57 protein-coding genes (1 of these 57 running past the window's edge) are annotated in these 57,671 nt (G+C 41.0%); 9 read left to right on the top strand and 48 right to left on the bottom strand.

Annotated features, from left to right (window positions below; all coding sequences use genetic code 11):
• On the top strand, positions 1 to 1,389 hold the final stretch of the coding sequence (fliK, locus tag PASHI_RS19980; RefSeq protein ID WP_062566815.1) for a flagellar hook-length control protein FliK. The gene continues 1,395 nt to the left of window position 1, outside the view; 1,389 of the gene's 2,784 nt are visible here — the last part of the coding sequence; its start codon lies beyond the left edge, outside the window; it ends in the stop codon at positions 1,387 to 1,389.
• Positions 1,390 to 1,394: 5 nt separating this feature from the next.
• Positions 1,395 to 1,703, top strand: a complete 309-nt coding sequence (locus PASHI_RS19975) for an EscU/YscU/HrcU family type III secretion system export apparatus switch protein (RefSeq protein WP_054562165.1) — start codon at positions 1,395 to 1,397, stop codon at positions 1,701 to 1,703.
• 30 nt (positions 1,704 to 1,733) lie between these two features.
• On the opposite strand, the gene PASHI_RS19970 is transcribed toward PASHI_RS19975, so the two are convergent.
• From PASHI_RS19970 to PASHI_RS19820, 31 genes are all read right to left on the bottom strand, one after another.
• Positions 1,734 to 2,138 (bottom strand): DUF2802 domain-containing protein, encoded by a 405-nt coding sequence (locus PASHI_RS19970; RefSeq protein ID WP_055020709.1) that lies wholly within the window; start codon positions 2,136 to 2,138, stop codon positions 1,734 to 1,736.
• 15 nt (positions 2,139 to 2,153) lie between these two features.
• Positions 2,154 to 2,651, bottom strand: coding sequence for a chemotaxis protein CheW (locus PASHI_RS19965; protein ID WP_054553251.1), 498 nt, complete (start codon positions 2,649 to 2,651; stop codon positions 2,154 to 2,156).
• Between the two features lie 21 nt (positions 2,652 to 2,672).
• Entirely contained in the window at positions 2,673 to 3,431 is a 759-nt protein-coding gene (locus PASHI_RS19960) for a chemotaxis protein CheW (protein ID WP_062566814.1), read from the bottom strand.
• Positions 3,432 to 3,433: 2 nt separating this feature from the next.
• Positions 3,434 to 4,204, bottom strand: coding sequence for a ParA family protein (locus PASHI_RS19955; RefSeq protein WP_054562168.1), 771 nt, complete (start codon positions 4,202 to 4,204; stop codon positions 3,434 to 3,436).
• 11 nt (positions 4,205 to 4,215) lie between these two features.
• Positions 4,216 to 5,175, bottom strand: a complete 960-nt coding sequence (locus tag PASHI_RS19950) for a flagellar motor protein MotB (protein WP_062566813.1) — start codon at positions 5,173 to 5,175, stop codon at positions 4,216 to 4,218.
• A gap of 6 nt (positions 5,176 to 5,181) precedes the next feature.
• Complete coding sequence (locus PASHI_RS19945; protein WP_054562170.1) at positions 5,182 to 5,946, bottom strand: flagellar motor protein; 765 nt, start codon at positions 5,944 to 5,946, stop codon at positions 5,182 to 5,184.
• A complete protein-coding gene (locus PASHI_RS19940) occupies positions 5,939 to 7,102 on the bottom strand; it encodes a protein-glutamate methylesterase/protein-glutamine glutaminase (protein ID WP_062566812.1) in 1,164 nt (387 codons plus the stop codon). The genes PASHI_RS19945 and PASHI_RS19940 overlap by 8 nt, the downstream gene beginning before the upstream one ends.
• Before the next feature lie 62 nt (positions 7,103 to 7,164).
• Positions 7,165 to 9,468 carry a chemotaxis protein CheA gene (locus tag PASHI_RS19935; protein ID WP_062566811.1) on the bottom strand — a complete coding sequence of 768 codons (2,304 nt, stop codon included), beginning with the start codon at positions 9,466 to 9,468 and terminating at the stop codon, positions 7,165 to 7,167.
• 15 nt (positions 9,469 to 9,483) lie between these two features.
• Positions 9,484 to 10,251, bottom strand: a complete 768-nt coding sequence (locus PASHI_RS19930; RefSeq protein WP_054562173.1) for a protein phosphatase CheZ — start codon at positions 10,249 to 10,251, stop codon at positions 9,484 to 9,486.
• Positions 10,252 to 10,268: 17 nt separating this feature from the next.
• Entirely contained in the window at positions 10,269 to 10,652 is a 384-nt protein-coding gene (cheY, locus tag PASHI_RS19925; protein ID WP_016708035.1) for a chemotaxis response regulator CheY, read from the bottom strand.
• A gap of 40 nt (positions 10,653 to 10,692) precedes the next feature.
• Positions 10,693 to 11,403, bottom strand: a complete 711-nt coding sequence (locus PASHI_RS19920; RefSeq protein WP_054562345.1) for an RNA polymerase sigma factor FliA — start codon at positions 11,401 to 11,403, stop codon at positions 10,693 to 10,695.
• Positions 11,404 to 11,429: 26 nt separating this feature from the next.
• Complete coding sequence (locus tag PASHI_RS19915) at positions 11,430 to 12,290, bottom strand: MinD/ParA family ATP-binding protein (RefSeq protein WP_054553259.1); 861 nt, start codon at positions 12,288 to 12,290, stop codon at positions 11,430 to 11,432.
• A complete protein-coding gene (gene flhF / locus PASHI_RS19910; RefSeq protein ID WP_055020706.1) occupies positions 12,283 to 13,764 on the bottom strand; it encodes a flagellar biosynthesis GTPase FlhF in 1,482 nt (493 codons plus the stop codon). Before flhF ends, PASHI_RS19915 begins: the two co-directional genes overlap by 8 nt.
• A 20-nt stretch (positions 13,765 to 13,784) precedes the next feature.
• Entirely contained in the window at positions 13,785 to 15,896 is a 2,112-nt protein-coding gene (flhA, locus tag PASHI_RS19905; RefSeq protein ID WP_054562175.1) for a flagellar biosynthesis protein FlhA, read from the bottom strand.
• 231 nt (positions 15,897 to 16,127) lie between these two features.
• A complete protein-coding gene (gene flhB, locus PASHI_RS19900) occupies positions 16,128 to 17,258 on the bottom strand; it encodes a flagellar biosynthesis protein FlhB (RefSeq protein WP_062566810.1) in 1,131 nt (376 codons plus the stop codon).
• Positions 17,259 to 17,267: 9 nt separating this feature from the next.
• Positions 17,268 to 18,047 (bottom strand): flagellar biosynthetic protein FliR, encoded by a 780-nt coding sequence (fliR, locus tag PASHI_RS19895; protein ID WP_062566809.1) that lies wholly within the window; start codon positions 18,045 to 18,047, stop codon positions 17,268 to 17,270.
• Entirely contained in the window at positions 18,048 to 18,317 is a 270-nt protein-coding gene (fliQ, locus tag PASHI_RS19890) for a flagellar biosynthesis protein FliQ (RefSeq protein ID WP_058586388.1), read from the bottom strand. It abuts the gene before it with no gap.
• Between the two features lie 40 nt (positions 18,318 to 18,357).
• Complete coding sequence (gene fliP / locus PASHI_RS19885; protein ID WP_054553265.1) at positions 18,358 to 19,098, bottom strand: flagellar type III secretion system pore protein FliP; 741 nt, start codon at positions 19,096 to 19,098, stop codon at positions 18,358 to 18,360.
• A 4-nt stretch (positions 19,099 to 19,102) separates the two neighbouring features.
• Positions 19,103 to 19,486 carry a flagellar biosynthetic protein FliO gene (fliO, locus tag PASHI_RS19880; RefSeq protein WP_062566808.1) on the bottom strand — a complete coding sequence of 128 codons (384 nt, stop codon included), beginning with the start codon at positions 19,484 to 19,486 and terminating at the stop codon, positions 19,103 to 19,105.
• The gene (gene fliN, locus PASHI_RS19875) at positions 19,483 to 19,884 is read right to left on the bottom strand and encodes a flagellar motor switch protein FliN (protein ID WP_054553267.1); all 402 of its coding nucleotides are present in this window, start codon (positions 19,882 to 19,884) and stop codon (positions 19,483 to 19,485) included. The genes fliO and fliN overlap by 4 nt, the downstream gene beginning before the upstream one ends.
• Before the next feature lie 22 nt (positions 19,885 to 19,906).
• Positions 19,907 to 20,998 carry a flagellar motor switch protein FliM gene (gene fliM, locus PASHI_RS19870; RefSeq protein WP_054553268.1) on the bottom strand — a complete coding sequence of 364 codons (1,092 nt, stop codon included), beginning with the start codon at positions 20,996 to 20,998 and terminating at the stop codon, positions 19,907 to 19,909.
• Between the two features lie 9 nt (positions 20,999 to 21,007).
• Complete coding sequence (gene fliL / locus PASHI_RS19865) at positions 21,008 to 21,529, bottom strand: flagellar basal body-associated protein FliL (protein ID WP_054562177.1); 522 nt, start codon at positions 21,527 to 21,529, stop codon at positions 21,008 to 21,010.
• 72 nt (positions 21,530 to 21,601) lie between these two features.
• Entirely contained in the window at positions 21,602 to 24,040 is a 2,439-nt protein-coding gene (locus tag PASHI_RS19860; RefSeq protein WP_062566807.1) for a flagellar hook-length control protein FliK, read from the bottom strand.
• Between the two features lie 100 nt (positions 24,041 to 24,140).
• Positions 24,141 to 24,596: a flagellar export protein FliJ gene (gene fliJ, locus PASHI_RS19855; RefSeq protein ID WP_062566806.1), complete on the bottom strand. Its 456-nt coding sequence runs from the start codon at positions 24,594 to 24,596 to the stop codon at positions 24,141 to 24,143.
• Positions 24,596 to 25,930, bottom strand: coding sequence for a flagellar protein export ATPase FliI (gene fliI, locus PASHI_RS19850; protein WP_062566805.1), 1,335 nt, complete (start codon positions 25,928 to 25,930; stop codon positions 24,596 to 24,598). Before fliI ends, fliJ begins: the two co-directional genes overlap by 1 nt.
• Before the next feature lie 17 nt (positions 25,931 to 25,947).
• Positions 25,948 to 26,766 (bottom strand): flagellar assembly protein FliH, encoded by an 819-nt coding sequence (fliH, locus tag PASHI_RS19845; RefSeq protein WP_062566804.1) that lies wholly within the window; start codon positions 26,764 to 26,766, stop codon positions 25,948 to 25,950.
• A gap of 3 nt (positions 26,767 to 26,769) precedes the next feature.
• On the bottom strand, positions 26,770 to 27,810 hold the full coding sequence (gene fliG, locus PASHI_RS19840; RefSeq protein WP_054553274.1) for a flagellar motor switch protein FliG: 1,041 nt from the start codon (positions 27,808 to 27,810) through the stop codon (positions 26,770 to 26,772).
• Positions 27,803 to 29,518: a flagellar basal-body MS-ring/collar protein FliF gene (gene fliF / locus PASHI_RS19835; protein ID WP_054562182.1), complete on the bottom strand. Its 1,716-nt coding sequence runs from the start codon at positions 29,516 to 29,518 to the stop codon at positions 27,803 to 27,805. Before fliF ends, fliG begins: the two co-directional genes overlap by 8 nt.
• Before the next feature lie 20 nt (positions 29,519 to 29,538).
• On the bottom strand, positions 29,539 to 29,871 hold the full coding sequence (fliE, locus tag PASHI_RS19830) for a flagellar hook-basal body complex protein FliE (RefSeq protein ID WP_054562183.1): 333 nt from the start codon (positions 29,869 to 29,871) through the stop codon (positions 29,539 to 29,541).
• A 170-nt stretch (positions 29,872 to 30,041) separates the two neighbouring features.
• Positions 30,042 to 31,445 (bottom strand): sigma-54-dependent transcriptional regulator, encoded by a 1,404-nt coding sequence (locus PASHI_RS19825; protein ID WP_062566803.1) that lies wholly within the window; start codon positions 31,443 to 31,445, stop codon positions 30,042 to 30,044.
• Entirely contained in the window at positions 31,442 to 32,554 is a 1,113-nt protein-coding gene (locus tag PASHI_RS19820) for a sensor histidine kinase (protein WP_062566802.1), read from the bottom strand. Before PASHI_RS19820 ends, PASHI_RS19825 begins: the two co-directional genes overlap by 4 nt.
• Positions 32,555 to 32,681: 127 nt before the next feature.
• On the opposite strand from PASHI_RS19820, the gene PASHI_RS19815 reads away from it, so the two are divergent.
• On the top strand, positions 32,682 to 33,269 hold the full coding sequence (locus PASHI_RS19815) for a DNA-3-methyladenine glycosylase I (RefSeq protein ID WP_062566801.1): 588 nt from the start codon (positions 32,682 to 32,684) through the stop codon (positions 33,267 to 33,269).
• A gap of 33 nt (positions 33,270 to 33,302) precedes the next feature.
• Here the strand turns inward: PASHI_RS19815 and PASHI_RS19810 are convergent, their stop codons facing one another.
• Both PASHI_RS19810 and PASHI_RS19805 read right to left on the bottom strand, forming a co-directional pair.
• The gene (locus tag PASHI_RS19810; RefSeq protein ID WP_062566800.1) at positions 33,303 to 34,742 is read right to left on the bottom strand and encodes a sigma-54 dependent transcriptional regulator; all 1,440 of its coding nucleotides are present in this window, start codon (positions 34,740 to 34,742) and stop codon (positions 33,303 to 33,305) included.
• Positions 34,743 to 34,884: 142 nt separating this feature from the next.
• A complete protein-coding gene (locus PASHI_RS19805) occupies positions 34,885 to 35,670 on the bottom strand; it encodes a flagellin N-terminal helical domain-containing protein (RefSeq protein WP_062566799.1) in 786 nt (261 codons plus the stop codon).
• Between the two features lie 193 nt (positions 35,671 to 35,863).
• Between PASHI_RS19805 and pseB the strand changes: the two genes are divergently transcribed.
• From pseB to PASHI_RS19775, 6 genes are all read left to right on the top strand, one after another.
• Positions 35,864 to 36,865, top strand: coding sequence for a UDP-N-acetylglucosamine 4,6-dehydratase (inverting) (gene pseB / locus PASHI_RS19800; RefSeq protein WP_062566976.1), 1,002 nt, complete (start codon positions 35,864 to 35,866; stop codon positions 36,863 to 36,865).
• Between the two features lie 8 nt (positions 36,866 to 36,873).
• Positions 36,874 to 38,037 (top strand): UDP-4-amino-4,6-dideoxy-N-acetyl-beta-L-altrosamine transaminase, encoded by a 1,164-nt coding sequence (gene pseC / locus PASHI_RS19795; RefSeq protein ID WP_062566798.1) that lies wholly within the window; start codon positions 36,874 to 36,876, stop codon positions 38,035 to 38,037.
• Positions 38,034 to 38,918, top strand: a complete 885-nt coding sequence (locus PASHI_RS19790) for an aldo/keto reductase (protein ID WP_062566797.1) — start codon at positions 38,034 to 38,036, stop codon at positions 38,916 to 38,918. The genes pseC and PASHI_RS19790 overlap by 4 nt, the downstream gene beginning before the upstream one ends.
• 60 nt (positions 38,919 to 38,978) lie before the next feature.
• On the top strand, positions 38,979 to 40,118 hold the full coding sequence (locus PASHI_RS19785; RefSeq protein ID WP_062566796.1) for a Gfo/Idh/MocA family protein: 1,140 nt from the start codon (positions 38,979 to 38,981) through the stop codon (positions 40,116 to 40,118).
• 52 nt (positions 40,119 to 40,170) lie between these two features.
• Positions 40,171 to 41,202, top strand: a complete 1,032-nt coding sequence (locus PASHI_RS19780) for a radical SAM/SPASM domain-containing protein (protein ID WP_062566795.1) — start codon at positions 40,171 to 40,173, stop codon at positions 41,200 to 41,202.
• A gap of 91 nt (positions 41,203 to 41,293) precedes the next feature.
• Entirely contained in the window at positions 41,294 to 42,118 is an 825-nt protein-coding gene (locus PASHI_RS19775) for a hypothetical protein (RefSeq protein WP_062566794.1), read from the top strand.
• A 38-nt stretch (positions 42,119 to 42,156) separates the two neighbouring features.
• Here the strand turns inward: PASHI_RS19775 and PASHI_RS19770 are convergent, their stop codons facing one another.
• From PASHI_RS19770 to PASHI_RS19700, 15 genes are all read right to left on the bottom strand, one after another.
• Positions 42,157 to 43,662, bottom strand: coding sequence for a class I adenylate-forming enzyme family protein (locus tag PASHI_RS19770; RefSeq protein WP_062566793.1), 1,506 nt, complete (start codon positions 43,660 to 43,662; stop codon positions 42,157 to 42,159).
• Between the two features lie 4 nt (positions 43,663 to 43,666).
• Positions 43,667 to 45,229 (bottom strand): UDP-2,4-diacetamido-2,4,6-trideoxy-beta-L-altropyranose hydrolase, encoded by a 1,563-nt coding sequence (gene pseG / locus PASHI_RS19765; protein WP_062566792.1) that lies wholly within the window; start codon positions 45,227 to 45,229, stop codon positions 43,667 to 43,669.
• Positions 45,216 to 45,467 (bottom strand): phosphopantetheine-binding protein, encoded by a 252-nt coding sequence (locus tag PASHI_RS19760; RefSeq protein WP_229677543.1) that lies wholly within the window; start codon positions 45,465 to 45,467, stop codon positions 45,216 to 45,218. Before PASHI_RS19760 ends, pseG begins: the two co-directional genes overlap by 14 nt.
• A 5-nt stretch (positions 45,468 to 45,472) precedes the next feature.
• A complete protein-coding gene (gene pseI / locus PASHI_RS19755; protein ID WP_062566790.1) occupies positions 45,473 to 46,510 on the bottom strand; it encodes a pseudaminic acid synthase in 1,038 nt (345 codons plus the stop codon).
• A 1-nt stretch (position 46,511) separates the two neighbouring features.
• Positions 46,512 to 47,282 (bottom strand): glycosyltransferase family protein, encoded by a 771-nt coding sequence (locus PASHI_RS19750; RefSeq protein ID WP_244269416.1) that lies wholly within the window; start codon positions 47,280 to 47,282, stop codon positions 46,512 to 46,514.
• Position 47,283: 1 nt separating this feature from the next.
• Complete coding sequence (locus PASHI_RS19745) at positions 47,284 to 47,772, bottom strand: GNAT family N-acetyltransferase (RefSeq protein WP_062566789.1); 489 nt, start codon at positions 47,770 to 47,772, stop codon at positions 47,284 to 47,286.
• A 1-nt stretch (position 47,773) separates the two neighbouring features.
• The gene (locus tag PASHI_RS19740) at positions 47,774 to 49,093 is read right to left on the bottom strand and encodes an aminotransferase class III-fold pyridoxal phosphate-dependent enzyme (RefSeq protein WP_062566788.1); all 1,320 of its coding nucleotides are present in this window, start codon (positions 49,091 to 49,093) and stop codon (positions 47,774 to 47,776) included.
• A 54-nt stretch (positions 49,094 to 49,147) separates the two neighbouring features.
• Positions 49,148 to 51,232, bottom strand: a complete 2,085-nt coding sequence (locus PASHI_RS19735; RefSeq protein ID WP_062566787.1) for a motility associated factor glycosyltransferase family protein — start codon at positions 51,230 to 51,232, stop codon at positions 49,148 to 49,150.
• A 10-nt stretch (positions 51,233 to 51,242) separates the two neighbouring features.
• Positions 51,243 to 51,542, bottom strand: a complete 300-nt coding sequence (locus PASHI_RS19730) for a hypothetical protein (RefSeq protein ID WP_062566786.1) — start codon at positions 51,540 to 51,542, stop codon at positions 51,243 to 51,245.
• Complete coding sequence (gene fliS, locus PASHI_RS19725) at positions 51,532 to 51,960, bottom strand: flagellar export chaperone FliS (RefSeq protein ID WP_062566785.1); 429 nt, start codon at positions 51,958 to 51,960, stop codon at positions 51,532 to 51,534. The genes PASHI_RS19730 and fliS overlap by 11 nt, the downstream gene beginning before the upstream one ends.
• A 40-nt stretch (positions 51,961 to 52,000) precedes the next feature.
• Entirely contained in the window at positions 52,001 to 53,404 is a 1,404-nt protein-coding gene (gene fliD / locus PASHI_RS19720; RefSeq protein WP_062566784.1) for a flagellar filament capping protein FliD, read from the bottom strand.
• A 26-nt stretch (positions 53,405 to 53,430) separates the two neighbouring features.
• Positions 53,431 to 53,853 carry a flagellar protein FlaG gene (locus tag PASHI_RS19715; RefSeq protein ID WP_062566783.1) on the bottom strand — a complete coding sequence of 141 codons (423 nt, stop codon included), beginning with the start codon at positions 53,851 to 53,853 and terminating at the stop codon, positions 53,431 to 53,433.
• A gap of 86 nt (positions 53,854 to 53,939) precedes the next feature.
• Entirely contained in the window at positions 53,940 to 54,911 is a 972-nt protein-coding gene (locus tag PASHI_RS19710; RefSeq protein WP_062566782.1) for a flagellin N-terminal helical domain-containing protein, read from the bottom strand.
• 162 nt (positions 54,912 to 55,073) lie between these two features.
• The gene (locus PASHI_RS19705; protein ID WP_062566781.1) at positions 55,074 to 56,048 is read right to left on the bottom strand and encodes a flagellin N-terminal helical domain-containing protein; all 975 of its coding nucleotides are present in this window, start codon (positions 56,046 to 56,048) and stop codon (positions 55,074 to 55,076) included.
• A 428-nt stretch (positions 56,049 to 56,476) separates the two neighbouring features.
• A complete protein-coding gene (locus tag PASHI_RS19700) occupies positions 56,477 to 57,448 on the bottom strand; it encodes a flagellin N-terminal helical domain-containing protein (protein WP_062566780.1) in 972 nt (323 codons plus the stop codon).
• Positions 57,449 to 57,671: the final 223 nt, after the last annotated feature.

Genomic DNA, 57,671 nt, shown 5'->3' with positions numbered 1-57,671 from the left:
AAAGCGCAAACTCCTGCTTTGAATAAAGATACGGCTTTACAACAAACACCTGTAGACAACAAAGCGGTTAGCGGCGCTGTTACTGCCATGAAATCTGACAGACCAGCCACAGAGCAGCTCGCTCAAGCTAAAAATAACCTTGCTAATTCAGTAGTTAAAAATCTGAGTGAGCAGGTTACACAAACTAAACAAGCGACATTAAACTCAGCGCCCAACCCTACTGCACAAAATTCAAAGCCAGATTTAAAAGGGGCACCTGCTCCTTCGCAACAACAAGCTGAGCGAGCAATAAAAACAGTGGCTAAAAACCTTGTAGCGGCAACGCCTAATGAACAAATAAAACAGAATAACTCAGCGACTCGAGCGCCAACTGAGCAAACAGCAGGGTTACAAAAAGTTGCTCAGCAACAAACTCAATTACACGCCCCCTACTTAGCTTTGAAAGAACCCAACTTGAGTCAGCCATTGTTGCCGATAAGAGCGATTGAGGCGGCACTGATTGCTAAGCTATTACCGCTTCCTGAAAGCAAACCTTTAGCAAGCACACCTCTATCGGTGCAATTAACAGAAAAACTTGTAGCTCTGAGTGAGCAAAACACATCGTCTTCAGTAGATTTAAATCGACTCGTAAATCAAGCATTTAATCGCATGATCTCGAGTCAAAACATGCATCCTACTACGATTGAACGAGAGCTTTTAAGTATCCTCAGGCCAACAGCATTACCCAGCCAGACTCAGCAAGCGAGCTTTAGCCAAGGGTTAGAACAATTAGCAGTGGCTTCACTTGCCGCGCCAATTATTAACCAAGCACCAACCAACCTTAGTTTTAATAACCAGACTGGTCTTGATGCCTTACTGCAAGTGTTAGTGCCCAACTTTAAAGCCGTTAACGGCAATAAATTACTCGAGCAGCTACAGCAGCCAGCGATGCAAGCCATGGCGGCTGAAGCTTCACAACTAAAAAACACGTTGGCTCAGGTGCAAACAACACCTATCAATCAGCAACAAGATAACAGTGCTTTAGCGCAATTTTTCTTGCCGATGAAATTACCTCCTGAAACAGGGCAAACAGAAATCAGCTTAGGACAGTATAAAAAGCCAAGTAAAAATAAACTCGAAGCGAAAAATATCTGGTTTGTGCGCTTGAACTTTGATTATGCACAGCTTGGCAAGTTACAAATTACCGCAGAGGTGATGGATAAAGCAGTTGATTGCCAGTTGCTCGCTTCTTCACAAGAAGTGACAGCGCTTGCTCATCCGCATTTAGAAACACTTCGTCATAAATTAGCAGGCCATGGCTTAAATGTAGGTGAGTTAAACTTGCAACAAGGGACGTCAAGCCACCAAGCTTTTTATAAATCCCATGCGATTATTAACATTAAGGTATAATTCTTATGAGTGAACAAGCGGTGCATAAATCAGCAATTGGCTTACTCTACGAAGCTGGTAGCTCGCCACGAGTAACCAGTAAAGGCTTTGGTGAATTGGCTGAAGAAATCGTCAAACTTGCTGAGCAAAAAGGTATTTTGATACACCAAGATGCTGATTTAGCGCAAACCTTATCGCATCTTGAGTTAGGTGAAGAAATCCCGAAAGAGCTCTATTATGTCATTGCCGAGTTAATTGCTTTTTCGTACGTATTGCGTGGTAAATTTCCACCGGGTTGGCAAGACTTTCAAGGTAAGCTCAACATTCAAGCCTAGTGCTCAAATGTACTCAAATAAAAAAGCGCCTTATTGGGCGCCTTTTTGTTTATGAAGTGACATGAGTAGTTCAGCTTCGGCTCTGGGTAATTCGCATTCACGAATTATTTCTTCTAAATCAGCGCCTAGCTCAACCATTTTAACCGCTCGCGAATAAATTTTCGCATTCGGATCATCATATTTTTGTGCATCTTGTAGCTGTTCAAGCTCTTTACTTTTTTCTTCAACAGCAACAACGCGTTTGCCAATACTCAGCATGCCGGCTCGCATCTCAGCCACTTCGCTACGTAAAATACTCAATTGCTGTTGAGCTTCTTGTAACTGTTTTTGCTTGGCTTGAATCGCCGCCGCTTGCTTATTGTTATTGACAAAAATAAGCCCCAAACACACTAATACAAGTAAGATTGAGGCACCAAACAAAGAGTATAACAGCATATAATTTCCAAACGCTTATAGTGCGCTTAGCTCGTCCCACTCATCGTCATTTAATAATTTATTAAGATCAACCAAGATCAGTAACTCACCATCACGGTTAGATACACCTTGGATAAACTTAGCACTTTCTTCTGTGCCAATATTTGGCGCACTGTCAATTTCAGAGCTACGTAGGTAAACCACTTCAGCAACACTGTCGACTAAAATACCAATCACTTGCTTTTCAGCTTCAATGATAACGATACGAGAGTTATCAGTGACCTCAGCACCCATTAAGCCAAAACGTGCACGAGTGTCGATAACAGTAACAACATTACCACGTAGGTTAATAATACCTAATACATAAGAAGGCGCACCTGGTACAGGAGCAATTTCGGTATAGCGAAGTACTTCTTGTACTTGCATTACGTTAATGCCGTACGTTTCTTCTTCAAGTTTAAAGGTTACCCACTGTAACACTTCATCGTTGCTATCAGCGTTTTTATTTGCTGACAGTAGTCTTTCTTCACTCATGCTATTACTCCGTAAAAATAGTTACTGCTCACGGCTATCTAAGCCCTGCTCTAGCAATTGATTTAAATTTTCAACGTCAATCAAGGCGCACATTTTCTCTTTGATAACACCTGCAAGCCAAGGCCGCTTACCTGATTTTGCTCGCCATTTTACATCTTCTTTACGAAGCGTAATATTATTTACGAGCTTTTCAGCCAATAATCCCCATTGACTGTCACCTAAGGTGATTAAATACTGATAATCTAATGATTGTTCTAATTTTTCATCATACTTTTCTGGCATAACCCAACGTGCAGTATCAACAACATTTAGTTTTTCTTCACGGTTTAGCATTACACCTTTAAACCATTTAGGTTTACCAAATAATTGGTTAACCTCAGCCAGCTGATGAATTCCCCCTAATGCTTTTAACGGTACAGCAAGCGTTAACCCTGCAACCTCAAAGAATAATGCCTGAAATTCACCATCAAAATAGTCTTCTTGACGATCAGACGAGGTTTTTGCAACCAGTTCAGCTTTAGGCTCTGCGACTATATCTTTGATATTAGCTTGGTTCTCGGTTTTCTCAAGCTCTTTAATCGGTTCTGGGGGTGGTAAAACAGGTTCTGGAGTAGGCTGAACGTCTGTCAGCTTTTCTTCCGTCTTAGTTTCAGGCTCTTTAACCTGCTCCAGCAGCTTTGCGACTGGCTCAAGATTTTGGTCTGTAGGCTCATCTTCACACAACAAAGCGCCCAAATATTGGGTCATCACTTTTTCATTGGCAAATAAATGCTTACTCATCTTTAACCTTGTGCAACTAAGTAATCAAGCAGCGCGCGATAGGCAAATACCCCACGCGAACGCGGGCAAAATTGAATCGGCACTTGTTGTGCTAAACTAGCATCTCTAAACTTTGTATCGACAGGAACAACGCCTGACCATACTTTATCTTTGTAATTATCCTGCAGAGTCTTGTAAGCTTCAAGTGATGCTTTAGTACGTTTATCGTACATTGTAGGAATAATTGTATATTGGTACTGTTTTGCTTGCGATGTTTGCATCAACTCCATCGTACGCATCATACGATCAAGCCCTTTTAAGGCCAGAAATTCTGTTTGTACTGGCACTAAAATTCGCTCACTAGCTGCAAGAGCATTGACCATCAAAACCCCTAAAACAGGCGGGCAATCAATAATTGCATAGTCATAATGGTCGCTAATTTTAGCCAGTGCTTTTTTTAGTATTAAGCCCATACCATTTTTATTGCCCATGCTTCTATCAAGCGTCGCGATTGCCATCGTCGCAGGTAAGATATCAAGGTTTTCAAGTGTTGATGGACATAGGGCCTGTAAAATTTCTTCACTGGCCATGTTATTGCCGCGCGCAAAGATATCATACACGCTAACTTCTAAGTCTTCTGAATCTATACCAAAATAATAAGTCAATGATGCATGCGGATCGGTGTCAATAAGTAACACGCGTTTTCCTTGTAAAGCGAGAATACCAGCAAGGCTAACGGCTGTTGTTGTTTTCCCTACCCCACCTTTTTGATTCGCTACGGTCCAAACTTTCACATCACACCTTATTATTGTTCATTGCGCGTGGTAATCCTAATGCCACCATGTGGTAATTGAATCACTTTAATGCTGTTATCATCGCTTGGCAACTCAATTTCTGTCGTCTGTTGCGGTTGGTTTTGTGACTCTTGTTCAGTATTTTCTGGCTCTTTTGGCGGTAAACCATATTTAGACAATGCAACAACCACTTTGCGGTTTTCTGCGCGACCTTGCTCAGTGTCATTACTTGCGAAGGGCGAATACTGCCCGTAACCTTCAATAGCCATACGCGCAGGGTTAATGCCTAAACTCTCAAGCTCAACCAGTACGGATGTAGCCCGCGCTACAGATAGCTCCCAGTTTGAGCGAAACATCTCATTACGAATACCTTCGTTATCGGTATAACCACGCACGCGAATGTAGTTATCAACCGGCGCGATAATATCTTTCACTAAACCAACAACTTGCTTGGCACGCTGCTGTGCAACAGCACTGCCCGATGAAAACAGCATACCTGAACTTAATTCGATGATAAGCCAATCTTGGTGAAGCTCTAAACTCGCTTCACCATCACGAATTTCATCTATGAGCGCAGACTGTAATTTAGTTAGTAAGCTGTCGAGAGGCTTGCCGAGATGTTTTTTCTCAATATTGCTGGTTTCGCTTTGTCCATCGAGTAATTCAGGGCCCTGCTCATTTTTACGAATGCTCTCACCGTATAGAATGTCGTTCTCAGGACTAACTCTGTCAGTTAATATGCCTGTGCCGTTAACCCCAGTGCCAACCTGTTGTTGCTGACGAGCTGATTTTTCGAACACCTGCTCCAGTGAGTCTGAGAGAATCTGAAAGTCTTCATTTTTACTAATTGCGATAGCATACATGACCACAAAAAAAGCAAACATGATGGTCATGTAATCGGCATAAGAGACAAGCCAGCGTTCAGTATGTTGGTTTTTTGACGTGTTATGACGCAGACGACGGCGCATCATAATAAATTACTCGTCAACTAAGCTTGGGCGCTCTACACGGTACGCCTCAAGTTTTAGTTCGATATTAAGTGGGCTTTCACCTTGCGAAATAGCAATAATGCCTTCAGCAAGTAGTTCATGATACAGCATTTTTTGCTCAACTTGTTGCTTAAGTTTATTCGCCATCGGCAAGAATAATAAGTTAGCTAAACCAACACCGTAAATAGTAGCGATAAACGCAGTAGCAACACCGGCACCCAGTTTTTCAGGGTCGGTGATAAATTGCATAGCTTGAATCAAACCGAGTACTGCACCTAGAATACCAATTGTAGGGCTATAACCGCCCATGGCTTCGTAAACTCGGCTTACCTCGAGTAAGCGCTCGCGTTCGAGCATTAAATCAATTTCAAGGGTATCTCTGAGCTTTTGCTCATCAATCCCATCAACAAGTAGACTCAAGCCCTTTGCCGCATACGGGTCTGAATGCGACAGCGCTTCAGACTCAAGGGCTAAGTAACCTTCTTGGCGTGCTTTGTGTGACCAACGCTTAACTTGTTCAATGGCTGCATCAATATCGTGGTATGGCGGAAAGAACACCCAATGACTGATCTTAAGTGTTTTAGTAAAAACACTTGCAGGGGTTTGCAGCATCACAGCCCCAAGCGTACCACCGAGTACGATGATAAGCGCAGGACCATTAAACAGCGCAGAAACAACACCGCCCTCTAATGCATAACCAAAGGCGATGGCACTTATCGCGACAATTAAGCCAAGAAAAGATAGCTTATCCACAACCAGTCTCACGCGTTAGGCGAGCTGCAACATCCGTGAGTGCTAAGCTCTCGCTCGCCAGCCCCGCATTTGCAACAGCTTGTGGCATACCATACACCACACTGGTTTTTTCATCTTGCGCCCAAATAGTAGCACCGACTTGCTTAAGCATACGCGCACCATCACGGCCATCTGCGCCCATGCCCGTTAAAACTACAGCTAGCACATCACCACCAAAGGTTTTTGCAGCACTAGCAAAGGTCACGTCAACGCTCGGTTTGTAAGTAATACGCGGACTGTCGTCTTCAAACACACGCAGTGTGCGAGAGCCGCCTCGTCCTTCTATTAGCATTTGTTGACCACCAGGTGCTAAATAAGCGGTACCAGGCATTAAACGGTCACCATTTTGCGCTTCTTTCACATTGATTCTGCATAAGCCATTGAGGCGTGCTGCAAACGCAGGTGTAAATGCTGCAGGCATATGCTGAATAAGTAAAATAGGATGCGGAAAGTTAGCTGGCAGCTGAGTTAAAATTGTTTGTAGCGCTACAGGCCCACCGGTTGATGTGCCAATAGCAACTAACTGATATTGCTTGCCCGAAGCGCGAATATTACTCGTACTCGAAGACGATGCGGCAGGCGAACTAGCAGGAGCTGGACGGCTAAAGCTGCGATCAGGTTGAACAATACCGCTACTCGTATTTGTAGTACTACTGCTCCTTGGTGCAGGAGCCGGAGTTGGTCGCGAAATAGGTGCTGGGCGCGAAAAACGAGAAAGGCGACGTCGACCAATTTCTTTTACTTTATTTTGTAAAAGCGCGATTGCATCTTCATTGTTGCGTGCAATGTCTTCAAATTTTTTCGGTAAAAAGTCTAACGCCCCAGCATCCAGTGCATCTAGGGTTGCGGTTGCACCATCACGAGTGAGTGATGAGAACATTAAAATAGGAGTTGGTGTTGCTGCCATTATTTCTTTTACGGCACTAATGCCATCAAGAACCGGCATTTCAACATCCATAGTAATTACATCAGGTTTTAGTTCACGGGCTTTATCTACCGCTTCACGACCGTTTACGGCAAAACCAATCACTTGAATATTGCTGTCTTGCTCTAAAATTTCGCTGACACGGCGGCGAAAAAAGCTTGAATCATCAACAACTAATACTTTGACTGCCATTGGCACTCTCTTGTTTTATATCATTCAAAATGCAGCTAAATGCTGCACTTTATTATTTATTATTAGCCAACGTAGTGTTTAAGCATGCTAGGTACATCGAGGATCAGTGCAATACCACCATCAGAAGTAATTGTCGCACCTGCCATACCTGGTGTACCTTGTAATAAGGCATCTAAAGGTTTAATAACAACTTCCTCTTGACCTATTAACGAGTCAACTACAAAGCCCACTTGCTTAGTACCTATTTGTACAATAACCACGTGACCTTCTGCTTTACGCTCTTGGCGGTTGGCACCTTTTACTAACCAATGTTGTAAATAGAAAAGCGGGATCGCTTTTTCACGTACAATAATTGTCAGTTGGCCATCAACTACGTTAGTTTTAGTTAAATCAAGGTGGAAAATTTCGCTAACACCAGCAAGTGGTAATGCGAAGGTTTGCTCACCCACAACAACCATTAAGGTCGGTAAGATAGCAAGTGTTAATGGCACCTTGATTTCAAGTGCAGTACCTACACCCAGCTCAGACTGTATATTAACCGAGCCATTTAACTGAGTGATTTTAGTTTTAACAACATCCATGCCGACACCACGGCCTGAGATGTCAGAGATCTCTTCTTTGGTTGAGAAACCTGGTGCAAAGATAAGATTGTATGCTTCGGTATCCGACAAGCGACTTGCTTGGTCGTGATCGATCACACCTTTGCTAATTGCGATTTTTTTCAGTTTCTCAGCATCCATACCTGCACCATCATCACGAATGGTTAGTAGGATGTGATCACCTTCTTGTGATGCCGAAAGCGTTACGGTACCTGTACGTGGTTTACCTGCGGCTTCACGCACGTCTGGCATTTCAATACCATGGTCAACAGAGTTACGCACTAAGTGCACCAATGGATCAGCAAGTGCTTCAACAAGGTTTTTATCTAAATCGGTTTCTTCACCAACTAGCTGCAGGTTAATATCTTTTTTCAAGCTACGGGCTAAGTCACGAACAACCCGTGGGAAACGGCCAAATACTTTCTTAATTGGCTGCATACGGGTTTTCATTACCGCGCCTTGCAAGTCTGCGGTTACCACATCTAGGTTAGAGATGGCTTTACCCATTGACTCGCTATTGCTGTTATTAGCAAGGCTCACTAAGCGGTTTCGGACCAATACCAGCTCACCCACCATGTTCATGATTTCATCGAGACGTTTAGTATCAACACGTACCGTTGTTTCTGCCTGTGGTGGTGGCGCTTTTTTCGGTGCAGCAGAAGCTGCAGGCGATTTTTCTGGTGCTTTTGCAGGAGCTGGAGCTGGTTTAGGCGCTGCGGCAGCAGATTTAGGCGCAGGTGCCGGTTTTGGTGCTGCAGGCTGTGCTGGTTTTGCAGGTTCTGCTTTTGGTGGTTCAGGCGCTTTTTCTGGCGCAGCCGTTTCTAAAGACTGAGGAGCAGTACCTTTACCGTGTAATTCATCAAGCAGCGCTTCAAACTCGTCATCGCTAATTTCATCGTCTGAGTCATTGCTTGAAGGTTCTGCTGCAGACGCCTGAGGAGCAGCCTGTGCAGGCTTTGTAGCTTCAGGCTGAGCAGGAGTATCTTGTTTTACTTCACCAAAGTTACCAACGCCATGCAGTTCGTCTAATAAGCTGTCAAATTCATCATCGGTAATATCGTCACTATCACTGCTAATTGCTTCAGGAGCAGTCGCTGCTGGACCTTGGCCTTTGCCATGCAGTTCATCTAGTAGACTTTCAAATTCGTCTTCGGTGATTTCGTCAATATTTTGTGACTCAGCGCTGCTATCTGCAAGACCGCCGCCATCAAATAACATATCGAATGCAAATGGGTCATCTTCATCGATATTGTCTGTTGTTGTTTCTGCTGTGACTTCAGGCGTATCAACAGCGGGCTCTTCAACTGCGGGTTCTTCAGGTGCAACTGCAACATCCTCTGCTACAGATAAATCTTCACCTGCAAGCTCTTCTGCAGTCGGTGGCTGACTTAATTTATGAAGGACTTCTAATAGGGCTGGGTCTGCAGGCTCTGGCTGTTCGCGATTTTGAATCGTAGCGAACATTTCGTTGATAGTGTCGAGAGCCTGTAAAATTACGTCCATTAGTTCTGGTGTTACACTGCGTACACCTTGGCGTAATAAATCGAAAACATTCTCTGCACCATGACACGCATCTACAAGTTCAGTCATACTTAAGAAGCCTGCACCACCTTTAACAGTATGGAAGCCTCTAAAAATGGCGTTTAATAGATCTTTGTCTTCTGGGTTGTTTTCAAGCTCGACTAATTGCTCTGACAAAAGCTCTAAGATTTCTCCTGCTTCAACAAGGAAATCCTGTAATATATCTTCATCGACTTCAAAGCTCATGCAGCTACTCTCCTCTTAGAAGCCCAGACTTGATAATAGATCATCGACTTCATCTTGTCCTGAGACAACATCATCGCGAGACTCTTTATCAATAATTGGCCCTTCAGGACCTGCTAGTGTGTCACTTGTTGCAGGTGCTTTTTCTATGGCCTGTTTTTCTTGTTGTTGATGACCATCTTCTTGACTGCCAAACACAGTTAAGAGATTAATTAAACTGTCTTCTACCTCTCGCACCAACTCAATAACACGGCGAATAACTTGTCCGGTTAAATCCTGATAATCCTGCGCCATCAGCACATTAGTCATCAAACCTTGGAGCTCATCGGTTTTGGTATGCGAGTTATTCATGAACTTATCTAAGCTATGACATAACGATTTAAATTCACCGAGTTCAATTTCTCGGTTCATTAAACGATCCCACGTAGGTTTGATTGCGGCAATTTCATCAGCAAGTTGTTGAGCTATTGGTAAACTTGCTTCAACCGCATCCATAGTTTTATTGGCGGCGCTTTCTGTCATTTCCATAACATAATTTAAGCGCTGCTTAGCGTCTGGGATCGCGTCGGTAGTTAAATCAGTGAGACGAGTATCTAGGTCAAAGTTTTTTAACGCTTCATGAAGCTGACGCGTCAATTTGCCGACTTCAGCAAACAACTCTGATTGTTCTTTTGATGCAGCGTCAAGAATGAGCTTATCTGCTTTTTCTTGTTCACCATTTTCAAGATACTCAACAAGTTGACGAGCTTGCTCTAAACTTATTTGAGGCGCAGCAAGTGCTGACATAAGCCTCTCCCCTTAGATTAACCTAAACGTTCAAACACTTTTTCCAATTTGGTTTTAAGTGTCGCAGCAGTGAATGGTTTAACGATATAGCCATTAACACCTGCTTGAGCAGCAGCAACAATTTGTTCTTTTTTCGCTTCAGCTGTCACCATTAATACAGGAATATGCTTAAGGCTATCATCAGCACGAATTGCACGTAACAAATCAATACCTTGCATACCAGGCATGTTCCAATCCGTTACAACAAAATCAAACTCTTGATTTTGTAGCATTGGCAATGCTGTTGAACCGTCGTCAGCTTCCTGCACATTGGTAAAACCTAAATCCCTTAATAGATTTTTAATGATACGTCTCATTGTAGAAAAATCATCAACAACAAGAATTTTCATGTTTTTATCCAAAACATCCTCCGGTGAGGTTTGAACCTTTATTTACTTACTACTAATTAATCCAGTCATTGATTTTTGCTTTGAGCTTAATCATCGCCTGACCATGTATTTGACTCACACGCGACTCGCTAACATCGAGTATGTGTCCTATTTCTTTTAAGTTCATTTCGTCGTTGTAGTACAAAGACAAAACGAGAGCATCTCTTTCTGGTAACGATTGGATAGCCGTTAATAGAGACTGGTTAAACCGCTCATTTTTAACGTTATTAAACGGTTTGTCTAGTCCTAAATCCTGACCTACTGGTGTGATGACGTCTTCATCTACACCTAAATCTTCAATACCTAATACTTTACTCGAATTTACATCATGTAGAATATGATGGTACTCATCTAGCGTAATATCAAGTTTTTCAGCGACTTCAGTATCTTTGGGCTCACGATTTAAAGTGCTTTCTAATTCGGAAATGGTTTCAGCCACAAGGCGGGCATTTCGGTGAACTGAGCGTGGCGCCCAGTCACCTCTACGAATTTCGTCTAACATCGCACCACGAATACGAATTCCAGCGAAGGTTTCGAAACTAGCACCTTTGCTAGCATCAAAGTTTTTTGACGCTTCAATTAGGCCTATCATGCCTGATTGAATTAAATCATCGAGTTGTACACTGGCAGGTAAACGAGCAATTAGATGGCACGCCACTTTTTTGACTAAAGAGGCATGTTTTTCAACAATCGCATTTAAGTTCTGTGCTGATTGATATCCCATCGCTTTATTCACCGATGTTGTCATAGTTAGCCGTTTACTAGTTTTTCAATAAAAAATTCTAAATGGCCAGACGGTTGATTAGGGATCGGCCACTTAACTGCTTTTGTTGCTAATGTTTTAAACGCCACCGCTGCTGGTGAGTTCGGGAATAATTCAACAATCACCTTTTGACGTCGCGTAGATTTACGCATGTTCTCGTCATAAGGAATGGTTGCTACCAACTCCATTGAAACATCTAAAAAACGATCCGTTACTTTTGAAAGTTTAGCAAATAATTCTTGCCCTTCACGCAAACTGCGCACCATATTGGCAACAATTTTAAATTTATATACGCCATGCTCACGGCTAAGCACTTTAATAAGTGCGTAAGCATCAGTAATTGAGGTAGGTTCATCACACACAACCACAACAACGTCTTGGGCTGCACGAGAAAAGCTTAATACCATGTCAGAAATACCTGCGGCGGTATCGACAATTAAAATATCAAACTCGGTATTTAACTCGCTAAAAGCGCGAATAAGGCCTGCATGCTCAGATGGCGTTAATTCAACCATGCTTTGTGAACCAGACGTTGCTGGTACAATTTTGATGCCCGCAGGGCCTTCAACAAGAATTTCGTCAAGCTCACACTCGCCTGACAAAACATGAGATAAATTACGTTCAACACGAAGGCCAAGCATTACGTCACAGTTTGCCAAACCTAAATCGGCATCTAATACTAATACACGATTTCCTTGCTGACCTAATGCGATTGCGGTATTGAGTGAAACGTTGGTTTTACCCACTCCACCTTTACCGCCAGTAACAGCGATAACTTTAACGCCACTATTATTATTTTGATTCATTTTGCGCAGGCCGCTTGCTTGATCTAATACTGTGTTAATCATACATCCCTACTGTGTTCGACGCTACTGCTTGACGTCTTGAATGTTGTGCTTTTGCTCGTTTTAAATACAATTGTTCAGCTTTTTTCACTAGTTTTTCAGCATTCGCTACGCGAATATCCTCAGGAACGCGCTGACCGTTAGTAAGATACCCTATTGGCAGGCGATTTTGAATCGCTATGCTAATAATCTCACCTAAACTTAAAGATTCATCCAATTTAGTGAAGATACAGCCACTTAGGTGAACCTTTTTAAAGTGTCTTACGGTTTCTTGCAACACATTTATCTGTGCTGTAGCACTTAATACTAAATAACTACGAATATCAACACGCTGATTACGCATTAGGGTATTTAACTGCTCAGTTAAACGTAAATCACGTTGGCTCATACCCGCTGTGTCTATTAATACTAGACGCTTATTACGTAAATGGTATAACACTTCAGCTAATTCATTCGCATCTTTTACCTGCTTAACACCACAGCCAATAATACGACCATAAGTAGCCAATTGTTCGTAGGCACCAATTCTGTAGGTATCAGTGGTGATCAACGCCACTTTATCAGCACCATATTTTTGTGCACCCAGTGCAGCTAATTTTGCAACTGTGGTTGTTTTACCAACGCCTGTTGGACCCACTAATGCGAATACACCGCCTTGACGCAGGATTTCGTTATTCGTTGTATGCATTTGGTTTTCAACCATTTGCAGAAGTGCTTGCCACGCTTGTTGACGTGATACGTCGTCAGGAATGAAACACGCCATTTGCTCAGCAACATCACGTTCAATGCCCATACCTGCTAAGCGGTCAATCATACATGCACGAGTCGGATCGCGGCGCGCCATATCTTGTTGCATTAGGCCTGATACTTGGTGTTCAAGTAATTGACGAATCGCATTCATTTCTTCGCGCATGGTCGTCATTTCTGATTGATTCGCAGGTGCTGAGTTTTTGTGCTCGGCTGGTGAATCTAAATCATCAAAACCAGAATCTAAGTCGTCATCAAAACCTAAGCTATGTGCTTGAGTTTGTACACGAGGTGCTGCTTGCTGTTGATAACGAGGAGCTTGCTTATATTCAGGCTGTTGCTGCTCAAAGCTTGGCTCTTTTGGTTGATAGTGTTCACTCGTATCAATACCAGATTGACTAAACATTGACGCAAGCTCTGGCGAACGAGGGCGTGGGGCTTGACGCTCAAGTAACGCTTGTAGGCTATCAGCAACTTTCGCTTGCGGCTCAGGTTTAGCACGCATTGGCTCAGGTTTAACAAAGTTATGCTGTGGAGCAGGTGCTGATTGTGCCACGGCTGGTTTAGCTTCGGCTTTCGGGGCTGCTTTGTCGTAATCAACAGCTGCAACGATTTCAACGCCGTTAGCAAGCTTTTTGTTCGACATAATAACCGCATCAACACCTAGTTCATCTTTCACTTCTTTCAGTGCTGTGCGCATATCTTTAGCAAAAAAACGTTTAATTTTCATGGTTCAACCCCTTTACTATCCTATTGTTGGCCTACTGAGCTGACAATCTTAATCTGTCTTTCGTCTGGTACCTCTTGGTAAGACATCACCCTTAAACCTGGGATGGTGTACTTAACGAAGCGAGATAACACAGTTCTTAACATTCCTGACGTTAACAGTATCGAAGGTTCACCGGCCATTTCTTGGTTTTGATGCGCTTCATTCAATGATTGTTGAAGTCGCTCTGCAAGGCTTGGCTCTATTCCGGCACCTTCGTCACCTGCATTCTGAAGTGACTGATGCAACATCTGTTCCAACTCAGGCGCCAAGGTTATGACAGGGATCTCAGAAGACATACCAACAGCGTCTTGAACGATTAGTCTGCGAAGTGAAATTCGCACTGCAGCCGTTAGTACATCTGGGTCTTGGCTACGTGGGCCATACTCAACAAGGGTTTGAACAATCGAGCGCATATCGCGAATTGCCACCCCTTCATTGAGTAAGTTTTGTAGCACTTTTACGATAGTAGTGAGTGGTAATACGTCAGGAACCAGTCCCTCAACAAGACGTGGATGACTCTTCGCTAACATATCTAGTAAGTTTTGTACTTCTTCATGACCAAGTAGTAAAGCAGCACTGTTAGTAAGTAACTGGCTGATATGAGTTGCAACCACAGTTGCTGAATCAACGACGGTATAGCCAAGTGATTGTGCTTCATCTTTTTGATCAGGTTTGATCCAAACCGCATCTAATCCAAATGCAGGGTCTTTTGTGGCAACCCCTTTGATTGGACCAAATACTTGGCCTGGATTAATCGCTAACTCATCACCATGCTTAAGCTCACCCTCACCGCTTGAAACACCCATCATAGTAATTCTGTAAGCGTTAGGGTCGAGCTCTAAGTTATCGCGAATATGCACAGGAGGTACCAAGAAACCAAGCTCCTGAGACAATTTCTTACGCACACCTTTGATACGATTTAACAGTTCACCACCTTGAGATTGGTCAACAAGTGGAATCAATCGATACCCCACTTCTAAGCCAATAACATCAACTTGCTGAACGTCATCCCAACCCAGTTCTTTTTGTTCTTGTTTATTGGCAACGCCTGTACCTGGTGCACCACCATTTGCCTCTTGCTCTGCTTTTTCGGCTTCTGCTTTGGCTTTTTGTTGCTGTGTGAAATAAGCAAGGTAACCGAGTAATGCACCTAAGCTTAAAAATGCGATGTGCGGCATACCCGGCACAATACCCATGATAATCAAGATACCTGATGCGATATAAAGTGATTTTTCGTTACCTAGCTGTGTCTTAACTTGATCGCCCATATTGTGCGATTCATTTTGACGGGTAACAACGATTGCGGTACCGATAGACAGTAATAGTGAAGGTAGCTGTGCAACTAGACCATCACCAATGGTTAGCAAGGTGTACACTTCCATCGCACGGCTGAACGATAAATCATGTTGGATCATACCAACAAATAAACCACCAACGATATTAATCACGAGAATAACGATACCCGCTATCGCATCGCCTTTTACGAACTTACTTGCACCATCCATTGAACCATAGAAATCAGCTTCGCGGGTGACTTCTTCACGACGTTCACGAGCTTGCTCTGCACTGATGAAACCGGCGTTTAAGTCAGCATCAATCGCCATTTGTTTACCTGGCATTGCGTCAAGAGTAAAGCGAGCTGATACTTCAGAAATACGGCCAGCACCTTTGGTGATAACCACAAAGTTAATAATGATTAAAATCAGGAAGACCACTAAACCAACTGCATAGTTACCGCCGATAACCACCGAGCCAAAGGCCTCGATAACTTTACCGGCTGCATCTCCACCATTATGACCTTCTAGCAATACCACACGGGTACTGGCGACATTCAGTGCTAAGCGCATGATGGTTGCAATTAGTAGAACCGCAGGGAACATACCAAATTCAAGTGGTTTCATGGTGTAAACAGTAACTAGTAACACCACCAGTGCTAACGCGATATTAAACGAAAATAGAATATCTAAAAGAAATGGCGGCAGGGGTAAAATCACCATGCCCAGCGCAGCAAGTACCATTAACGGCGTGCCGATACCCTTCGCATATTCTTTTTTATCTCTGTTAAGTTGTTGTAATACCGCTTTAAATTCCATAATTCAACAATTTCAAAAAATTGACACTACATGGAATTTGCAATAACTATTCCAAGTTATAAATTTATACCAATTCGCTTAATAAAGTGAGCAATTTTGAGGCAATAAAACCTCGTTGATAGCAAGGCAAAAATTTCGTTATTTAGTTGTTCTAAATCAGAAATTTTTAACGCAGATAGCGACAGGTTTAATCCCTCAAAATGATTATAGTATTATTGCGGATTGGTATTACTAATATTTGTAAGCATCGGGTATTGGGAGCTTTTTATTGAGTGGTACAGGACGTTTACCGCGCCCTTTTTGGAAGCGTTTTAACTGGAAAACATAAGCTAGAACTTGCGCAACGGCAGTGAATAGCTGATCGGGTATTTGATGGCCAACATCGGTGGTGTGATACAGCGCACGTGTAAGCATTGGTGATTCAACAATTGGCACGTCATTACCCTTGCCTACTTTACGAATTTGCATAGCAAGCTCGTCCACGCCTTTGGCAAGAACAATAGGCGCACCCGCTTTAGCTGTATCGTATTTTAGTGCTACAGCATAATGGGTCGGATTGGTTACGATCACATCGGCATCAGGCACGTCTTGCATCATACGCCTTTGCGACATTTCACGCTGAGTACGGCGAATACGCGCTTTTATTTGCGGATCACCCTCAGAGTTTTTGTATTCGTCTTTCACCTCTTGTAGGGTCATTTTTAACTGTTTATGGTGCTTATGACTCTGATAAGGGGCATCAATTGCAGCAATGAGTATTAAAGTACAGGTTAAGCCTAAGAACATCCAAGAGAGGATTTCGAGTGCATGGATAAAATTTCCGGGCGCGCTTTCAATGCTTAGATGCAGTATTTCATCAAAGAAAGTATTAATTAAGAACACCGCAAAACCTGCAACCACTACAAATTTTAAAATAGACTTAACTAACTCTACTCCTGCTTGAGGGCCAAGCATACGCTTAATACCTTTAGCCGGCGACATCTTACTAGCCTTTGGTGCTGCCGCTTGCCAACTAAAGTTATAGCCCCCCAGTAAAGTGTTTCCAACAAAAGCGGCTATCACGATGATCAACACAAACATAGCCATAGGGAATAACAACGCATCCGCAACAATTCCCCACACTGAAAACATTTTAGTGGTGTCGTAGGTTTCATTACGATTAAGGCTTAATAAGCGCCCCATCACATTATAAAGACCTTTGCCAATTTCAGGCCCATAAAGTAATAGTGACACTGCCGAGAAGATAAGCACAAACATGGTGCCTAGCTCTTTAGAACGGGCAACCTGGCCTTTTTTCTTGGCGTCGTCTATTTTCTTCCCGGTGGGTTCTTCGGTTTTTTCTTGACCAGAATCTTCAGCCATGGCGTGCTCCTAAGGTGTACAACCAACAAGGCTGCACATTAACTCAACCATTTTTAACCACTGAAACTCAAATTGAGTCATGAAGTTACCTAGCGTTGCCCAAATAATCACGAGCCCAGCTACTAAGGTAAACGGAAAACCAATCGAAAAAATATTTAACTGTGGTGCCGCACGAGTCATTACACCAAACGACATGTTAATAACCAGCATAGCTGTCAGTGGTGCTAAAGCAAGCACCAAGGCTGTAGTAAACATCCAGCCGCCCCAAGTAACGATATCCCAGTAATGATCAACCGCCCACCAATTGCCATCAATTGGTAGCACTTCAAAGCTATGAATGACCATTTGAATCATCATTAAATGACCATTGAAAACAAAAAATAGTAAGGTAGCCAGAATCAAATAAAACTGACCAACTGCAGGAACGTTTAAGCCATTTGACGGGTCAACAACGGATGCAAAACCAAGACCTGTTTGCATCGCGAGTATTTGCCCTGCAAGGACAAATGTATTGAGTAGTAAGGTTGATGCAAAGCCTATGGCCACACCAATAAGCATTTGTTGAATGACCACGAGAATCATTTCAAGGGAGAATAGGTTATTAAAAGTCGCAGGGGGCAGCATAGGCACAGCAACAAAGGTTACCACAATCGCTAAACCTAGCTTGATTCGGGTTGGTACGTTTCTCGCGCCAAGGCCTGCCATGATCATAATCATTGAGCTAATACGCACTAATGGCAGCAAAAAGTCGCTGAGCCATTGAATAATGACCGCAAATGGAAATTCCATTTAGCCTGCTATCTCCGGTATAGACATCACTAAACGGGTAAAATAGTCCATAAGCTCTTGCGTGAACCAATGGCCACCGACAATAAGAGCGCTTATGGTAATTAGCAAACGAGGTAAAAAGCTTAAGGTTTGCTCATTGATTGATGTTGCCGCTTGGAAAACAGCCACTACAAGACCAACTAATAAGCCAGGTACTACGATTGCAGACACTAACTTTATAACTAAAAATAGCGCGTCACTGAGTATATCGACAAAAATTTCTGGTTCCATTTTGTCTCTCCTACCTAATTATGTGTCTTGAATTGCATTGTTACACCCCGAGCCCAAAGCTCTTCGCCAGCGTGCCCATCACAAGGCTCCAACCATCTACTAATACAAACAGCATAATCTTAAACGGCAAAGATACAATCATCGGCGAAAGCATCATCATACCCATGGCCATTAATACGGAGGCCACTACTAAATCAACTATCAAAAAGGGAATGAAAAACATAAAACCAATAATAAAGGCCGTTTGCAATTCGCTGGTAACAAATGCGGGGATCAATACAATCAATGGCGTGTCTTCTGGCGAGTCTAATTGCTCATAACCCGCTATTTTCGCAAAGGTCTCTAAATCTTTTATACGAACTTGCGAGAGCATAAACGCTTTCATTGGCTCTTTGGCAAGTTCTAATGCTTGCACTGAGGTAACTTGTTCATTCAAGTATGGCTCAATAGCGCGCTCATTCACTTGCTGATAAATTGGCGCCATAATAAAAATACTTAAAAACAGCGACATACCTAACAAAATTTGATTCGATGGCGTTTGTTGTAAGCCTATTGCTTGGCGTAATATCGCCAGAACCACAATAATCCGTGTAAATGAAGTCATCATAATGACCGCTGCTGGAATAAAACTCAGCGCCGTCATAATCGCTAACACTTGTAGCGTCACGGAGTAATCTTGAGAGCCATCAGGGTTGGTGGTAATGGTCAGTGCTTCTATGCCTTCAGCGTTAACCGACGGCAAAAACAACACACTTGCTAAAATAAGTATCCACTTGATCATAGCGTTAATTCTTTTTATTTGAAGGTGATTGTGGGTTCAGCAACTTACCAAATTTTTTGGCAAGTTCTGGCAGTTCTTTTTCTTGTAATGGTGTTTCTAGTTTATGCAGGTAGTTAATACTATGCGGGGTCACACCAATTAAGTGCTGAGCGTTATCGATTTCAATGACCATCAAGCGCTCACGAGAGCCCAAAGGCAAACTGCGCACTACTTTAAATTCATCACTATTAGCAAGATTTGGATTTAGTTTTTTAACCAAAAAAGCCAAAGCAATAATAACCACCAGCACTAAAAGCAAAGACATCACCATAGACAGTAAATCTGCCGTCGGTGATGCCGAAGGAAATGCAGTGCTCGACGCACTTGTTAAAGCAACTAAAGCATTCATCGTAACTTTTTAATACGCTCAACTTGGCTGATAACGTCAGTTAAACGAATACCGAACTTATCGTTTACGACAACCACCTCACCATGCGCAATCAGGGTGCCATTAACCAATACATCAAGTGGCTCACCAGCGACTCGGTCTAGTTCTACCACTGAACCTTGGTTAAGCTGTAATAAGTTACGAATGTTGATTTTTGAACGACCCACTTCCATCGAAATAGTAACTGGAATGTCCAAGATGGTATCAAGTTTACGTTTTTCGTCGCCAGACAGCTCATGTCTTTCATCTTTTAACTCATCAAGCTCCGCTACAGCAGCATCGCCTGAGCCACCCTCAGCTTCTTCAGCTTCGGCTAGTGCCGCAGCCCATTCGTCCATTGTATCTTGATCATCACTCATTATGTTTAACCTTATAAATCGACTACCAGTCTAAATCTACACCTTCAGATAGATGTAGATCTTCTTCTAGTTCTGCTAATTCTGCATCTGAATCCAGTTTTTTGCCACCTTTTGTGAACACATGTAGTTCTGACTTAACTGATTCAGGGCGTTTAATTTTTTCGCTAATTTGTAGTGCCACATTGTCACGAGAGCGGCCCATTTTCGCTCTGAAGGTCGGCAATTCTTCTACAAATACGGTGATATGTTCTGGCATTTCAACAGGGATAATATCGCCAGCTTTAAGCTCCATAATCTGTTGTAGCGTTAGATCAACCTCAAGCAATTGAGTCGATAAATCGACCTCAACATCCATGATCTCATCACGTAATGCTTTACTCCAACGTAAGTCAGTGTCTTCGGTGTCTGATTGCACACCGGCATCGAGTAATTCACGGATTGGCTCAAGCATCGAATAAGGTAATGCAATATGGAAATCACCGCCACCACCATCTAGCTCAATATGGAAAGAGCTAATAACAACCACTTCAGTTGGACTTACGATGTTAGCCATCGCTGGGTTAACTTCTGAGTCAAGGTACTCAAAAGACACATCCATTACCGGCGCCCATGCTTCTTTATAATCTTCGAAGATGATTTTAAGCAGCATTTGAACAATACGGCGTTCTGTTGGGGTAAATTCACGGCCTTCTATTTTTGCATGATAGCGGCCATCACCACCAAAAAAGTTATCCACTAAAATGAATACTAATCGGGCTTCCATGGTAATTAGGCCGGTGCCCTTCAACGGACGAAAACGTACCATGTTCAAACTAGTTGGCACGAATAAGGTATGAATATATTCGCCAAATTTAATCATTTGTACGCCGTTAATCGACACCTCAGCGGTGCGGCGCATCATGTTAAATAGGCTAATTCGCATATGACGGGCAAAACGTTCATTCACGATCTCCAAGGTCGGCATACGACCCCGAACAATACGATCTTGTGATGAAAAGTCATACTGTAAGGTATTACTGTCTAAGTCATCACCTTCGTGAATATCTTCCTCTTCGACTTCATCAACGCCATGTAAGAGCGCATCAATTTCGTCTTGAGATAATAAATCGCTCACGCTGACCCCTTATTGCATCACAAAGCCGGTAAATAATACCCGCTCTATCACTTTGCTACCTTCAACATCACTTAATGCTGATTGTACTTTTTCAAGTGCAGCAACACGTACTGACTCTTTACCTTCACTGGTACCTAATTCATCTGCGGTCGTTGTTGAAAGAACGCCAAGTAAGGTACTTTCGATAAGTGGAATATGCTTTTTGGCAGTTTCTTCGTTCACTTCACCGCGAACAAGTAGCTGAACTTTTATTTGTACAATACGGTCGCGACTAGCACCGGGTACATTAAATACAAATGGGCGTGGCATTGCGACATACAGTGCCGAACCAATCTGTGCAGAGCTAGATGGTGCAGCCGCCTCTGTCACTGTGGTTTCATCTGCTAGGCTTTCTTCAGGGGCATCATCGCCCATAAATAAAAAGTAACCCGCAGCAGCACCAGCAATCAACACTACAGCAGCAATGATGATAATCAGCTTCTTTTTGCCTTTACCCGTATCTTCTATTTCTAAATTTGCTTCTTCGGCCATTGTCACTTCCCTCAAAGTTACAGCAAGCTGTTTATCGCGCTGTAACTATTTTATTTCTTATAATAGCAGGACTTATGCATAGTAATCTATTGATGATGAAGATTGTTGTCGAGAAGTTTCTGTGCTTTGTGCTGTTACTTCTTGCTGCTGCTCCTCAGCTTGTTGATTTCCAGCAAGCTGCCCTTGCCCAGACTGCTCTTGTTGTTGCTCAGGGTTACCCTGCTGAATACTACTTTCACCAAGCTCAATACCCTGCTGTGCAAGCATTTCTCGTAAGCGTGGCATTGATTGCTCTAAAGCTTCTTTAGCCTGCTGATTTTGAACAACAAAATTAATTTGAGCTTGCTCCGCATCGCTACGTATACGAATTTGCATACTGCCCATTTCTGGCGGATCTAAGCGAATTTCAGCTTCTTTATTATTAATATTTAGTAACGCGCTAACTCGCTCTTGAAGCATCTTTGCAGCATCACTTTTTATGATATTAATCGCTTGCATTACACCAGGGTCAACATTCACCGATTTAGATTGAGTCTGAGTTTGAGCAGTTGTTTGTGTATGCATTGTTTGTACTTCTAGTGCTTGCTCATATTGCTGATGAGCCATCTCATAGGCACCTGGTTGTGTTGTTGCATTTGCTTGAGTCGTTAGCTGGGTAAATAATTGAGCTACACGCACAGTAACAGTTTCCTGTGTACGTTCTGTATTAATTTTTGTATCAAGCTCTGTGGTTACTTCTTCACTAGCAACTACTTTTGTCACATCGGCTGTAATTTGCGCGGTATTATTTTGTTTCGCTTTATTATTTTCAACATTAACTGTTGCTGCGGTTACTGGCATCGCAGTACTGGCTGTTGCAGGGGCATTTATAGCCTCTGTCAGCACAGTTTGAGCTGCAGCTAATTTTTCGTACTGAGCAGTGCCCGGCGTTAACGTTTGCAGCTGAGTGTTCACTTTGTTTAACAATGCTTGCTGCTCATCCTTAGTCAGCGCCGTGATTTGCTTTTCTACACCTGTAGGTAATTTGTTATCGAGAGCCTTATTGTCAGCTAATTTAGCATCTTGTTTTGCCTGGCTTTCTTCAGCAATGTCTTGCTCTACAGCAAGTTGTGATACAGGACTCTGTGCAGTTTGCGTTGTAGGCTTACTACTGTTCACATCAGTCAATAGCGACTTGATTGTTGCCACCTCATCAGCACCGAGCTTATTATCAGCTTTAAGTTGATTTATTTGTTGCTCAAGTTGCTTTTGTTGATCAGAGGTTAGCGATACACCTTTAGCGAACTCACTTACAGCCTGTCCATCGCCACTTTGTACTTTGGCCAGCAAGCTAACGATTGACTTATCTGTTACTGGTTTATCTAAAACTGGTTTTTCTGTTACGGCTTGATCAATTTTGGCAGCTGCGTCAGCTGGTTTATCTGCCACTTTTGCCGTGCCAGCTTCAATGTTTTTAGCAATGCTTTGCTCAGCACTGAAATTTGCTGCTGTTTTGTCAGTGTAGCTTTGTGTTTGTTTTGAATTAACTTCAGCTGTTTTTGTATCTACTTGAGCATCGCTATTTAAATCTGCAACCACCTTATTTAAAACAGTTTTACTTGCCTCATTTACGCCAAGTTCTTTGCCATCAGATGTTTTTGTAGCGCCTGAATTCACAGCCTGTTTCTGAGCGCTATTTAACAGAGCGTCTACATCAACGGTGGTCTCTTTACTGTCAGTTGTTTGTGTTGCACTGGCAAAGTTAGCTACCTGAGGTTTTGTATCCGGCGTATTAACAGCTGAAACACCCTGCTTTTCTTTGTCTGTTAATGGACCATCAACAATCGGAGTCACGCTATCTTTTGGTGGTAAATCGCCAATCGCTTTTAGCTGGCTATCTACCGCTGTCGCAACTTTAGACTTATGTAATAAGCTTGCTATTGAATTGTCGCCTTCAGCGTCGGCTTTTGAATCATCGGTTTGTGCAACGTCTGTCATCGGTGAAGGTATAACAGGTGTAATGGTATCGATTGGGGTTGGTTTTTTATCAACAACTACAGGACTAAAATCATTATTTTCAATCAATTTATTAACACGCGTACTCATAGCTTGAGCCGCATTAATTTGCGAAAGCAGTGAGTTTTCTTCATCTTCTACAAGAGCAAGTTCATCGCTTTGCTCTTTAGTTACAGCTTCATTACGAATATCTGGACTTGTTTTAGATTGCTGCTGTGTAGACGTGGTAGCAGTTGCAACTTTAGCATCAGCAGTTGTGTTTTCGTCGCCTAATTTGGCATCTGATTTAGACTCTTCAGAAATACTGACAGCTTTAGTTTCATCAACAGAATGAGTATCTGCATCACTTTTTGTTTGAGGGGTGGTATTTGCTTGCGCGTTTGCCGCTTCACTTGCTTCTGTAAGTGAAGTTAAAAAACTTAAGCCCGATGCTTTGTCGCTAGACTCTGAGTCTTTGCCTGAAAAACCAGTACCTTGCTCAGTTTTAACCTGCAAATTGATATCACTGATCGCCATAATTCACCTAAAACTAAAGAGGCAATTTGCCGCCGCAAGTGCCAAAATTAATGCTACTGGTTAGGTAAATGCAATTAACATGCCTAAAAAAGATAGTATTTTAGAGAAGTGCGTTTTTAAGTTGACGTTGATAAAACTGATTTGAAGCGAATTCATCCAGCATTTTTTGCTCCGCTTTAGCCACTTGCATTGCTTGTTTTTCAGCTTGCTTTTCGATTAATTTCGCTACTGCTTTTGCTTTCACTTGTTGTTTTAACCACAATGCTTTGCGCTGCGTAACAACTTGTTTTGCAGTATTTACTGTGCTGGCTTGCTGGCGTATTGCTTCTTCAATTTTTGCGATAAAGGCATGATATTGACTAAACCCAGCACTAGACAAACCAGAGCGACCTTTCAAATGCAGCTGCTGAGAATACTCCATGCGAAAGTTATTCAGCCCTTGCAGTTTTTGTTGATTGCTTTGTAAGTGCTGCTGGGCTTTTAAATAATCCATGCGTAAAGATTCTTCTTTATCACTCTCAAGCTTTAACAATAAATCAAGTTTACTTTGAGCCATTAACCTTGTCCTAATAACTGCGCAAGACCTTGCAGACCATCATCATAACTGATCACATCTTTCATGCCTTGCTGAAGGAATTGATTCACACGTGGCATCATATTAATTGCTTGGTCAAGCATAGGGTCGGTGCCTTTTTGGTACGCACCTAGTGTGATCATATCTTTGTTCTGTTGGTACATTGAATACACTTGTTTTAGCACTCGAGCTTGTTGCATATGCGCTTCAGATACAACTTGTGGCATAACACGAGAAATCGATTTTTCGATATCAATAGCCGGATAATGACCACTGTCAGCTAAATCTCGAGATAAAACAATGTGGCCATCTAATATAGCGCGAGCAGAGTCAGCAATTGGATCTTGCATATCATCCCCTTCACTAAGCACAGTGAAAAACGCGGTGATTGAACCTTGCCCTTCACCACCATTACCGGCACGTTCCACCAGCGCAGGCAGTTTAGCAAATACTGAAGGCGGATACCCCTTAGTCGCAGGAGGCTCGCCAACTGCTAGGGCAATTTCACGTTGCGCCATGGCATAACGGGTAACGGAGTCAAGTAATAACAATACGTTAAGACCTTGATCGCGAAAGTATTCCGCAATGGTCACTGCACTTTCACAGCCTTTTAAACGCATTAATGGTGAAGCATCCGCAGGAGCTGCAACCACCACTGAGCGCTTACGCCCTTCAACACCTAAAATTTCTTCAATGAACTCTTTTACCTCACGACCACGTTCACCCACAAGACCTACCACAATTACATCTGCTTCAGAGCCGCGAGTCATCATACCCAGTAACACTGATTTACCGACACCAGAGCCTGCAAACAGACCCATACGCTGGCCTTGACCTACGGTAATAACGGAGTTGATGGCTCGAACACCTACATCCATAGGCTGACTAATTGGTCGTCTTGCAAGAGGGTTAATTGAGTTTTGCGCAAACTTTAAGTGATGCTCAGCATTAATGGCACCTAAGCCATCAAGTGGCCGACCAAGGCCATCCACTACACGGCCAAGTAAACTCATGCCGACAGGCAACCCAGTTTCATTTAGCTTTGGGATAACTCGTGCACCAGGCAGTACGCCAGAGATGTGATCATTTGGCATCAAGTAAAGTGTTTGGTCATTAAAACCAACGACTTCAGCATCAACAAAGCCGTTAATGGTTTCAATTTTACATTGACTGCCAACAGGTGCTCTAAGCCCTTTTGCTTCTAGCGTTAAACCAACGACACGCGTCAGAATACCGGCAACAGCTGGTTTTGGGGCCTTGATATTTTTTTCATAGCGCTGTAAGCGTTCGCTTAGAGTCATTGATTGAACACTCATAATGAGCCTAAAAAGTATTAGATACCACTGCTATGCAAAAAGTTTTCCAACGTTTCTTTGACGCGGGTTTTTATTGTCATGTCGAGGGATGATTGCGGGGTTTTAATTTCGCAGCCACCACGTTCTAAAGTCGGCTCTGCAACTAACTGCCAGTGGTTATCTGCGATAGTTTGTTCGCCATAACTTTCGGTAATTAAAGCAATATCATCAGGATGTAAGTGAATACGTACTTTCGCTTGTTCTTCACCTAACGCATCAATAGCTTGCTTCAAAGCATGTAAAATGACTTCTGGTGAGGTTTTAATTTCTTGGTAAACTAAAACTTCAGTTAACATTACAGCTAACTGCACTAACTGCTTTTCGGCACTTTCATCGACTTTACATAATGGTTGAGAAAGGCTATCAAGTAAGCTTCTTAAGTTGGTCAGCTGCTCTTCTAAAATTGGCTTTATTTCTTCTTGGCCTTGCTCCTTACCAAGCTCAACACCTTCTTTAAAGCCAGCTTCTTTTCCCTCATGTGCGCCTTTTTCAAAACCATCTATATAGCCTTGCTCATGGCCTTGCTTTAATCCTTCTTCGTAGGCATCTTGACGGATTTTTTCAAGCTCAGCCATTGTTAGCGACGGAATTTCAGGCTCTTCTGGCTGCTCTTCGGCCTGCTGCTTTTGCTGCTCTTTACGATATAAGTCAGCTAAAGGCGTGCCATATGCCGTTGAACGTCCGGCGAGTTTTGTTGTATCTTGCGTCACTTCAGGAATTGGCCAGTTTTCCAATAATTCATCGGCAGCCTCACTGGCATGCACTGGGCGTCCTGTATGAAATGAAGACTTACTCATGGCTTACAGGAACTCCTCACCACCACCGCCACCAAGCATAATTTCGCCTGAGTCAGCTAAACGACGTGCCGTAGAAAGAATTTCTTTCTGTGCCGCTTCTACTTCACTAATACGAACAGGGCCCATTGCCTCAAGATCATCAGCGAGTAATTCAGCAGCACGTTTTGACATATTACCCAAAATCTTCTCTTTTAATGCTTCGTCAGTACCTTTAATTGCTTTCATTAATACATCTTGCTGTACTTCACGAAGGATCGCTTGAATACCACGGTCTTCAACATCCATTAAGTTCTCAAAGACAAACATAAGGTCTTGGATTTGCTGTGACATCTCTTCATCGTGTTCACGGATTGAATCCATTAACTGACCTTCAACATTGGTATCTAGGTAGTTCATGATATCAGCAGCCGCTTTCAAGCCACCCATTTTCGCAGCTTGCGCACCAGCTTGACCTGCGAACTGTTTCTCCATGATTTCATTCAACTCTTGCAATGCTGCTGGTTGAACTTCTTCAAGGTTTGCAATACGCATAGTTAAATCTAAGCGCACTTTTTCTGGGAATTGCGACAAGATTTCCGCTGATTGCTCTGGCTCTAAATACGATAAAACAATGGTTTGAATTTGCGGGTGCTCGTTGCGAATAATATTCGCCACTTGCTTTGAATCCATCCACTTCAATGAATCAAGACCTTTCGCCCCTGAGCCCATAACAATTTGGTCAATAAGGCTGGCTGCCTTGTCTTCACCAAGCGCTGCTGTAAGGGCTTTTTTGATAAAGTCTTCAGACTGGAAGCCAATGGTACTGAAGCTCTGAATTTGCTCAATAAACAAATTATGGACTGCGCTAATTTTCGCTTGCGATAAATCATCTAGCGCAGCCATTGCCATACCCACTTTTTGCACTTGCTTTGGCTCTAAGTGCTTAAGGATTTGCGCAGCATCTTCTTCTGATAAGCTCAGCAATAAAATTGCCGCCTTATCCACACCGTCTAATTTATCAACATCAAACGCCGGTGGTAGTTGTTTTTGTTCTTGATCAGTCATCTTCTGTTAACCACGCTTTCACTACTTGAGAAGACAGTTCTGGTTCATTTGCAACCAATGCACGAACTGCTTTGAGTAAATCTTCATCGCCATGTAAGTCTGGCAGCTGTAGTGTACCATCACTTGAGAATCCTACAGCAGCAGAGTCAAAGTCTTTATTTAGCATATCTAGCGTGCTATCACCAATATCTACACCTGCACTTAATGCATCTTCATCATATTCTTCTAGTGTATCGTCTGGGTAAATTAGACGTTTCAGCATAGGTCTTACTACAAAGACAATCAGTACGATGATAACCAGTGCACCTAATGCTAAGCGTAGCATCTTCATGAACCAATCTTGCTCCCAAAGTGGAACTTCAATCGCTTCACCAGCATCTTCACGAACAAATGGCACTGTGACAACCTCAAGTGCATCACCACGCTGCATATCAAAACCAACACCGCCTTGTAATAAACGACGAATATTTGACAATGCTTCTACAGAGCGAGGAACCATGGTTGTTTCACCATTTTCACCCACCTGCGGTACATAATCAACGGCAACTGAAACACTGATGCGACGGATAACACCGGTTTGCTGACGCTTATGCGAAATAGTTGTATCAAGCTCATAGTTACGTGTTGCTTCTTTATGCGAACGACTTGGGTTCGTTGCTGAGCCTGCTCCACCTTGGCCTGCAATTTCTGGAATATTAGAGTTAACTGGCGGCTGATTCGTTAGCGCACCAGGAATGCCCACTGCAAGACCACCGATGTTGTTTTCTTCGAACGTGGTTTCACTGCGCACTGCTGGTAAGTCTGGGTTATAACGTTTTTGTGTTTCTTCGACTGCACTAAAGTCCATATTTAAATCGACTTGCGCGGTATAGTTACCTAAGCCTACAACTGGAATAAGGATGCTATCGATTTTATTTAAGTACTCTTCTTCACGCTTACGTTCAATTTCATACTCTTTACGAGAGCGAGCAGCAAGTGAGTTTTGTGAACCTGAATTAAGTAAGCGACCATTTTGATCGGTAACAGTAACACGCTCTGGCGATAAACCTTGGACTGCTGAGGCAACAATATCAACTACTGAGTCAACTTCTTCACCGTCAAGTGTACGACCGCGTTTTAAAGTAAGCACTACCGTCGCTGAAGGTTGTTTTTCACGACGAGCAAATACGTTTTCTTTTGGAATAGCTAAAAGTACTTTGGCGCGAGTAACATTTTTTAGCTCTTCGATGGTACGTGCAAGCTGTTGCTCACGACCATGTTTTAAACGTTCACGTTCAAGGCGTTGGCTAACACCAAACCCCATGTCTTGCATGATGATGTCAGTACCTGAGCTTGGCGCTTGCTCTAGACCTTCACGAGCCATCAATAATTTAATGTTTTGGTATTCACCTTCTTCAACAGAGATGACGTTACCATCAAGTTCATAATCAATCTTTTGAGCGTCTAAAAAGTCCAGCGTTTGAATAAGCTCTTCCGTTGGCATTTTGCCAAGCGGACGCATATCTGGTTGACGAGCCCAAATAATAATAAAAATTGCGATAGCCAAACAGATTGCCAAAGCGATCACTAAAGTAACCTGGCGTAAAACATCTACACCGTTTAAGGCACTTAGGTAGCCTGACTTTTGCTCTTGTTGATCATCAGTATCGGTTGAGTCGATACCGCCGCCTGCTAAGGCTAGATCAGTTGATTGATTAGATTGCGCCACAATAATTCTCCACTACCTAGTTACACAGGCATGTTCATGATTTCTTTATAAGCTTCAACAAGTTTATTTCGAACTTGCACCGTAGCTTCAAACGCGACTGATGATTTTTGCGAAGCAATCATTACGTCAGCTAAAGAAACACTGCGATCGCCCATTTCCATTGCTGTTACTTTTTGCTTAGCATCTTGTTGTAAGCCATTCACTGTATCAAGTGCATTGGTAAGTAAATCACCAAACTGTGCCGACGATGTTGGCTGAGTTTGTGTTGGTAAATTATTAATTGAGTTACTACGGCCTACTTCTGAAGCCATAGCTTGCATTTCTTGAAATAATGCGCTGTTTTGAACTTTCATAATACTCTCTGACAATGCAGTTTACTTATACACTGATAAAGCACAAACCGTGCCACAAAATAAACCATTTAAATTCAATGGCTTGAATCATTAATTTTGCATGTCAGAGTTTTGACAGCAAACAAGCTCACAAAAATGTGAGCTTGTTTGAGCAACTTTTTGGAAGGAGTTTATGCAGGTAAGGCTATACCCAAGTCTCGCATTTGCGCCAGTTTATAACGTAACGTGCGCGGACTAATACCTAAGGTTTCTGCAACCTCTTTGCGTTTACCATTACAGCGCGCTAAGGTTTCTAAAATAATACGATGCTCTTTGTCTTTCAGCTCGTCTTTGTAATTACCTTGCTCACTCACTTGTGGCACGGTATCTAAATTAACTTCAACAGGCTGTTCTTGATATGCCGGTGCGTTGTGTGGCGGCGTAGCGACTGGCTTGATATCAACCGTAAGCAACTCTTCAATAAAGACATCATCTTGATGAATACTATTCCCATCGCATAATATCAACGCCCGTTGAATAACGTTATCAAGCTCTCGTACATTACCTGGCCAAGCATGCGATAGCAGCTTTTGTTTCGCACCCTCACTTAGTTGAGCGATAGGCTCTTTACTTTTCAGACAATGACGCTCAATTAAATGCTCAGCCAATACAATAATGTCGCCAGGACGCTCTGCTAATGGTTTCCACATTAGCGGGAATACATTTAAGCGATAATATAAATCTTCTCTAAATAGGTTTTCGCTCACCGCTTCTTTCAAATCTCGGTTACTTGTAGCAAGTACGCGAACATCAAGCTCTATGGTTTTACGACCGCCTAAGCGCTCTACTTCGCGCTCTTGAAGTACACGCAGTAATTTAGCTTGCAAGCCTAAATCCATCTCAGTGATTTCATCAAGTAAGATGGTACCACCTTGAGCTTGCTCAAATTTACCCGGACAGGCTTGAATAGCGCCGGTAAACGCCCCTTTTTCGTAACCGAATAAGGTTGCTTCAAGCATGTTTTCAGGAATAGCAGCGCAGTTAATAGCCACAAAGGGGGCATCGCTACGATTTGATTTATCGTGGATAAAACGAGCCAAGACTTCTTTACCCGAGCCACTTGGGCCGAGTACCATTACACTGGCATCTGAGCGGGCAACTTTGCTCGCGAGCTCTAATAGCTTAATACTTGACGGATCGGCAACAATTGGGCCATCGGTTTCTTTTTCCTTTTCAGGCAAATAACGACTCACCATATTAAGGAGCACTTCTGGAGCAAACGGCTTTGCCATGTAATCAATCGCGCCTAAACGCATTGCTTCTACAGCATCATCAATAGTGGCATAGGCCGTCATCATTAAGACCGGCAGCTCAGGATAATTAAGTTTAATGCTACGTAGTAGGTCAAGGCCGCTCATAGCGCCCATTTGCACATCACTAACAACCAATGAATAGCTATTTTGCTTAAGCAAGATCATCGCTTGTTCGGCGCTATCTGCAGCAACGCAATCAATACCCGACATTTCAAGGGTATCGATCAGTGCTTCTCGTAAGCCTGCGTCGTCTTCAACGACTAAAATAGAGTTAGTATTCATTTTGCCTCCGCTGACATTGGTTCTGCACTAATTGGCAAGATCAAACTAAAACATGCTCCCCCATGAGCATTATTAGTCACTTCAACCCGTCCTTGGTGCGCATTGGCGACTGAACTTACAACTGCAAGTCCAAGCCCCGTGCCTTGGCTTTTGGTAGTGTAAAAAGGTTCGAATAATTTGTTGGCATGACGTAAATCAACACCTGGGCCATTATCACTGACACTTATACGAACACAGTTTTCGCTAGTTTCGTCACGTTCGGCACTCAGGGTTACCACAGCCTCAGAGCCAATAATTTGAATACTATTGTGGATCAGGTTTTGAATAGCACTCGCCAGAGCAGTTTTATTACCCATAATTTCAATATCTGGCTCAGGCAAGTTCACGCTAAGTTCACTGTTATTTTGTGCAACCATAGCATCAGCACCGGCTTTTACTTCATTAAGTAACTGTTGCATTGAAACGCTTTCGACAACTTGTTGCTCACCACTTTTGGCAAATAACAGCATATCGTTCACTTGGGTTTCTAAGTCTTTTAAACGCGACATTAGCTTCGTATGAAAGTTGCCACGCGAGCTTTCAGGCAATCGCTTTGAGCCTAAATTTGCGGCATACAGCATGGCCGCTGATAACGGTGTTCTGACCTGATGAGCAAGCGAAGCAACCATTTTGCCAAGCGCACTTAAGCGCTGCATATGTGCAACTCGCTTTTGTAAGCGTCTGGTTTCAGTTAAATCTGTCATTAAAATTAACTGTCCTGGCTCTGGAGCAAGCGCAGTAATATCAAGCTTAATTAAACGGCCATCCTTAAGTGATACTTCATGTCCATCGTCTTGCTGTGGTCGAAATGAGCGTTGAATTACGCTAAACCACTTTTCACCTTCGAGGGGTTCACCTAGCATATCAATGGCAATTTGATTGGCTTTTGCGATCATGCCTCGGCCATCTAAAACCACCACACCCGCAGGCATGGTATCAACCAAATGACCTAACCAACTGGCTTGTAGGCGCAGCTCACTCAATTCACCAACATACTCTTCTTGTTGTAAGCATGGGTTATATTGTTTGGCTGTGATAAATTGTGGTTTTAGGACATTTGCTAAGGCCATAATCGATACTCAAAAAATCGTGTCTACCAAGCTAAATGCACAATCCGTACCAAATTTATTTTTGTTTTATTTCAATAAATTAAAGACCAAATAACACTGACAAAAAAATGACAATCGCGAGGGAATAATGCAAAAAGAACACCATTGCCGTTGCCCATGGCTCGATACCAGCAAAGAAGATTATGTGGCCTATCACGACCAAGAATGGGGGGTGCCATTGTATGATGATCACCGCTTATTTGAATTTATAACCTTAGAGTCAGCACAAGCGGGACTGAGTTGGTATACCATACTTAAAAAGCGTGATGGCTATCGCAGTGCCTTTAAAAACTTTGTTGTCGAAGAGGTTGCCAAAATGACCGAAGACGACGTCGAAAGGTTAATGCAGTTTGAAGGTATTATTCGTAATCGCGCTAAAATCGCAGCCACTATCAATAATGCGCAACGTTTTATTGAGATTCAAAAAGAGTTTGGTAGTTTCTCAAATTACCAATGGCAGTTTGTTGGTGGCAAGCCATTGGTAAACAACCTTGATAAATTAGAGGATTACCCTGCTATTACTGAAGCCTCAACAGCATTCGCCAAAGATTTAAAAAAGCGCGGCTTTAAGTTTTTAGGCCCGACGACGGTGTATGCCCACATGCAGGCCTGTGGCATGGTAAATGACCATAGCAATGATTGCTTTAGAAAAGCTGAGATAATTAGTGAATATTAAAAAGATAAAACCGAGGAAGACACCTAACGCAGCTTAGTCACGCGTTAGGTTGTATTTCTTCATTTTTTCGACCAGTGTGGTGCGCCTAACACCTAAAATTTCGGCAGCACGTGCAACAACGTAATCATAGCGCTCTAATGCTTGGCTGATTAAGCTAATTTCTAGCTCAGCAAGATACTCTTTCAGCTCAATTCCTTCATCTGGTAGTAAACCTGAGTCAACCGTTGTTGCTGGTACATCAGGTTCTTCATCATCATAATCACTAAAGCCAGTACTGAAAATATCGTTGAAAGCATCTCGCTCCATCAACTCTTCTGGGTACTCAGGCTCATAAGCCTCAACTTCAATATAACGATATTTAGCTGGAAGGTCTGGCACATCAACTACTTTATCAGGGAACATGATTACCATGCGCTCAACTAAGTTAGCAAGCTCACGAATATTCCCCGGCCACGCATGCTCTTTTAAGCTTTGAATCGCACGCTCAGTAAATTTGGCCGTTGTGCCACTTTGCTCGTTCACACGACGCATTAGCTCTTTTAAAAGTAGAGGAATGTCGTCGGCACGCTCACTAAGCGAAGGGTTTTCAATTGGAAATACGTTTAAACGATAGAAAAGGTCTTCACGGAAGTCGCCCTGTTCAATCATTTCTTCAAGATTGCGATGGGTTGCAGCAATAATTCGTACATCAGCTTGAATAGGCTTAGTACCCCCTACTCGCTCATAGCTACGCTCTTGCAACACACGTAGTAGTTTAACCTGCATTTGCAAAGGCATATCACCAATTTCATCTAGAAACAGCGTACCGCCTTGCGCTAATTCAAAACGCCCTTTTCGTGCAGAAATAGCGCCCGTAAAAGCACCTTTTTCGTGGCCAAATAGCTCACTTTCAAGAAGCTCGCCTGGGATAGCACCACAGTTTACCGGCACAAATGGCCCGGTATTTCGTTTAGAGAGTAAATGAACGTTACGTGCAACAACTTCTTTACCTGTGCCTGACTCACCTAAGATCAGCACATTGGCATCGGTTTTAGCTACTTGTTCAATTAAAAAGCGCACATCTTTTACGGCTTCGGTTTCACCGACTAAACCATCAAATGATTTGTTAGATTTAGCTTGTTTATGGTCACCCGGTAGCATGCGCTGATATTGCTGACAATCATGCAATAGCTGAGTAGTAACATCATGGTTAAACGGCTCACAAATTAAACCAACTACATTAGCAATGCTTAGTAACGGTTTGAGTGTTTCACCAATTAATAAAAACGGAATGGCAGGAAACTGTTTGATCACAGCCTCGTGATTTAGCTGCTGTAAAGCACCAAGAATGACCATACATTCTTGCTGTTGATGTTTTTCACAAAAAGACTGTAATGTAGTCTCATCAACTAATTGTGCAGTTTCACCAATGAAGGTAAGTGCTGCATGTAAACCTATCGCACGATTATTATTATTGTCTAAAATTAAGATCATTATTGGCGAACCACAGTTACCACGAGGTTAGTTAATTTCTAAATTGTAAGCGAGTTTAGGAGGGATGCAAGCGCTAAGCGGCAATTTATTGACATCAACGCCAAAAAATAGTCACTTAGCACTAAAATTTAATACTAAAGAATTAAAGTAAACCTAATATAGATTCGGCTGAACGATTTGCCTGACCACGTAAGGCAATCGATGCTTGCGATAAAATATCATTAGCTACTTGATCAGACACAGCTTTTGCATAGTCAGTATCTTCTATTCGGCTTTGGCTCGCAGCAATGTTCTCTCGCTGGTTGCCTAAACCTTTTATCGTACTCGCCAAGGTGTTTTGAAAAGCGCCTAGCTCAGCTCTTTGGGTGTTAATTTCCTCAGCTGCTTGGTCGCTAATATCAATCGCAGCTTGAGCTCCTGCTTGGGTTGAAATATCGATTCCTGCAATAACTGAAGCAATACTGCCATCAGATGGCGTCACTGATTGTGTGGTGTTGGCATCAGGACCAACTTGAAACGACACTTGCTCACCATCAAATAGAGGTTTACCACCGAATGTGGCATTTTCGAATGTTTCTGATATTTGCGTTTGTAATTGCGACACTTCTTCTTGAAGTGCAGCCCTATCACTGTCTGTGAGCGCACCATTACCCGCTTGAATAGACAGCTCTCGAATGCGAGAAACGGCATCATTTACACCAGATAGATTTGACTCTGTCACTTGTGAGTAAGAAATGCCGTCGTAAGCATTGTTAATTGCTTGACTGTAGCCATCTTGCTGCGATGTTAATCGATCAATAATTTGCAGTGCAGCGGCATCATCTGCCGCTGAGTTTACTTTTTTACCTGATGCTAGTTGCTCAGTAAGCTTATTACCCGTTTGCTGAGTTTGGTTTAAAAACCCGGTATTGGGTGATTGAATTTTCATGGCGGCCTCCGACAAACCGATTGCTTAAATTATAGCTTAATTTGCCAAATTTTGTACTTTGTACCATGGTTTAGATAAATTAACTTGGCATCTGACTTGCTAGTGTATTAGTTAATAGTTAAATTACTGAGAATTGTGTCAAAATTCTCACTTTGCGTATCAAACGCCAATGAAAAATAACTCGGGTAACACTATGTTCGACAATAAAACAATTTTAATTACCGGTGGTACCGGTTCATTCGGTAAAAAATACGTCAAAACGCTTCTAGAACGTTATAAACCCAAGAAGATTATTATCTTCTCACGGGACGAACTCAAACAGTTTGAAATGCAGCAAGAGTTTGACCAACCGTGTATGCGGTATTTTATTGGTGATGTACGCGATAAAGAAAGGCTTCGCCGTGCTATGCGCGGCGTGAACTATGTGATTCACGCAGCAGCATTAAAACAAGTTCCAGCCGCTGAATACAACCCAATGGAGTGCATCAAAACTAATATCAATGGCGCAGAGAATGTAATTGACGCCGCCCTTGATAATAACGTAGAAAAAGTCATTGCACTGTCGACTGATAAAGCCGCGAATCCAATCAACTTATATGGTGCGACAAAACTTGCATCAGACAAGTTATTTGTTGCTGCTAATAATATTGCTGGCGGCCATAAAACAACTTTTTCAGTAGTAAGATACGGTAACGTAGTGTGTTCGCGTGGCTCTGTTGTGCCTATTTTCCAAAAGTTTATCGACCAAGGCCGCGACCATATACCAATTACTCATGAAGAAATGACTCGCTTTTGGATTAGCCTGCAACAAGGTGTTGATTTTGTTTTAACTAACTTTGAGCGTATGTTAGGTGGCGAAATTTTCGTTCCGAAGATCCCTTCAATTCGTATTACTGATCTTGCCAAAGCAATGGCACCTGAATTACCAATTAAGGTTATAGGTATTCGACCAGGTGAAAAGTTACATGAGGTCATGTGCCCGGCCGACTTATGCTTTGAAACGTACGAATATAGCGACCACTTTGTTATCGCTCCGGGTATAAAATTCAGTAGTCGTAGCAATGATTTTACTGTGAATGCTATTGGTGAAAAAGGCAAAAAAGTTACCCAAGGTTTCGAGTATAACTCGCTTGATAACCCTGAATATATGAGTATTGAAGAAATTAAAAACTTCAATGTTCAAGCATTATTGTAAAATTTATTATGACGAATAAGGTAATTCCTTACGGCAAACAAAGTATTTCGCAAGAAGACATCAATGCCGTAATTGATGTATTAAAGTCTGACTGGTTAACACAGGGCCCTGCTGTTCCAGCATTTGAAAGTGCCATTGCAGAATATTGTGATGCTCACTATGCCTGTGCCACTAACAGTGCGACTTCAGCGTTACATATTGCTTGCCTTGCTTTAGGCGTAGGTAAAGGTGACATTGTATGGACGTCGCCAATCTCCTTTGTCGCATCGAGTAACTGCGCCCTGTATTGTGGCGCAGACATCGATTTTGTTGATATCGACCTTGAAACAGGCAATATGTCTGTTGCAGCGCTTCAAGAAAAGCTAACGTTAGCCAAACAAAGCCAGCAACTTCCTAAAGTCGTGATCCCTGTTCATTTAGCTGGTCAGTCATGCGATATGGCAGCAATCAAAGCACTTGCCAAAGAGTATGGTTTTAAGGTTATTGAAGATGCCTCGCATGCTATTGGCGCGAAGTACAAAGATAAGCCTGTTGGCAGCTGTATTTATTCAGATATTACTGTGTTTAGCTTTCATCCAGTCAAGATAATTACATCTGCTGAAGGGGGGATGGCGGTTACCAACTGTGCTGAGCTCAACAAAAAAATGAGCCGCTTGCGAAGCCATGGTATTACTAATATTCCTGAAGAAATGACCGAGCCAAGTCACGGCCCTTGGTATTATCAACAGTTAGAGCTTGGTTTTAATTATAGAATGACTGATATGCAAGCCGCTTTAGGACTGAGTCAGTTAAAGCAGCTAGACAACTTTGTATCAGTGAGAAACGACATTGCAACAACATATAACCATGCGTTTGCAAATTCAACGCTAGCTCATTTAACACAATCGGATGATTGTTACTCTAGCTACCATTTATATATTGTTCGTTTAACCCAATGTAACGTAGAAAAACACAAGTCAGTCATTACAGGTATGCGCGAGCAAGGAGTTATTGCTCACTTGCATTATATACCGATCCATTTACAGCCTTATTATCAAGCTTTAGGCTTTTCGGAAGGTGATTATCCAAATGCAGAAACTTACTACAAACAGGCTGTTACTATTCCTCTGCACCCAACTATGACAGAAGATGAGCAGCAATTAGTTATCGATACATTGATTGGTTTAGTATGAAGCTTGCTCTAGGTACAGTGCAATTTGGCTTAAATTACGGTGTCAGTAATAAGCGTGGTCAACCAAGCATTGCCAAGGCTCATGCCATTTTAGATATTGCAAAAGACGCAGGCATTACAACATTAGATACCGCGCTTGGTTACGGCGAAAGTCACAAAGTGTTGGCATCCTATCCTTCGATTAATGACAGCTTTAACATAGTTACTAAGTTACCTCCTCTACAAAAAGAGCAATTTTCTAATCAGGATGCAGATAATTACATTGCATTAATTGAGCAATGTTTTTCAGATTTTAAAACTCAAAAACTAAACGCAATCCTATTTCACGAAGCAAGCGACATTGAGAAACAAGGTGTAGCGCCCGTTTTAGCGTGTTTAAAACAACGACAATTAGAAAATCAATTAGCGAGTAAAGGAGTTTCTTTGTATTCAGGTGCTGAGATGGATAGCTTCACACAGTTGAGCGAAATAAACCTTGTGCAAATACCTTATAATGCATTTGATACCTACTTTAAAGACACTGGCGCTCTTTCATTACTAAGTAAAAACAATACTCAAGTGCACGCTAGATCTTGTTTTTTACAAGGCTTGTTATTAATGCCCATCAATGAGTTAGCTAGTTACTTTAAACCTTGGAAGCAAAATTTAGAATCATTTCATCAGTTAGCGCAGCATCTTGGTGTATCGGCACTAACACTCAGCCTTGCATATGCTTTAAAAGAAGATGAAATAGATAAAATAGTTGTCGGTGTGAACTCAGAGTCTGAGTTAGAGCAAATTTTAGAGGCCTATCAAAGCAGCATCAAAATCTCTCACGACGTGCTCAATGAAATGACTGTAAATGATCCAAGACTCACCAATCCAGCAAATTGGCAACTATAAATAGTTTAGAAAAATGATTGATTGCCGATAAATGGCTATGATCAAAAAAGGCAGATATATATGAATGACAACAATAAACAATTAAAACTTGCCTTTATTGGCGGTGGTAATAACTCAGCTGTAGGCTATGTTCACTTCGCCGCAAGTCAACTCGATAACAAGTTTGCAGTAGTTGCAGGTGCCTTTTCAAGAAATCCCGATGAAAATAGTGCAACAGCGCAGAGATGGGGAGTTTCAGAAAAGCACTTATACAACGATTGGCAAGAGCTTGTAGAGCAAGAGAAAAACCATGTTGATGCATTTGTTATACTGACACCAACACCCCATCATATTGAGGTAATAACCACGCTTCTAAAGGCGAATTTACCGATTATTTGCGAAAAAGCACTTGTTACCGGCCCTGCAGAAGTCGCTGAAATTGAAGCCTGCTACGATAAAAATAAACACTTTCTAGCTGTTACATACAACTACAGTGGCTATGCGATGGTCAGAGAGTTGAAACACCTAGTAAAGCAAGGTGCACTTGGCACTATCCAAAAAATTCACCTTGAAATGCCACAAGAAGGATTCAGAAGGCCGCCAGATATTGCAGGTAAACCATCGATGCCACAAGCATGGCGTTTAAAAGATTTTGAAGTGCCAACTATTTGCTTGGATTTAGGAGTGCATTTACACCACTTATCAACATACTTACTTGAAATGGAGCCAACGGAAACAATCGCACAATTTACTAACCATTCTCAATACCCAAATTTAATTGATGATGTAAATATGTTGCTGAACTACCCAAATAACATAAAGGGTAGTATGTGGATGTCAAAAACGGCGATAGGTCACCGCAATGGACTTCAAATCAGAATATACGGTGACAAAGGAAGCGCGCGTTGGTTCCAACTAAACCCTGATGAATTAGAGTTAAACTACAATGACGGGCGCAGAGAAATCTTAGATAGAGCCGGACAGTGTGAGTATGCTAACCAATTTAGATATAACCGAATGAAGCCAGGTCACCCAACAGGATTTGTTGAAGCTTTTTCTAATTTATATACAGATATTTACGAAGAACTTTGCTGTTACTTAGCTGGTACAGATAAAAAAAGTGACTATGTATTTGGCTTAGAGCAAGCAAAAGACGGCTTGAATTTATTTTCTGCAGCAAATAGCTCTGTAAAAGAGAAAGCGTGGGTCAAAGTTTATTGATGTCTCTTCTACACAATAAAAATATTTCAGAAAAGTTATTGAAGGAAAATGTATGCACTATTTTCAAATGGTAGGGTTCAATGGCAAGAAAAACTTAAAATTGCTTATGGGGGATACCAGTACAGGTAACTTAAAAGAAATTGATAAAAGAGTGTTATTTAAAAGACATGTTGAAGTCATTAACCTTGAGTTATCTTACGAGTGTAACCGAAAGTGTGATTATTGCCCTGTCAGTTTTTCTGATAGACAAAACTCTCAGTCTTATATGAAAGAGAACCTGATAGAAAAAGTCTGCAAAGAATTATCAGAGATCCGATACGATAACAAAATATCACTAAACCTTTATAATGAACCGCTTTTAGATAAGAAACTAGCTGATAAAATTTGTACTATTCGCAAATACCTACCAGCTGCACACATTGGGTTTAACTCAAATGGTGATTTTTTGCGATTACCTTTACTAAAGGACCTTTCTAATAGTGGGTTAAATCATATTTGCGTTACATTACACCCGTTACCTAATGTCAATCAAGATAATACAATAATTCAGCGTAGATTACTTAAGATACTGAAAAGGCTTGAATATAATTTCATTGATGATGAATTAGATATTTCTTTCATTGAATTAAACAACTCTTTCTCATGCTATGTAGAAGGTGTCAGAATATTGATTCAATGGCCAGACTGGAGAAAGGACGGTACAAATAGGGGCGGCACACTTGAGAATAACAGTGCTGAAGTAAACAAAAGAGTCTCTCCTTGCGCTAGGCCGTTTCGTGAGTTTACAATTTTTTATGACGGTAATGTTCAGCCATGTTGTGAATCATTTCACGATAACAAATTTAACTTGGAGAATGTTGGTAATATTTCTGATCAAAATCTATTTGACCTATATACTTCGAAAAAATTAAACCAGATGAGACGGTCACTATATGACTTCAGTGAGAAAACGGGTATTTGCTCTGAATGTACGGTTAGAGACTTTAGTTCATATTCTGAAGATAAGTCAAGAAAAGAGCTATTAGCTGAGATTAAAGACTTTTCTATTCCTGAAAAGATCGACTGCCAAACTAAATTTGATTAAATCTCACTTTGCTACCCTTCAGCTAGGAGTTTAGTCTATTTATGTATTTCAATATTAACAGCTTTTTAATGACTATAACCATAGGATACATATGGATATTAAAAATTTAATTGAAACTGAACTAAGCTATTTTAAGCCAATTCTAGATAGTCAATCTAAAGTTAGTGATAACAATTTAGCTATATGGAGAAACGAAACCGTCCAGCAGAGACAGGAACGGATTTCTTTAGAATGTTACGATCTATTGAAAGGCCAAGTTTCTTATGGTCCATTTAAAGGGCTCAAGTTAAATAAGGACACTTGGTGGGGTAAATTAGATCTTGGCTCAATGTTACTTGGGCTATATGAGAAAGAAATACTCGATATCATTTCTAATATCAAACAAGATGAGTATTCTAACTTCATAGATATAGGTGCTGCTGATGGCTATTATGCGTGCGGTATTCTAAATTCGAAAAAAATAAACAACGCTATATGCTTTGAGCAAAGCCAAAAGGGCCAGGAAGTAATTCATCAAAATTGGATAAATAATGGTTCTTTGGGAAGCTTAACAATCTACGGTGAGGCAAATCTACAGAGTCTTGAAAAACTATCTGAAGAAGATGTTCAAAACGCGCTAGTGTTAATAGATATCGAAGGTTTTGAGTTCGAATTACTAACTACTGAAGTCCTAGCTGTACTGAAAAATTGCACCATCATTATTGAAATACATAACTGGGCAGATGATTTTATAAATAAATATCGCACTCTGCTTATGAATGCAGCAAAACATTTTAAAATTGAACCATTGAAACCGGTTGATAGAAGTTGCTTTAATTACCCTGAACTACGCCACTTTACTGATGACAATAGAGCTCTATTAATATCAGAAAGGCGTCCATGTCTAATGAGGTTTATAAAATTAACACCTCTTTAAGTATTAGACTTTGAGGTATAGCTAAAGTTATTACAACTCTAGCTATATCTTTCTTTTACATTCTGACGAAGAATTTTGCCTAAACTACTTCTTTCAAAACTATCAATCTGCTCTAACACTCTAGGCTGTTGATAATCGGTCAATTGCTGTAAACACAGCTTCTTTAATTCTGTTTCATTTACTGACGCCGAAAGCGTCGTATAAACGACTTTTATTACCTCACCAAACTGAGAGTCTGGAATTGAAAAAGCCACGCAATCTTCAATGTCTTTATGCATTTTTATCACGGCTTCAATATCTTGAGGGTATACATTGATCCCCCCACTTGAGATCAACTCTTTTTTACGGCCGACATAATATAAATAGCCTTGCTCATCGAGGTAACCTAAATCTCCGGTTTTGAAAAAATCACCAAGATAATAAGCTTCTCGCGTTTTTTCCGGTAATTTATGATACCCGCTAAACCCGGTTGTTGTTTTACAACAAATTTCTCCAACTTCAGTTGCAGCTAATTCTTGGCCATGCTCATCGGTAATTTTCACAGTAACAAATGGTAAAGCATTGCCTACACTGCCGCTCAATTCAGGGTGTTCTGATACCGCGAAATCAGTCACAACACCAACCTCTGAAGCTCCGTAACACTCGTGTAAGCGGCAACTAAGCAAAGAAAGTAAGCTTTGTTTACTCTCTTTATCTAATACCGCCGAAGAGGATACTAGGCAGCGTAAAGAGCTCAAATCATGCCCTTCAACGCCGTTTTGAATTAAGCTTACTAATTGAGATGAAACGGCAAATAGAAAACTCACTTGGTGCTGTTCAATTGCTTGTAGCCATAGCTTCAAATTAAACTTTGGTAATACAACCGTTGTTGCACCAAGCATCAACGGCATGAGCACACCACGCTGAGCTAGCGAGTGGTACATAGGAGTCGCTACGAGAATAACGTCATCGGGCGTTAATCCGTAGTAGTTTATGGTCGCATCAAATGCTCTATTTACTTTACATGCTTGGCTCAACACTATTGGCTTAGGTTGACCGGTAGAACCAGAAGTCATGGTTAAGATGTAAGGTGCTTGCGTATCAATTGTATCAGTAAAAAAGCATTCTGCTTCAGCTTGTTGAACACAAAGCCAATTTGTTTCATTAGCAACACTTTGGCCTAATGTTATTAAATTTTCAGCTTCAATAAGATTATCTGCAAGAAGTGATTTGCTAATGGTCGGCCAAGCAATCACCTTAGCAACGGGGGTTTTCTTAAGAGCAACGGTTAGAGCAAGCCCTTTTAAGCTAACAGGTAACGGCACTGCGGCTAAACCTAATTTAGCGATTGCCAGCAATGAAACAATAAATTCAATACCGTTAGGTGCAAATATTGCGACACGTTGGCCTTGTGTAACACCTTGTTTTAAAAAATGGCTAGTAAGCTTAATAACTTGCTGATTTAATTCATCATACGTTACGCTTTGCTGTTGAAAAACAACAGCTACCTTAGTGGGGTTGTTAGCGACATGCGTAGCAAATAACTCATAAATACCTTTATCCACCTACTCACCCTTTTCCTACAAAATTAAAATCATCAATCGAAGCATTTGGAAATAAATGTTGGGTCACTGCCATTTTTTTCGCATCCCCTGCAATAGATTTAAATCCTGCTCGCTGATTAAGCAAATTTACAAACTTATTTTCTTTATTAATAACGGCTACCCACATTGCATCTGGGTATGTTTGCTCAGTCTCTTTTAGTTGCCAATCTAATACTAGTTGAGCATGAGCAAAATTAACATCGTCACTTGCAGCAAACCAACCACCAATTAAATAATTTTGCTGCTCTATTTCATACAATTGATGCCAAACGTAAAGTAACGGCTTACCTTTAACTTCCATTACATAAGAGTCGCGACGATTAGCAAACCACCAGCAATAATGATCAAGTTGATCGATATCTTTTGTGATCGTCATTCGCCAAGCATTGTTCGGTAAGTTTCTCGCTGCCAAATAGCGGTTTATGTCCTGATCAACCACTCGCCTTAACGTGATTGTGTCGGTTAAATGCTGGTGCTGGCTTTCAATTAAGTTGCTATTGCCTTGAGTAATCTGGCTAGAAGCTAGCTCTGAAGTAATTAACTTGGCAACACGACTTGCACCTTCGCCATCAATTTTTACAGCAACATTTTCACGCATTAGGTGGATGCGCTCTATATTTTGTAGCATTGCTAAAATGAGCTTTAAAACCTTTTCTGGCGGATAGTCTATTAAGTTTGCGATATGGAAATAATGCCCCAGATCATCTAATGCAGTTTGTTGATTTTCTTGGTTCTTTGCGATTGAGAAGGTTAACGCAGGGGTTTTAGTCGCGGCCAGCTCATACAAGGACGTGCCTAAAGCGCCAACAAACAAGGTGCAGCTTTTATAGTATTTGGCTAAACAACGAGGTGCTTCAATTAAATTTAATTGCGAGTTACCTAAAGCTAACTCATGTAGCTGAGTAACGGATGTAGCATTAGGGCCTATAATTAGATTAACTTTATACTCTGGCGCTGTTTCAAGAATTAATCGTATGATTTCAGTAAGCTGTTTCCAATCGCCACCACCGCCGAGAGAGAACATAAGCTCTTTATTTGAGCGCTCTGTTTGTTCGCAGTTTCGATAAGCCCTAGACAGCATCGAAAAATCAGGACCAAGTAAAAAGTTTTGTGATTCAAGTGCTGTACTTTGATAACGAGACGAAGTCTTTTCAGCATTCCATTTACTATCGATAACCAGCTCTGCTAAATGGTCTCTTTCAAGATCATCGACCGCAATAATCGATGGCACATATTTAGCCATCTCTGATTCCCATTCAATATCAAAACGATAGCTATCAACAAGTAATTTATCAATGATGAGTTGTTGCTCGTTGAAAAGCTGAACACAGTTAGCCGCATCTTCTATCTGTGTTTTTGCATAGGGTAATAAATGTATATTCCCGAGTTCTTTAGTTAAATGATCCGACAATTGTGTATCGACTAAAAAAACAACTTCTTCACCTAAACATTGCAACTCTAACGCGAGCCATTTGCAACGCATAAAGTGGCCCAAGCCACATAGTGTATCGACTCTAATTGCTATCATTTAACTTCACTAACGCAGTCGCTAAATTTCCTACTTTTGCATTTTCACTGTCTACCATTAACTCTGGAGGAACAGCAATACCATATTCGGTTTCTAAGCTCATTATAAGGCTCAGTATTTCAAATGAGTCTAGCGCCCCTGCAGCTACAAAGTCATATTCAGCAATGTCAGCATCTTCAACAAATACGCCGCGTTCTAATAAAAATTGCTGAACCGAATGGATTAAGTCTTGTTTCATATCGCTCACTTTAGATCACTCCAAGACAATTGAGTGCCACAGCGTAATTCTTTATTAACTGTTCGCCCAATAAGGCTTGGCAGCTCTTTTGGCATAATTTCGCCGCCCCCAGGACGCATTTGTCTTAAATGCTCAGGGCTCAGCTGCTCTCCAGCTTTAATATCTTTGATAATGTAAACACAGCGACGTGCTTTTGAAGCAACGGATGGGTAATCAACTTTGCCCAGTGCTTTTTCAATTTGTCTCACACCATGAACAAGGGCCTGAAGCTCCGATGGCGTCATTGAAAAAAAGCTATCTGCAGTATTGTCTGTTTTGTCTAATACAAAGTGCTTTTCTATCATGCATGCACCGACGGCAACTGAAGCCAGTGGCACATCATTTCCCAGTGTGTGATCAGATAAACCAACCGGACATTCAAAAGCCTGTTGCATATGAGGGATAGTTCGCAAATTAATAGTCTCTGCAGGAGCGGGATAAGTGCTTGTACACTTCATCAATGCAAGTTCAGTAACACCCGCATCTTCAGCGACTTTTACCGCCTCAGCAATTTCAACTAACGTCGCACCACCTGTAGACATAATAACGGGTTTACCGGTAGCCGCTACATCACGAATTAATTGGTGGTCAATTAATTCCGGTGAAGCAATTTTATAGGCTGGAGCATCTAATTGTGCTAATAAATCGACTGCCGATTTATCGAATGGTGATGAAAAACAAGTAAGTCCAAGTTTTGCTGATAGTTCAAACAGTTCCGCATGAAAATCCCAAGGCATATAAGCTGTCTTGTATAAATCATGTAAGTATTGACCTTGCCATGGACCCGTCGCTTCAAAGTGTGGAAGTTTACAATCCATGGTTAAAGTATCTGCGGTGTAAGTTTGTAGCTTAATCGCATCAGCACCGGCTTCATGAGCGGCATGAACTAACTCTTTAGCTTTATTTAAACATTGACCATGGTTAGCTGACATTTCAGCGATGATATAACAAGGGTGATCGTGCCCTACCCATGTATCAGCTATTTTAAATTCTTTCTTAAACATATTACCCAACTTGAACTTGTTCTACGTGCTCATTGATCTTAAGTATATCAGGATGAGAGCTTAGCATTTGTTTTAATTCATCAAATGTGAAATCAGTACGGTAATCGAATAAGCTATAAATGGCTTTAATTAACTCATAATCAGCTGGCTCATCTAAAGTTAAACGCCAATGACTGAAATCATCAACGTTCTTATAGTCAGCCACTTTCATATTTCTGCAAATATATTGCGTCATATGTTCTTTTTCAAAATCTTCTGTTGCACATTCAAAGGCTGATTTAAGCGCCTCAAAAGTAAACACTTCTGTATCAAAACCATTAGGAAAACCACAGTGAGGGCCAGCCGAAATATAATCATACTCACTGCGCACACTATAGAAGTGGTCTATAACACGTGCGGTTTCAGTTAAATCAATGAGAGGACAATCACTGGTACAACGAACAATCACAGTATCTAAGTTTGCCTTTACAAACTGTGCAGCTAGGTAATAGCGACTTAATACATTGTTAGTGTCACCTTCAACGTATTTCACACCCAGTCGTTCACACAACTCAGTGATCGGTCGTTGAGTGCCATCATCTGTTGTCGCGATAATGATCTTCTCTTTAAAAGGAGCTAATCTTTCAAGCATCACTTCTAATACTGGCTTTGTTCCAAGAGGTAGCATTACCTTTTGAGGTAAACGAGATGACGTCATTCTAGCTTGAATTACAATATAAAAATCGTTGTTCAGAAGCTTTGAAACAAGCTGTTCAGTATAATTATTCAACAACTTAAAACTCCCATAACATTGTTAGACCGCCATCATTTCGACCATCATCTACAACTTTAAAACCTATTTTATAATAAGCCGAAACGGCAGCAGTATTAGCTGAGTCAACACCAAGCTGCATTTTAGTAATACCTAATTGCTGCTTTGCATGGCGTGCAAAACATTCAATTACTTCCTTTGCAACCCCTTTGCCATGCCACGCTTTTTCACCAATCAGAATCCCCATTTCAACACAATCGCGGCTTTTTCCTTTGATGATAAACTTAATATTTCCAATATGCTCATCACTATCAAGAGTAAAAATGCCATAAAAATACACATCTTTATCGGCCAGCTGCTCTTCAATATATGCAACAAGGCCACTGCTAGACTCTGGTTTATTTAGGATGAATTCGCTAACACCTGAATTCAACCAGTTTAAATACTTAGCCGATGCATCCGCTGCTTCTAAGTATCTTAGTTTAAACCTATCTGAAGTCAGTAAGTTCATCTTAATTCAGCCTTTTAAAGCCCGAGGTTGATGGAATAACATGTGCCAGTAACTCTGGGTTTTCAATCGCATCGGCTATGGCAGAAAACGCATTATCAACCGCTTTTAAATAAGTCTCAACGTGGTGCTTTTTGTGCGCATACATGCAGTAAAACATATTAGTTGCTAATACACCTTGCTCTAACATTTTCTCAATAAAGTAGGATTTAAGCGTCAAAAAGTTTTCATTCTTTAAACTAAAGTGGCAAAGGGCATCAATACCAGAAACATGAATTTCAAGGCCATGCTTTTGCGCTAAACTTAGCCAGCCATCCTTAATTTTTGCACCGATTACAGCTAGATGCTCATGGACTTGGTGTTGCTCGTAATAGTTAATCGTTGCTAATGCAGCAGTAGGCCCTACTCGTTCAGTCCACATAGTGCTAGATATAAAACTAGTTTGTGCTGCATCCATCCATTTAGACTTGCCTATTACGGCAGCCATAGCATAGCCATTAGCCATTGCCTTAGAAAAAACTGCAATATCAGGATTAATACCCAGCTTCAAATGCGATCCGCCACAGTTGATCCTAAAGCCCATAGATATTTCATCAATAATTAATGGGATATTTAATCGTGCTGCAATCGCCTCAACTTGCTGCCAGTATTCTTCAGATGGGGCAAAATTTCTCATTGGCTCCATCACGATAGCAGCAAGCTCATCACCATTTTCTGCAACTAACTGCTCTAGCGCTTCGATATCATTAAAAGGAAAAGGGAGTGCTGTTCCTGCTAGCGCTTTTGGAACACCTTTAGGTGAAAGGCCAGGAATTAAATGGTCGTTAAGATTACTATTACTTGTAACATTGGCAGATAAGTACCAATCATGCCACCCATGATAACCACTAAAAGCAATTTTATCTTTACCTGTTGCTGCTCGTGCAATACGCACTGCGACAGTCATTGCTTCACCGCCACAACGGGCATATCTAACTTCTTCAGACCAAGGGTGTAATTCTAATAACTTCTCAGCAAGCTCAACATCCTCAGGGCAATTTAAGCTAGAACTAACCCCATTGCGAATAGAGTTAATAACCGCATCATCAACTTCATCTACCGCATAACCTAGAATATTTGCACCGATACCCGAAATAGACATATCGAGGTACTCATTACCATCAAGATCCCAAACTTGGCATCCCTTTGATTTAGAAAAATACCCAGGCCAAATATTGGTACTAAACATATCTGGTCGCTTAGAAAGCAATTGGGTTAAGCCAGGGATGATTGACTTTGCTTTTTTTTGTAAAGATAAGCTTTTTTCTAATTTTTTATTATTCATTAATAAATCCGCTAAAAGTGAAAAAAGAATTCGCAACTACTCGTTTAAATGACTTTACTTGCACAAGCGAATATTAGCTTTGTAGTACTCAGGTGCCGAATCAATAAACTCAATCCAATGCTGGAGTGCTTTTAAATAGTAAGGCATTATTTGCTCTTCATCCCCAAAGTTGTACAACAGAGATATCAAAAGAGCTGTCGTGTATAAGGTTTCCCCTTCCATCATTAGAAAAATATTTAAATATTTTGCATTATCTTTAAATGAATAGAGATAGCGAATACTTTTAAGTAATGCATCTAACGCATCACCTCGAGTGCTTACATCTTCTTTTAGTATATTTGCAAACGTAGAACAAAACTCTTCAAATTCATTGTATTGCAAATATGACTCAACTTTCTCTGCATCATATGGAGCTGAGAATTTAGTGGATTTGATAAATTCAATAACCTCATGTTTATCAATTTGAGTATTCTCTAGGAAAATATCCTCTGACTTTAAAGGTATTGCCCCTTTAATTTTTGCACCATTACTACAATTAAAGAAATGTGTACCTTTTGGCACAAATAAATCGACGAGTTTCTCCATTTGGCTGTTACCAACACTCATAAATTCATCAGTTAAAACAGAAGGTGCAAAGTTTCCAGGCAGTACTATTTGCTTACCCATCTTTAAAGGTTGATGGACTGTTTCGCCTTTGTCATTGTAGTAAAAACTTGATTTAGAGTGGTGATGGGTTTCATCTATATAACCATTATCAACACCAAATAAATAAATATTTTTGAAATTCAAATGACATGCAAAACTAAGTGCTGTGTTGCCAACTAGCGGGTTACAATATGAAAGACTTCCCGTAAATTCATGCTTGCCTAATACCTGTGATAATTGAATTAATTGCGTAGCAGACTCATTACCTTTTAATCCAAAGCCAGTCCAAGGGAAAAGACTTGATACGCTAGGATGCATCACATTAGTTGTCAAAAAGTTAATCTTGCTTCGAGCAGATTCTGGGAGGTAATCCTTGAGAAAATGATATGTCTGTTCTGTACGCTCTAATGCAACATGAAAGTCGGGAATAATTCCATATTGGATCAACGCTGTAGAAGCTGAATTACATGAAAAGATAACGACTTTATCTTTAATACTTTGAAGAGCTTCAATTTCTTTATCTAAAGATGGGCCATTAGCAATTATAACAATTGGAAAATTATCATATTTTGGGACGCTAACTTGACTTAAATGATTAACCATAAGGTTGAGGCCATTATCGACATTACCCAATGTGTGGGCAACTCCCATAAGTGCATCATCAAAAAAGCCAAAACCTGTAAAAAATTGATGAAAATTAACTTTAAATTGATTAATCCAGTTATTAACAGTTACAGATGGGTAGTGCTGATAGAACCAAGTAAAACTAACTGATGCAACACCAACATTTCTTGAGCGCTCATAAATATCTTGAAAAATTTCGACTTCTGTTTTGCCAATGCCTAAATAAAGATAACTACCACTTTGATTGACATGTTCTAAAATTTCCTGCCAATCAGTAACGAATAGACTTGCAAAAAAATAGTCTTCGTTTGGCTCCAAAATATTTATAAAGCTAATTTTCTTACTATCAAGCAGGTACGGTAAGTGATATCCCAAACCTATGCCAAAGACAATCAAGCTAGGCATAACTTCATCAAGCGTATTGTTTAATTCGAGTTCTTGTTTTGCTTCCAAATAAACCGAGCCCATATTTTTCATTAATTTGATATGGCAAAAATCAAGGGGATTTTCAATTAATGAAACTTTTGAATGGTCTGTACGCCCAAGAATTGGGGCATTTATATTTTTTTCAGCCTGTTCTTTTGCCTGACTTATTGGATCTTCCGAGTACATTGGCACCCCGGTTTCATAATCTATTATATTAGCGGTGCCATTTTCATTGAGGAGTAGCTGAAATTTTTCGCCTGGATTATAGTGTAAAAACCTATCGTAAATTTCAGGAAAAAACTGTTTGAATGCCAATAGGTTACGCTCAAACATTAGATTAGCTTTTTCTGCAAATATTTGTTCTTTCTGCTGTTTTTCTAACTTCGCTTCAAGCTGCTCTGAAAGTGATTCTAATTGAGCTTCAACAGATTTTTGTGTTGTCATTATTCTTTACCTACTTGATGCTTTTATATATGTTAAGCTTTTTTTGATTACTTAAATGAACACCTATTTGCTTTGCTAAATTCTTTTTTTGACCTTCAGCGCGTTGCAGCAACGCGCCAAATTTACTAAAAATTTCTTCACAACGCCTAACATTTTCAGGTGATAAGTTATTGATATTACCAAATAGTGACCTTACTTTTTGGTCAAACTCTATAAAGCTTGCGTTGAAGGCATCAAGGTTGTTTTTGTCTAAATGAGCGTTAAGTATCTCAATTTGATTTTCAAGTTGGGAAAATTGACTATCCGACATTTGCGTCAGCGCCATTATCTCTTAAAGTTTGTTCTCTTACTTCATGAGGAATTGCGTCCCATGCAGACTTAATTTCTTTTAGTAAGCCACTTACTTCGTCAATAATGGTTGGATCATTCTTGATACTTGCATCTAACAATCTATCAATCATGTACGAATACAATGCATAAAGGTTTTCAGTTACTTCACCACCAGCATCAAAATCTAAACACCCTCTAAGTGCTTCAATTATCGCTGATGCTTTTGATAGGTGTTCACTCTTGGCTTCAAGGTGTTTTTTTTCGATGGCTACTTTTGCAAGTACCATCTTCTCAACAGCGCCTGCCATCAACATTTGAATAATTTCGTAGCGGTCAGCACCTGCAAGGCGAGTTTTAAGTGCTTCCTTTTGGTAATTTTTTACTTTTGCGTTGTACATGGTTCACCTTATACGTAAACGATAAAGAAACTAGCTATAATTAAGAAGATTTAGTAAAGCCTGGAAGACTAGAAAGTTGTGCACTTAAGTACGTTTGAGTTGACTGCATTTGCGCTAACAACACATCTAAGCCTGCATATTGCTGACGAAGCCTTGCTTCTAACTCTTCCATTCTATATTCATGGTTAAGAACATCATCTTCAAGATCGTCTAGTTGAGAATTTAAACTAGTTTCTCGTTGATTCATGATTCCTTTAGAGTCTAAATAATTGTCAAAAAGAGACTCTAATTGCTTTGCTATCCCATCATCACCTGCAAAAGCCTTGCCAATATTATCGTAATTTTCATCCATAGCTTCGTTTAAACTACGAACTAAGCTCGACTTTTCAAGGTAACCTTCTTTATCAACACCTAAACCAATATCAAAGATACTTGAAAATGGACCAGCATCAGAAATTGGAGTTGAAAGGGCATTAACAAGCTGGGAATCGAATGAACGAATTGTTGAATCTGCGTTTAAAGGTTTGCCAATACGCGTTTGTAGGCCTATTTGACCGATTAGATTATTATAATTTGTGATAAATTCATCGACTAAAGCTGTGACGCTCTCTCTATCTACTTCAACAGATAACTTTGCAGTTTCACCGTCAACACTTTGTCGCTTTGCAACTATAGTCATGTCTTGCACAGCATCTTTAAAAGTATTGGTATCATTAACAATTGAAATACCATCAACTTTGATTTCTGCACTTTTAGCTTCATCACCTGAAGCAATTGCAATTCCACCTGCAGTAACACCATCATTAGCGAGTGTCGAAACATTATCAAGTTCGGCAGTATCGTTGGTAATAACTAAATCATTACCTGCACCTGATACATTTGATGTGAGAACAAGTTTAGACTCCGTGCCCGTATTAATGATGTTTGCAGTGACACCGAAGTTCTCATCTGAATCATTAATAGCATCACGTAAATCCGCTAAGGTCGCACCTGCATCAAGCGTTAAATCAAAGCTCTTATCACCAGCAGCAAAAGATAAAGTACCGCCAGAAGCTGTAACAACATCGTCTGTTGAAGTAAATAGACCAGCATTTGAGGTAGCACGACTACCCTGAGCAAGCTCAATCACTTCAATATTGAAATCCCCTGGGGTAATATCTGAAGTTGGTGTTACAGATATGAGGTCACCATCATCACTAGTCGGTTGCTTTATGTTAGCAACACGCTTGTTAAAGTTATCTATATCAGCTAACTTTTCAATAGTGTCCTGAAGCTTTGACATTGCAGACTTAACTTCACCTAAAGACGAAAGCTCTACCTGTAAAGTCTCTTCTTTCTCCGCAAAAGCTTGTAATTTAGGTGTATTTTCAGCTGATAGTGTCGCACTGATGATGCTTTCTAGATCAAGTCCAGAACCAACCCCAGCAGATGTAATTAATGCCATTGTAATACTCCTAAAAAACTGTATTGCTACGCTGTTCTATCGAACAACAAACCTTTATTGCTTAATTTATCGGCAAATTCTTCTAAAGCTTTAGCTACTTCGCGAAATTCTTCTGTTGGAATCTCTCGAATTACTTCATCATTTTCTTTATCAAGAACTTTGATAATGGGTGGATCCCCTTTTTCATCAAATTCAAAAATTAAATTTGTTGATGTAACTGGGATATAACTATTAAGCTTTTCTAAGTTTTGTTTTACTTCGGCAATTAGATCTTTTTTGTCTTTTTGCTCATTTTGTTTAGAAACCAGCTCAATATCCACCGCCTCTCTTCCAGCAAGTTCTGTGCCTTTATTTGCTTTAATATCATCGATTTCAGCTTTTAAATTTGCAGAATTTCCACTGGTAGCAAGGTTATCGTTAGACCTTTGTGTTGAATTAAGATCTATCATAGTAACACCTCTTAATATCTTACTCGTTAAGTATAAGCCACTTCAAAGCAAATTTCCTGAGTCTGAAGTGACTTATAAAACAAATATTAGCCTAGTAGTGAAAGTGCTACTTGAGGGCGTTGATTTGCTTGGCTTAAGATTGATTGGCTAGCTTGTTGTAAGATTTGCATCTTGGTTAAGTTAGCTGTTTCAGTCGCAAAGTCTGTATCTTGGATACGTGATTTCGCAGCACTTAAGTTTTCAGAGATATTAGATTGGTTACGGATTGTTGATTGGAATCGATTTTGGACCGCACCTAACTCCGCACGCTTTTTATCAACAACAGCGATTAGAGAATCCATTCCAGCCATAATGAGTTGTGCATTACCTTGTGTTGAAACGCTAATAGTCGTTGCACCGAAGCTTGAGAAGCCAACACTTGCTTGTGCTAAACCAGAATCGACACCACTAATACCGGCAGCAAGGCTAGACATCGCCTTACCTGTTACAGCAGTTGCAACTTGAGCAATACCTGACATAGTAAAGCCACCGTTTGCAGACATACCATTAGCACCATTCGTCGTTGCGCCTACATCCTTCATACTGAAACCAATCGTTTGGATAGCATCTGCGCCAACTTGGAATTTAGCATCGTATGAACCATCTAGTAGGTTTTGACCACCGAAAGTAGTATCTTCGGCGACACGATTCACTTCTTCAGAAAGAGAGCGAATTTCTTCTTGAAGTGCTAAACGGTCTTCATCAGTATTCGAACCATTCGACGCTTGTTGTGCAAGCGTACGAATACGTTGGAACATTGATGTTACTTCGTCTAGTGCCCCCTCAGCTGTTTGCGCTAAAGAGATACCATCGTTCGCATTTCGGTTACCTTGCGTTAAACCATTAACTTGGCTTGTAAGACGGTTAGCAATCTGCATACCTGCAGCATCGTCTTTTGCGCTGTTAATGCGTAAGCCTGATGAAAGGCGTTGGAAAGAAGTATCTAATGAGTTACCAGATTTCATTAGCTGGCGCTGTGCGTTCAAAGAACTCACATTAGTGTTTACATATAAAGCCATATTAGCCTCCGCTTTATCATTTTATAGCTAAACAGCGGGATACCCCTACCCTGCTATTTAACCGACATAGAGTCCTAGATTGATAGTTCTCTAACACGTTTATCGTCTGATAAAGCGAAAGCTTTAGCTTTATTTGTAAATTTTTTAACTATTTTTTAAATTTTAACCTTGTAACAAGCTTAACGCCGCTTGAGGTCGTTGATTTGCTTGACCTAAAATTGTTTGGCTTGCTTGCTGTAAAATTTGGTTTTTAGTTAAATTAGCCGTTTCAGCTGCGAAATCAGCATCTTTGATACGTGATTTTGCTGCAGATAAGTTTTCTGATATGTTCGCTTGGTTACGAATTGTTGATTGAAAACGGTTTTGCACAGCACCCAATTCAGCACGCTTTTTATCTACTACAGCGATCATTGCATCCATTGCAGCAAATACTTGCTGAGCATTCACTTGGCTTGAAACACTGATATCACCAGCAGTAATACTGCTGAAACTAACCGTTGCTTCTGTTAGCGCTGACGAAACACTACTTATACCAGCCGCAAGCGAAGACATTCCTTTACCACCAACGGCAGAAGCGATTGCTGCAATTCCTGACATGGTAAAACCACCATTATTCGTCATAGAAACCTGACCATTCGTAGTCGCACCCACACTTTTCATACTAAAGCCAATTGTTTGAACAGCATCAGCACCTACTTGAAAGCTAGCTTCATAACTACCATCGAGTAAGTTTTGACCGCCAAATGTGGTATCAGCTGCAATACGGTTAACCTCATCTGATAATTGACGGATCTCTTCTTGAATTGCGAGTCTATCTTCATCGGTGTTTGAACCATTTGCAGCTTGCTGAGAAAGAGTACGAATTCGTTGGAATGTTGAAGTAATTTCATCTAACGCACCTTCAGCTGTTTGCGCAAGTGAAATACCATCATTCGCATTTCGGTTACCTTGATTCAAACCCAAAATTTGTGATTGTAGACGGTCAGATATTTGTAAACCAGCCGCATCATCTGCTGCACTGTTGATACGCAAGCCTGATGAAAGGCGTTTAAACGAAGTATCTAAATCTGTACCTGTTCTATCTAGCTGCCTTTGTGCGTTTAATGCACTAACATTAGTATTTACATATAAAGCCATAATAAACTCTCTTCTTATCTGTCAAAGTAAAGTCACTTTCAAAAAGTGAATTTGACAAAGTGACCCTTACAGCGGCAAATCTAAGTCGCCTGGGGCAAAAAACTGCCACTTTGCTTGTTAGTTAATTAACTTGAAATAAATAGAGCAATTAATAGGCCAACTATTAATTGAAATTAAAAAGGAATGAAAAAAGGCTCCATTTAGGAGCCTTAAGAGAGATAAGTTTAAGAGTGGGTTCAATCACACAAATTATGGCATAATCTGTGCTTTATATTTTATGTTCTTACAAATGTTAGAACACTACTGTCAGGATTTTGAGCGCCTCCGCTTTATAATCCTATCTTAGCGCCTTTGTTAATACCCCATTAGACAAAGGCGCTTTTCTTTAAGTCAAAGTTTTGACTTCACTTTAACTCAAATCCCAACTATTAACCTAATAAACTTAGTGCCGCTTGAGGGCGTTGGTTAGCTTGACTCAAAATTGTTTGGCTAGCTTGTTGTAAGATTTGCATCTTAGTTAAGTTAGCTGTTTCTTGAGCAAAGTCGGTGTCTTTAATACGTGATTTCGCTGCACTTAAGTTTTCAGAGATATTCGATTGGTTACGAATCGTTGATTGGAAACGATTTTGAACCGCACCTAACTCCGCACGCTTTTTATCAACAACAGCGATTAGAGAGTCCATACCTGCCATGATAAGTTGAGCGTTACCTTGTGAAGACACACTGATAGTCGTTGCACCGAAGCTTGAGAAGCCAACACTTGCTTGTGCTAAACCAGAATCGACACCACTAATACCGGCAGCAAGGCTAGACATCGCCTTACCTGTTACAGCAGTTGCAACTTGAGCAATACCTGACATAGTAAAGCCACCGTTTGCAGACATACCATTAGCACCATTCGTCGTTGCGCCTACATCCTTCATACTGAAACCAATCGTTTGGATAGCATCTGCGCCAACTTGGAATTTAGCATCGTATGAACCATCAAGAAGGTTTTGGCCACCGAATGTTGTATCTTCAGCTACACGGTTAACCTCTGCTGATAATGAACGAATCTCTTCTTGAATCGCTAAGCGGTCTTCATCTGTGTTTGAACCATTCGCAGCTTGTTGTGCAAGAGTACGAATACGTTGGAACATTGATGTTACTTCGTCTAGTGAACCTTCAGCTGTTTGCGCTAAAGAGATACCGTCATTCGCGTTACGGTTACCTTGATTAAGACCGTTGATTTGCGATGTTAAACGGTCAGAAATTTGTAGACCAGCCGCATCGTCAGCTGCGCTGTTGATACGAAGACCTGATGATAAACGCTTGAATGATGTATCAAGTGAGTTACCAGAATTCATTAATTGTCTTTGAGCGTTTAATGAACTAACATTTGTATTTACATAAAGTGCCATGATATTTCTCCCGAAGTAAACTTATCATTTACTCTCAAACTTACTCTAATTAAGCGGTAACTGTTATTTGTTACTCTGCTTGGTTAATTAAGTTATCGGTCCGCTCAAAAAATCCTTTAGTGAATTTTTAAACAATTTTTCATTTTTTATTTAACACGATGTATTTAAAGGAAAAATATTTTAAAACTTTAGCTAAAGATGGCGCCTGGTTGTCTTTAAAATC

It is taken from the genome of Pseudoalteromonas shioyasakiensis, assembly GCF_001550135.1.
Taxonomy (GTDB): Bacteria; Pseudomonadota; Gammaproteobacteria; order Enterobacterales; family Alteromonadaceae; genus Pseudoalteromonas; species Pseudoalteromonas shioyasakiensis.
The sequence above is the reverse complement of the archived record's forward strand: the minus strand, read 5'-3'. Positions and strand labels throughout refer to the sequence as shown.

Excerpts from the sequence above, each read along its gene's own strand:
- pseC (WP_062566798.1), top strand. The coding sequence starts at position 36,874 with ATGACGAATAAGGTAATTCCTTACGGCAAACAAAGTATTTCGCAAGAA.
- PASHI_RS19730 (WP_062566786.1), bottom strand. The coding sequence starts at position 51,542 with ATGTCGGATAGTCAATTTTCCCAACTTGAAAATCAAATTGAGATACTT.
- PASHI_RS19965 (WP_054553251.1), bottom strand. The coding sequence starts at position 2,651 with ATGAGTGAAGAAAGACTACTGTCAGCAAATAAAAACGCTGATAGCAAC.
- flhB (WP_062566810.1), bottom strand. The coding sequence starts at position 17,258 with ATGGCTGAAGATTCTGGTCAAGAAAAAACCGAAGAACCCACCGGGAAG.
- PASHI_RS19710 (WP_062566782.1), bottom strand. The coding sequence starts at position 54,911 with ATGGCTTTATATGTAAACACTAATGTGAGTTCTTTGAACGCACAGCGC.
- PASHI_RS19860 (WP_062566807.1), bottom strand. The coding sequence starts at position 24,040 with ATGGCGATCAGTGATATCAATTTGCAGGTTAAAACTGAGCAAGGTACT.
- fliI (WP_062566805.1), bottom strand. The coding sequence starts at position 25,930 with ATGAGTGTTCAATCAATGACTCTAAGCGAACGCTTACAGCGCTATGAA.
- pseB (WP_062566976.1), top strand. The coding sequence starts at position 35,864 with ATGTTCGACAATAAAACAATTTTAATTACCGGTGGTACCGGTTCATTC.
- fliR (WP_062566809.1), bottom strand. The coding sequence starts at position 18,047 with ATGGAATTTCCATTTGCGGTCATTATTCAATGGCTCAGCGACTTTTTG.
- PASHI_RS19935 (WP_062566811.1), bottom strand. The coding sequence starts at position 9,468 with ATGAGCTTTGAAGTCGATGAAGATATATTACAGGATTTCCTTGTTGAA.
- fliO (WP_062566808.1), bottom strand. The coding sequence starts at position 19,486 with ATGAATGCTTTAGTTGCTTTAACAAGTGCGTCGAGCACTGCATTTCCT.
- fliN (WP_054553267.1), bottom strand. The coding sequence starts at position 19,884 with ATGAGTGATGATCAAGATACAATGGACGAATGGGCTGCGGCACTAGCC.
- PASHI_RS19715 (WP_062566783.1), bottom strand. The coding sequence starts at position 53,853 with ATGATAGATCTTAATTCAACACAAAGGTCTAACGATAACCTTGCTACC.
- PASHI_RS19700 (WP_062566780.1), bottom strand. The coding sequence starts at position 57,448 with ATGGCACTTTATGTAAATACAAATGTTAGTTCATTAAACGCTCAAAGA.
- PASHI_RS19745 (WP_062566789.1), bottom strand. The coding sequence starts at position 47,772 with ATGAACTTACTGACTTCAGATAGGTTTAAACTAAGATACTTAGAAGCA.
- PASHI_RS19790 (WP_062566797.1), top strand. The coding sequence starts at position 38,034 with ATGAAGCTTGCTCTAGGTACAGTGCAATTTGGCTTAAATTACGGTGTC.
- PASHI_RS19930 (WP_054562173.1), bottom strand. The coding sequence starts at position 10,251 with ATGTCAGCACTTGCTGCGCCTCAAATAAGTTTAGAGCAAGCTCGTCAA.
- fliQ (WP_058586388.1), bottom strand. The coding sequence starts at position 18,317 with ATGGAACCAGAAATTTTTGTCGATATACTCAGTGACGCGCTATTTTTA.
- PASHI_RS19805 (WP_062566799.1), bottom strand. The coding sequence starts at position 35,670 with ATGAAAATTCAATCACCCAATACCGGGTTTTTAAACCAAACTCAGCAA.
- PASHI_RS19915 (WP_054553259.1), bottom strand. The coding sequence starts at position 12,290 with ATGATTAACACAGTATTAGATCAAGCAAGCGGCCTGCGCAAAATGAAT.
- fliL (WP_054562177.1), bottom strand. The coding sequence starts at position 21,529 with ATGGCCGAAGAAGCAAATTTAGAAATAGAAGATACGGGTAAAGGCAAA.
- fliH (WP_062566804.1), bottom strand. The coding sequence starts at position 26,766 with ATGAGTAAGTCTTCATTTCATACAGGACGCCCAGTGCATGCCAGTGAG.
- pseG (WP_062566792.1), bottom strand. The coding sequence starts at position 45,229 with ATGATAGCAATTAGAGTCGATACACTATGTGGCTTGGGCCACTTTATG.
- PASHI_RS19705 (WP_062566781.1), bottom strand. The coding sequence starts at position 56,048 with ATGGCTTTATATGTAAATACTAATGTTAGTGCATTAAACGCACAAAGG.
- PASHI_RS19810 (WP_062566800.1), bottom strand. The coding sequence starts at position 34,742 with ATGATCTTAATTTTAGACAATAATAATAATCGTGCGATAGGTTTACAT.
- PASHI_RS19970 (WP_055020709.1), bottom strand. The coding sequence starts at position 2,138 with ATGCTGTTATACTCTTTGTTTGGTGCCTCAATCTTACTTGTATTAGTG.
- fliS (WP_062566785.1), bottom strand. The coding sequence starts at position 51,960 with ATGTACAACGCAAAAGTAAAAAATTACCAAAAGGAAGCACTTAAAACT.
- PASHI_RS19825 (WP_062566803.1), bottom strand. The coding sequence starts at position 31,445 with ATGAATACTAACTCTATTTTAGTCGTTGAAGACGACGCAGGCTTACGA.
- PASHI_RS19950 (WP_062566813.1), bottom strand. The coding sequence starts at position 5,175 with ATGATGCGCCGTCGTCTGCGTCATAACACGTCAAAAAACCAACATACT.
- PASHI_RS19775 (WP_062566794.1), top strand. The coding sequence starts at position 41,294 with ATGGATATTAAAAATTTAATTGAAACTGAACTAAGCTATTTTAAGCCA.
- PASHI_RS19975 (WP_054562165.1), top strand. The coding sequence starts at position 1,395 with ATGAGTGAACAAGCGGTGCATAAATCAGCAATTGGCTTACTCTACGAA.
- PASHI_RS19820 (WP_062566802.1), bottom strand. The coding sequence starts at position 32,554 with ATGGCCTTAGCAAATGTCCTAAAACCACAATTTATCACAGCCAAACAA.
- PASHI_RS19920 (WP_054562345.1), bottom strand. The coding sequence starts at position 11,403 with ATGGGATATCAATCAGCACAGAACTTAAATGCGATTGTTGAAAAACAT.
- fliG (WP_054553274.1), bottom strand. The coding sequence starts at position 27,810 with ATGACTGATCAAGAACAAAAACAACTACCACCGGCGTTTGATGTTGAT.
- fliE (WP_054562183.1), bottom strand. The coding sequence starts at position 29,871 with ATGAAAGTTCAAAACAGCGCATTATTTCAAGAAATGCAAGCTATGGCT.
- fliD (WP_062566784.1), bottom strand. The coding sequence starts at position 53,404 with ATGGCATTAATTACATCTGCTGGGGTTGGTTCTGGACTTGATCTAGAA.
- fliP (WP_054553265.1), bottom strand. The coding sequence starts at position 19,098 with ATGATCAAGTGGATACTTATTTTAGCAAGTGTGTTGTTTTTGCCGTCG.
- flhA (WP_054562175.1), bottom strand. The coding sequence starts at position 15,896 with ATGGAATTTAAAGCGGTATTACAACAACTTAACAGAGATAAAAAAGAA.
- PASHI_RS19760 (WP_229677543.1), bottom strand. The coding sequence starts at position 45,467 with ATGAAACAAGACTTAATCCATTCGGTTCAGCAATTTTTATTAGAACGC.
- fliJ (WP_062566806.1), bottom strand. The coding sequence starts at position 24,596 with ATGGCTCAAAGTAAACTTGATTTATTGTTAAAGCTTGAGAGTGATAAA.
- PASHI_RS19785 (WP_062566796.1), top strand. The coding sequence starts at position 38,979 with ATGAATGACAACAATAAACAATTAAAACTTGCCTTTATTGGCGGTGGT.
- pseI (WP_062566790.1), bottom strand. The coding sequence starts at position 46,510 with ATGTTTAAGAAAGAATTTAAAATAGCTGATACATGGGTAGGGCACGAT.
- flhF (WP_055020706.1), bottom strand. The coding sequence starts at position 13,764 with ATGAAAATTAAACGTTTTTTTGCTAAAGATATGCGCACAGCACTGAAA.
- PASHI_RS19960 (WP_062566814.1), bottom strand. The coding sequence starts at position 3,431 with ATGAGTAAGCATTTATTTGCCAATGAAAAAGTGATGACCCAATATTTG.
- PASHI_RS19940 (WP_062566812.1), bottom strand. The coding sequence starts at position 7,102 with ATGGCAGTCAAAGTATTAGTTGTTGATGATTCAAGCTTTTTTCGCCGC.
- PASHI_RS19735 (WP_062566787.1), bottom strand. The coding sequence starts at position 51,232 with ATGACAACACAAAAATCTGTTGAAGCTCAATTAGAATCACTTTCAGAG.
- PASHI_RS19780 (WP_062566795.1), top strand. The coding sequence starts at position 40,171 with ATGCACTATTTTCAAATGGTAGGGTTCAATGGCAAGAAAAACTTAAAA.
- PASHI_RS19815 (WP_062566801.1), top strand. The coding sequence starts at position 32,682 with ATGCAAAAAGAACACCATTGCCGTTGCCCATGGCTCGATACCAGCAAA.
- PASHI_RS19740 (WP_062566788.1), bottom strand. The coding sequence starts at position 49,093 with ATGAATAATAAAAAATTAGAAAAAAGCTTATCTTTACAAAAAAAAGCA.